Genomic DNA, 56,125 nt, shown 5'->3' with positions numbered 1-56,125 from the left:
GGTCACACGAAAACCGATTCCAGGGACGTTGGTGTTGTAGACACCCGACACGACGGACGGGGTTGCGTTGAAATAGCCGATTGTTACCGTGCCGCCGTTGAGGCAGTCAGCGAAGTTCGCATAGGTGGCGTACGCCGGCGACAAGCCCGTGGCGATCACCGTGCCGACCGGTAATCCCGGATCGATCGATACCGAGCTTTGCTGGAACGGTATGTTGACCGCTAATGGATGTCCCGCCATGTAGCCTTGAGACAGCAGTTCGGCAATCTGCGAAGGCTTCAACTGGGTGCAGGTGGCAAACGCGAAATGGGGTATCGCGAAGCAAACGAGGATAAAAAATTGAATGAGTCTTTTCATTGGAAGTTGTTGGTTGAGCGGCGGACTAAATGGGCTGACAGCGGAAAAAGTGGCACATGCGTGCACGCTGCCTCAACTGTCGATCTCGTCCCATTTAGCGAGTAAATCGGCGGGAATGATATGGGCGAGTTCCGAAAACCGTTTGCCCACCATCCTTTCCGATTGGCGCAGCAAAACAATGACGGGGCTACTCGGTTCGTTTTGCTCGAACCACATGCGGGTTTCCTGAATGGCTGCGAGCGCGCTCCAGCGATCCATTGGAGAAGGCGCGGCAGCTATTGGTACGTCGGCCGGCACGTCGGCCGGCGCGTCGGACCGCGGTAGCGTTGCCGCAGCGACGGCAGGCGGCGCCGATCCGGGCACCGTGTCGTCGTCCGGCTCCCTGACCGCTCGGGCGGCTGCCGGCACGGACGCGCCGCCGCCGTACACCTGATTTTGCGTGAATGGCTGCAGCGCTCGGCACAACGGGCCGAGATCGGGTGCATCGACACCGAGCGTCTCATCGCACCATGAGGCAATGCGCTGCGTCAGACACTGCGCTTCGACCAGTGCGGCAAGCGTCGTATCGCGCCGGCCCCACCATTCCTTTAGCATCCGGACGACGGATTCAGGGGCGAGCGCGTCTTTCTGGTGCGGTGTCGCGAATGATTTTTCGATGTCGCGCACATGCAGTTGCAGCCCCGCCGCCCTCGGCATCGGGATGTCGCGCGCATCGGCCAGCGCGCCATCCGGATCGACGAGTCCGCCCACCGCGTTCGCGAACATCGCCGGGTCGCGTTTGCCTTCGATCACGGGCAGCGGGTGGAGCGCTTCGCCATAGCATTCGAACATCGCCATCAGGAAAGCCAGGCCGTCGCGCAGGCCGGCCGCGCCGTCGAGCCGGGTTCGGCAACGCAGCAGGATCACCGCGAGGCGGATGTCTTTCGTGCGAAGCAGCAGCGCGCGGCAATCGCGTTCGATTTCGGCCCAATTGGCCGGTGGCGGCACGTCGACGAAGTCGCCGTATTGCGCCTCGGCGCGTGGGGCCGCGGCGGCCTCCAGCATCACGAAAGCAGGATCGTATTCGAGATCGGGACCGCAACGCATGTCGGCCGAGACCGGTTCGAGCAGGTCGGCGAAGCGCAGCATGGCGGCGGGCGTGTTGGCGTTCATGCGAAGGAACTCCGGGGTTGGCCGTTGCACTGTTCAGGTTCGAAAACCATGCCGACGACCGGCAGGTCGTCGGGGGAATCACCGAGCCACGTCGAGTAGCCGAGCCTCTGCGACGTGCCGATGCAGGCGGCTGGCGCCGCACGCGGTTTGACGAGCAGCTTGACCTCCCACACGTATTCATGGCCGACGAAGGCCCGCACCCATTCGACGAACGTCGGCAGGTCCTCGCCGTGCGGCGTGAGGCGCAGATACTGATCGAGGTCGAGCGGACCGACGACGAGCCGGAACTTGTGCTGCCGGTCGGGGATTGCCTCGCCGAGCTGCGCGCCTTCACCGATGATCGCCGCGGGCCCCGGCACGCCGAGTTTCGTATGTTCGGATGCGGACAGATGGATCCAGTGCGGCACGAATTCTTCGATGGTCATCGGCGCGCCGAAGTAATGCGAGAGCGTCGCCGCGATGCCGTGCGGAGTGCGCGCCTCGCGCACGAGGTGCGCCGCCGCGCCGTAACGCGAGTGCGTGGGCAGACAGGACTGCTTCGCCTCGGCCGGATCGACGCCGATCAGACTGGCGACGTAGAACGAAAACGTTTCGTCACTGGCACGGTCGAGCGACGCGGTGGCTTGCCCTGACGCCCACGCGCGGTAAAACTGCGACAGCGCGCGGTGATGGAAGAGATCGACGAGCCCGACCAGCGCATGATCCTGGTGGCTTTCCACACGACTGTGAGCCAGCTCTGTCATATGCAATGGCAGCGGCCCATGCGGCCCCCACAGGCCGAGTCCGAATAGCCGCACATCAAGGCGGCCGTCTCGCGTGCCGAGCGACGCGATTTCGCGCGGCGCAAAGGCCAGTGTGGGTTGCTGGCCGATCCGGAACGGCTCCTGTTGCGGCAGACTGGCCGTGCCCGGCAACGGCATCAACGGATCGCGCGCGGCGATCGCGCGCAGTAGGCTCAGGAAGCCGGACTGCCAAGGCGTGTCGGGATCGAACCACGCGTCGAGCGATTGCGGATCGAGCGATGATCGCGTTGGCGCGAAGACGCTCACAAGCGACGCATCCATGCTCATACCGCTCCGCGTCCGCCCATGCGTGGCCGCCATTGGGTGATCAGCCCACGCTGCATCGAACGGAGGTCGGTTTCCGTGAACACGTTGATCGACACGTGACGCGCGAGGTAATGCTCGAGCACGAGTCCGAACAGATACGGGCTGATGCCCGAAAAGCCGGTTTCATCGACCGTCAGTTCGCAGCGCACGCCACGCCCATAGACGAGCAGGCCGTCGCCCGGCAGACGCCGGACCACCGGTTCGGTGCGTGCGCCGACGAGCGCCTCGATCTGCCGTGCCTGGTCGTGTTCGCCCGGGGCGACGAAGAGTCCGAGCATGTTGCGCAGCGCCTGGCCGCCATCGCCGTGATCGAGTTCGGCGAGCGGCATGTAATTGAAGCTCAGCTGCCGGATCAGACGCCACGCCGTTTCACCGCTCGCGTAGGGCGCCCGAGGCGCGCTCGGGGCATGCACGAGGCGCACGCCCTCGATCGGCACGGAGTCCGACATCGTGAGGTCGGTTTTGCCGTTACGCGGGATCAGGCGCGGCAGGTCACGGTTCGTGACCCACGCTTCGACCGACAGGTAGCGGATGTCGTCGGCGTACGGCGCCTCCGCCTGATCGACGAGCGACACGTAGACCTCGGTGCCGATATACGGCGTGCGGGTGCCGTACTTGCGTGCATTGGCCGACAGCGTGCGCTGTTCGCGGCGCACCGAAAAATAGCGGCCGTGGTTGCCCACGTCGCTGTGCAGCGTCTGATAGAGCGGATTGAATTGGACTTCGAGCGATGTTTGCGCTCGCTGACCGAATACGCGCGACACCGAAAAGATCTCGTAGTCGAGCGGCCGCGTGCGGTCGGCGAGCAGATGAAAATCGGTTTGCGCGCGATTGATTTCGACGCGGTCGGTGCGCTTGCGAAACAGGTTGATGACCGGCGTACAGAACAGCAGGAAACGCGATGCGTCGACGTGCGTGGCCAGCTCTTCCGGCAGACGGTCGAGCAGCACAACGATCTCGGCTTCCTTGCTGTCCACGCGCGCAATACCCGCCGCAAGTTGCGTCAGCGCGAAGAAATAGAAGCGCTGGCGACACGCGAAGTATTCTTGCAGCAGGTTGTGGCCGTGAAACGTATTCCACGTGAGCGGCAGCAGGCCCTGGTTCGCTTGCAGACCTTCAAATTCGACCGGTGTTTTCGCGACCACGTGCCCTTCGTCCCTCGATGCGCCGTACGCGCGCACGACGGAAGCGACGCTACCGGCATGGATCAGCTCGAACAGATGCGAAGCGATACGTTCGTCGCCGCCGATGTAAATGGGTAGCCGGTCGAAGTTCGTCATCTGGTTGAACTTTACTTCGCCGGTTGTGCGCAGGCGCAGCCGTAACGCGCCGCGCAATTGCATGTGCGGCAACAGATGGCGATCGGTGTCGGGGATATCAGGCGGCACCGCGGTGAGCCGCGCTTCAGCGATCTCGATCGGCCATAGCGTGACGTCCTGGCTGCTGCGGAATTCGCACGTGGTTTGCTCGCCGGGCGGGATGGCCGAGCGCAGCATGCTATGCCGGGGCACCTGCAGCCCTTTCGTGAAATCGCCTTCACGCAGGCTGGGACGCAGTTGCGCGACCGTCATCGATGGCGTGGGCGCGACGTAGTTCGGATAGACCACTTCGAGCAGACGCTGCGTAAAGCGTGGAAACTCGGCGTCGAGTTTGATCTGTGTGCGCGCCGACATGAAGCAGAACGCCTCGATGAGCCGCTCCACATAGGGATCGGCAACCTCGATGCCCTCCATGCCAAGGCGCCGCGCGATTTTCGGGTGGTGCGCGGCGAACTCGCCGGCCATTTCCCGCATGTACGTCAGTTCGCGGCTGTAGTAGTCGAGAAATTGTGGATCCATGTCAATTTCCCTTGCCGGAGTCCAGCTCGAACGTGACGTGATTCATTTCGATGTCGAATGCGCTCTGGATGCGAAATTCCAGCGGATAGGGCGACCAGCACATGAGGCCGTGAATCTCGAACATCAGCTGGTTGTAGCGGACTGGGTCCTTGCTATTGAGCGGCCGGATGCGCAGCGACTCGGGAATCAGACGCGGCTCGAAGCGGACGATCGCGGTGCGGACCATCTTCTCGACGGTTTCCCAGTTGCGACTGGCCAGGTAGCTTCCGGACAACGCGGGAAGACCGTAATTGACGACCGACGCGGCCAGCATCGGGTAGCGCGCCATGTCGATCTCGTCGTCCAGGTTCGTCGTGTTGAGCAGCAGGCTCAGGTCACGCTGGATGATGCGGCGCATGCCTTCGCTGTTGGGCGCATAGGTGTCCGGCCGCTCACTACGCCGCGCGGGCGCATCGTCGAGCAGGCGGTCGATCAGCGACGGCATGTAGGCTTGACGGTGTCGCGCGTTGGACGTGTTCATACCCGCTCGTCGTGATCGTGACTGAACCGGCATTCGCCGAGGTCGAGCAGGCCGACGTCACCCTTGTCGGTACTCCAGGTTTTCTGGCCGAGCGCGATCACGCCGGTTTCGCCGACGTCTTTCCAGCTCGTTTCGCGCGAGAGCCTGGTGGCCGGGGGGCCGCTTTCCGAGCCGGGATAGCGCACCGGCAGGTAGCCGCGCAAGACGGTCGCGTCGCGTAGGCCCACGACGGCCGAGCGCCAGACGAGGTCGGTCAGCGCGGTGACCGGACCGAGCGTCAGCGATTTCATCGAGTCGAACGGTACCCAGCGATAACCGCCGGCAACGGTCAGCTCACACACGGGACCCAGCCGGCTATCGCTGTCGGTCAGCCATTCGAATTCGCCGATCTGCGTGCTTTCGCCGCGCGTGGCCGGCGCGGCCTCCAACGCGGCGCCGCGCAGTTTGTCGGCCGCGGCGAGGTTGCCCTCGCCGAGCCTGGCGTTGGCTTGCAGCAGCGATTTCACCCACTCTGGCAGCGGATCGATCTCGCCCGGCGTGCGCTGACCCGCGAACACCTCGGTGCGAAACATCTCGCCGCGAATCAGCCCGCGATACATCTGGGCGCGCGACGTGCGTTCCGGTTCGAGCGTGGCCCACGTCTGCAACTGCCGTAGCGCGCGTTGCCATTCGCCGTCGACGCACAACAGTTCGAACAGCAGCCAGCGTTCGCGCACGTTCGACGGATGCTTGCGCACGTTCTCAATGGTTTGCGCCTTGAGTTCGCCATAGGTCTGCGCGTCGAGCAGGCTATGAAGTGTCGCAGTACCGGACTCGGGCAGGTCAGTGGTTCTCGTCATCTGGAAATTCAGGCTCTTCGTATTCGATCGATTCAGGCATGGCCATGTGGCTGTCCACGCTGACCATGTGATGTTCTTCGCGCGTGAGCGGCGCGGTCGTGCTTGCGCGATGCCTGGGAAGGCCGCGCGGCGCGAGCAGCGCGAGGATCTCGTGGTTTTCGTCCGCCTTGAAAATCTGCTCGGCACCGAACGAGTCGAGGCTCTCGAGCAGCGTGTCGATGTTCTTTCCTTTCGTCAGCAGGTCGAATACCGACGATTCGCGATGCAAAGGATCGACAAGGCCGGCAAACGGATCATGCGGCGCCCCGATGATCGACTCGCGATGATCTTCTGGCTTCGCCTTGGGCTCGTGCGCGTTGCCGTTCTTCTGGCTCAGCAGCGCATGACGGTATTCGAGCTTGAGCGCGTCGAGCGGGTCCGCTTCGTCGATGTCTGCTGCCACAAGCATTGGCAGGCCGCCGTGTGCTCCGTCTGCAGGTGCGTGCGATTCGCGACGCCGCTGCAGCGGATCGTCATCGTGCTCGTCGGCGAGCGCGATGAGGTCGCTGAAGTCATCCGGCTTCCTCAGCACGGGCTCGATCCGGTCCGCGGGCGGATTCCCGCCCGACGGCAGTGCCGGGAGAGAGTCTTCGGACGCGCTCACTGCTTCGACAGGCGGATTCAGTAAATAGTCGGACATAGGCTGAAGGTCGGCATGCGCGCTCGGCTGGGCGCCAGACGAACGCGGCACGCCGGCGCGACTGTTTTCACCTGCGAAGCCTGTCTGGCTGGCGTCGCCCGTTTCCGACAGATCGTTTCGCGCAACAGCAAACGCGAGCCCGATAGATTGGATTGTCCGTGCGAACGTTTTGAGCGCGCCTGTTTCGACAGGCGAATGGTCCCAGCGAGCTTGATATCCACTCATGGCCTGACCGGCAGCCAACGGCGAATCAGATCTGCCTGGAAAACGTGCATTCGTTAAAAGCCTCTCTCGCCGCAGAAACAAATAAATCACCAGCGAAAAATGCGGACTGGCGCGTGGAAGATGTGAAGGCTACTTCGTGCACGTCGAGCGGAATATGGGCGACGGCCCAAATACAGGCGGCGATCGAACGGCTATGCTTTGTCGCTCGATCAGTCTGGCCTGCGGGCTTTGTCGGATGCCTGCGCGCAGCGCGCCGGACGTCAAGACAAAGCCGCGCCTTTTTGGTACAAACATCTTTACCTGCAACGTCATCATGTCCATTTCACGCCACGCGCTGTTCGGCAAGCTCGGCGCGACGCTCTTCAGGAGCATCGAATCCGCTACGGCCATTTCCAGGCTGCGCGGCAATCCGTATATCGAGCTCGTGCACTGGCTGCATCAGTTGTTCGCGCTGTCCGATAACGACCTGCACCGCATCGTCAGACATTGCGGCATCAGCCGCGAACTGCTCGAGCGGGACCTGCAGGCCGCGCTCGCCGCGCTGCCGTCGGGCGCGAGCGCGCTCACGGATTTTTCGCATCACGTCGAGACGGCGATCGAGCGCGCGTGGGTGGTCGCCACGCTGGCGTTCGGCGACCGTCGGATTCGCGGCGCATGGCTGATGGCGGCGCTGGTCGAGACGCCCGAGTTGCGGCGCTTGCTGCTGGCCATTTCGCCGGAGTTCGGGAAGATTGCGCTCGACGGTCTACACGACGCGTTGCCGGCGTGGATTGCAGGTTCCCCCGAAGCGGACGACACCGCCTACGACCAGAGCGACTTTTCGTCCGCCGTGCCGGGCGAGGCGTCCAGTGCGCTCGCAACGTCGGCGAAGGGCGCGGCACTCGCACAGTTCTGCGCGGATCTGACCGCGCGCGCGCGGGCCGGTGAAATCGATCCGGTGATTGGCCGCGAGGTCGAGATCCGCACGATGGTCGACGTGCTGTTGCGCCGGCGCCAGAACAATCCGCTGCTCACCGGCGACGCCGGGGTCGGCAAGACCGCGGTCGTCGAAGGGCTCGCGCGCGCGATCGCGGCCGGCGAAGTGCCGCCGAAACTCGCCGACTTGCGGCTATTGAGCCTCGACGTCGGTGCACTGCTTGCCGGCGCGAGCATGAAGGGCGAGTTCGAGGCCAGACTGAAGTCGGTCCTCGAGGAGGCGGCAAAGTCGCCGGCGCCGGTCGTGCTGTTCGTCGACGAGATTCACACGCTGATCGGCGCCGGCGGTCAGGCCGGCACCGGGGATGCGGCGAACCTGCTGAAACCGGCGCTTGCCCGCGGCACACTGCGCACGATCGGCGCGACCACGTGGGCTGAGTACAAGCGTCACATCGAGAAAGACCCGGCGCTTACGCGGCGCTTTCAGGTGCTGCAAATCGCCGAGCCCGAGGAACCATCCGCGATCGACATGGTGCGCGGACTCGCGCGCACACTCGCGAACCATCATGGCGTCGTGGTTCTCGACGAAGCGATTCGAGCGGCCGTCACACTGTCGCATCGCTATATTCCGTCGCGTCAATTACCGGACAAGGCGATCAGCCTGCTCGACACCGCCTGCGCGCGCGTCGCGCTGTCGCAGCATGCGCCGCCGCGCGAATTGCAGCGGATTCGCGAGCGCTTGCAAGCGGCGCGCGTCGAAGCCGAGTTGCTCGGTAACGAGGCCCGCATCGGCCTTGGCGGCGAGGCAGCGTTGGCCGACGTCAACGCCACGATCGCGACGCTCGAGCTCGAAGATTGTGTTGTCGAAGCCGCCTGGCAGGCCCAGTCCGATGCGGCGAAGGCGCTGGCGAGCGCGCGCGATGTCGTGAGCGAGCGCGCCGCCGAGGCCGGACCAGAAGCCGACGCGCCTGATAGCACGGCCACTTCGCTGCAGACATTGCGCGAGCTGGAGCGGACGCTATCGAAGCTGCAGGCGGACACGTCATTCGTGTTCCCGGAAGTCGGCGAAGCGATCGTCGCCGACATCGTCTCTGACTGGACCGGCATTCCAGTCGGACGCATGGTCACCGACGAGGTCAGCGCCGTTCAGGTGCTGCCCGCCACGCTTGCGGCGCGCGTGATCGGCCAGCACGACGCGTTGCAGCAGATCGGCGAGCGCGTGCAGACGGCGCGTGCCGGGCTCGCGGACCCGCGCAAGCCACTTGGCGTGTTCCTGCTCGCGGGGCCGTCGGGCGTCGGCAAGACCGAAACCTCTCTCGCATTGGCGGAGGCGCTCTATGGCGGCGAGCAGAACCTGATCACGATCAACATGAGTGAGTACCAGGAGGCGCACACAGTCTCGGGGCTCAAGGGCGCACCGCCTGGCTATGTCGGTTACGGCGAGGGCGGCGTGCTGACCGAAGCGGTGCGCCGACGTCCGTACTCGGTCGTGCTGCTCGACGAGATTGAAAAGGCGCACGGCGACGTGCACGAAATGTTCTACCAGGTGCTCGACAAGGGCTACATGGAAGACGGCGATGGGCGCTATATCGATTTCCGCAATACGACTATCCTGATGACCAGCAATGTCGGCTCCGAACTGACCGCGAGCCTATGCGCGGACGAAATGCTTGCGCCGGACATCGACGGTCTGCGCCTGGCGCTGTCGCCGGAATTGCTGAAGGTGTTTCCGGCTGCGTTCCTAGGGCGCGTCACGGTGGTGCCATATCGGCCGCTGGGATCGGATTCGCTAACGCGGATCGTGCGCTTGCATCTCGATCGGGTGGTTCGGCGCATGGTGGACAACAACCGTATCGTGCTCAGTTATGCGCCGGAGGTGGTCGACTACATCGTCGGGCGCTGCCTCGTGCAGGAGACTGGTGCGCGTCTTTTAATCGGCTTTATCGAGCAGCACGTGCTGCCGCGTCTCGCACGGCAGTGGCTCGATGCGATGGCGTCGAAAAGCGCCATCACGCATGTGACGATCGAGGTGACCGATCCAGCCGCGGCGCCTGCTGACGCGCTCGTGTTCCGGTCGTCCTGCCACGTGTAGTCGGCTTTGCCAACGAACTCTTCATGCTGGCGCGGAAATTTGCGAGCTTAAGACCCGAACCTTCCCTGATCTCGACTCGGCAACCGAGACGTCTTTGTTCAGATTTGCTTACGAATGTGAACAGAGCGAATGGCGAGCGCGCATCCATTGGATGCATCGCAAAACGCTCTTTCGGCAATACCTGTGCGCCGCGAAACCGCCAACTTTTGACATTGCGTTCACTTACGCATATTCAATGCCATGCGACGTGATCGCCCCATCGGCAGAAATCGTCAATCGAACGCAATCCTTAAAAATTTCTCGCGTTACTCTATCGATATAAGCTATAACCTCAAAAAGGTCCGCATCATGCATTAGCCGCTCGCTAATAGAGGACGACAAATGAAATATGTGCCGCCGAACCCGATGCATGTCTTTCATACAACTCGCATGAATGAGCGTGCGCAGTTCATCTGCGGTCATGGTAAATTTTTAGCGCTGCTGTGCTGATCGCATGCGCCCTCCATAGCGGGCAGCCATAGGTCGAAATCCGTTAAGCCTTTCAATTTCAACCGGAATGGAGAACAACGATGCTTTTCTTTAATGACGGTTTCACATTCCCGAATTTTCTGGCCGACGTTTTCTCCATCTTCATCTTTATCCTGTGGTTCTGGCTGTTGATCACGGTATCGAGCGACCTGTTCCGCCGCCATGACGTATCCGGATGGGGCAAGGTTTTGTGGGTGATCTTCCTGATCGTCCTGCCGTATATCGGTATCTTCGCGTATCTGCTCACGCAGCACCGCGGCATGGCGGAGCGCGATCAGGCGCGGGCCAAGCAGGTGCGCGAAGATCTGCGCAATGTGGTGGGCTTCAGTGTCGCCGATGAAATCGAGAAGCTCGACAAGCTGAAAGCGTCCGGTTCCATTTCCCAGGAAGAGCACACGCGTCTGCGCGCCAAGCTTGTGCAGTAAGCCGCAGGTACCTGACTGCAACCATCAGCGAGCGGGCGCGTAACGGAAGGAACCTATGCTGACCCGTCTCGCCCACGTTCCGGACTCTGCCGCGCGAACCGCACGCGCGTCGTGGGCTTTGCGGCGCGCCGCGCTCACGTGCGTGACGGCGTTGATGCTCGCGGCATGCGCGCAACCGTGGCAGCAATTCCAGGCCGGCCAGGATCAAGCGGCAATCCTCGCCCGCATGGGTCCGCCGCGCGAGGTCTATGACCTGCCCGGAGGCGGCCGTCGGCTGATGTGGCCGACCCAGCCGATGGGCTCGACCACCGTCGCCGCCGACATCGACGCGTCAGGCAAGATCGTGACCGTGCGTCAGGTCTTGCAGCTGAGCGAATTCAATCGCGCGGAAATCGGCAAATGGACGCGCGACGACGTGCTGATCAATTTCGGCCGTCCCGTGCAAACGCAGTTTTTCCGGCTCTCACAACGCGAAGTCTGGTCGTACCGTTACATCGAAAGCAACATTCATCACATGCTGTTCAATTTCGCGTTCGACACCAATGGCGTGTTGCGCGAAACGCAGCGCACGCCTGATCCGTTGCGAGATCGCGATTTGCGGCGATTCTGAACCGCGGGCTACAGCAATGACTCGATCGGCATAATCGACAGCATCCACACTCCGAGTCGTCCGTACCACGTCGTATTCGGTTCGGTGTCGTGGCGGATTTCGACGTCGCCGTTCGTTTCGATCCAGTACAGCTTGCCATTTTCGTCGAGATGCACCGCGTACGCGACCTTAGGCAGCAGCGCGAGAAACTTGCGATCGACCCGCGTCGCGAGATCGGGGCTGTCGATGACGAGCCCAAGCTCGGTATTCAGATGCGCGGAACGCGGATCGAAATTGAACGAACCGACGAAGACCCGTTGCGAGTCCACGATGAAGGTCTTCGCATGCAAGCTCGACCCGGAGCTGCCGAACGGCCCCGGCGACTGTTCTTTCTTGTATGCAACGCCTGCCACGCGCCGCAATTCGTACAGATGCACGCCGTTTTGCAGCAACTCGACGCGCCGCTTCATATAGCCCGAGTGCACGGCGACGACGTCGGTCGCTTCGAGCGCGTTCGTCAACACGCGCACGTCGACGCCGTGGGCGGCAAGTCCGCTTAGATACCGGGTGCCCGTGTTCGCCGGCACGAAGTACGGCGATACGAGGTCAATCGACCGGGTCGGCTGGCCCATCACTTCGCGCAGCTGATGGGAAATCAGTGCTTCCGGCGGCGCGTTGTTCAGGCCCTTCGCGGGGTCGTCGCTGATCATCTTCGTTTTGGCCCAGTCGAGCGGCAGCTTGTCGTCGAGCAGGTTTTGCACGACGCGCGGACCGCGCAGCGCTTCCTTATAGGCCGCTGCCGCGGGGTCCTGCCCGATCGCCCGCGCGTTACGCTCCAGCGCGGCCAGCTCATCGACGCTCTCGTGCGGCAGAATCTTCTCGACCGGATACGCGGACGCGCTCGCCCAGTAGCGGTCGAAATCGCTCGAGACATCGGCCGCGGCTGGTCCGACCGCGAGTACGTCCAGGTCGGCGAAGACGACGCCGTCGGTGGCATCGAAGTACTCGTCACCAATATTGCGGCCGCCGAGGATCGTCGCGGTGGCGTCGGCGGTGAGCGACTTGTTATGCATGCGCCGATTGGCGCGCGAAAAGTCGGTCACGAAGCCGAGAAATTTCGGGCTGCGCACGACGAACGGATTGAACAGGCGTACCTCGATGTTCGGATGCGCGTCGAGCGCCGCGAGCGTCGGGTCGAGCGCGGAGTTGATGCCGAGATCGTCGAGCAGCAGACGCACCCGCACGCCACGGTCCGCTGCTTCGTGGATCTGTTCGAGCAGCAGCGTGCCGGTCAGGTCACCGCGCCAGATGTAGTACTGGATGTCGAGAGTGCGTTGCGCGGAACGGATCAGGTCCATGCGCGCGGCGAACGCGACATGCGCATCCGACAGCGGATAAATACCCGACAGCCCCGTGTGCGCGGCGAGTTCCGGCCCGACCGCGCGACCGAGATCCGTGGTGGCGGCCACCGCCGGCGGCAATGCATGCGACTCCTTGCGATCCTGGAGCGAGGGTAATGGCGCGCAGCCGACGAGCAGGCTTGCGCACAGCAGCGCGCACAGCGCACCCCTCCATCGACGAGGCGGAAACAACGGGTGGTGCGTCTGCGCTTGCATGGAGTCCAGGTCTTCCTTTGGGTCGCGCGACCCGGCCGGTTCCCGAATCGGAACATCGCGTGGCGTTGCTCGACAAAGCCTGGCTCGACCGCGTCGTACTGGCAGTGTCGCGCGCATTCTTGCACGCAGCTTGCATTGGTTCAGAAGAATACTATGAGGGCATGCCCATCGGCGCGCAGCCCGACGCTCTTGTTGCGCAAAGCGCTTTGTTCGATGATACGGGCAGCCTGCGCGAATCCGAACGGGGGGCAAACCCAGCCGTGGATAGACCGCATGGGTACTGTGCGATCCGGGGTGATCCGCTCCGCGTCGGCGTGAGGGGTCCGATTCATGGGGGTCCGATTCATGGCGCCTTCGAGCGTTCGCCCAATCTGGAGTCGAGCAACGTGAAGATCTCCCGCTTGCTGCTTGCTAGCGTGCTGCTTTTCGTGGTGGGCACCGCGCTGCAGATGATCTGGCCGCTCGCGCAGCCGGCTTCGTATCACCACTTCGCCGATCAACGCTCGCTGGGGCCGCTGCACAACGCGTCGGACGTGCTGTCGAACTTCGTCATTCTGATCGCCGGCGTGCTCAGTCTGCGCTGGGTCAGGCGGCATGCGCCGAACCAGCCGGCGCAATTTCCCGGCATGGTCGTCGCCGCGTTCGGGCTGCTCTTCACCGCATTCGGCTCGGCTTACTACCACATGGCGCCGACCGATGCGACGCTAGTCTGGGATCGTCTGCCGATGACGATCGTGTTCGCCGGCATCCTCGCCATGCTATGGACGTCGTGGAGCGGACAGCGCGTCGGCTGGGCGCAGATGCTGATCATGGTGGTCGTGTCGCCCGCCACCGTCGGCTACTGGCTGCTGTTCAACAGCCTGTGGCCTTACGCGATTCTTCAGTTCGGCGGGCTCATGCTGATCGTCGGCATGACGCTCACGCGCAAGGTGGACGGCGTGTTCGCGTGGACGCTCGTGATCGTCTTCTACGGGGTCGCGAAGATTTTCGAAAGCCTCGATTGGCAGGTATGGGATCTGACGCGGCACATGATCGCCGGCCATGCGTTGAAGCATGTGTCGAGCGGTCTCGCCGGCGCGGCGATGATTCTGGTCGCGAACGCGGCGCCGCGCCCGGCCGTGGGCATCGTGCCGCGCCGGCCGGACGGCATCGGGCATTCGGGTACGCCGCGTTGAAGCAGCTATGGCGAACTGACGTGGCTTGCTGCCGACGTCACTGCGGCTCGTACCACGAATACGTCGCCAACGTGCTGACCGGCGGCGTGCCGATCTGCAGCGTGATGTCGCGCAACGACGTCAGCTCGATACTGCGCAAGTCGCCCATATAGCGGCGGGAATCGCCGTTGTCGTTGATATACGCAACCACATTGCCCATGATGCCCGCGACGTTCGTGTTCGTCAGCGGCTCGCCCCAGATATCGAAGAACTCGCCGAGCGTATAGGTTTTGAGGTTCGGCGCTTCGATATGGATGATGCCGGTGTTGTCGTGCGTGTGCATCTCATACGTGCATTGCGACAGAATGCCGACGTTCATCGGCAACGCGAGCCACTGGCCGTCCTTGATGATCGCGAGGTGCGCGTGCACGTGATACAGCACGCTCATGTCCGGCGCGCAGGTCAGGCCGTCGACCGGCGTGCCGGTGCCGCCCGTCGACGTCGTGCCGTTCGGCCAGAACGAGGTACCGACCACGCCACCAAAGACGAGCGTGACCGGGTTCGGGTCGAACGGCGGCGGATCGGTCCACGTGTAGGTGGGCACTTGTGTGACAGGCGTGCCGACCATGATCGTGATTTCGGCGTGCGGCGTCAGCACGAGGCTCGCGGGGTCGCCCGTGTATTGCGTGAGCGTGCCGCCGTTGTTCACGTAGATCGCGATCGGCGCGCCGCTCAGACCCGCCACGTTCGACGCACTCAGCGGCTCGCCCCAGATCGAGAAGAACTGGCCGAGCGTATAGGTCGCGCCGGTCGTCGCGTCCATATGGATCTTGCCGCTCGAATCGACCGTGTGCACCGGATACGCGCAGCCGGTCGGCGTGGTCATGGTCGGCTCGACCATGCCGATGCTGGGCGGCAGCGTCAGTAGTTGCCCGTTCTGGTAGATCGACAGATGCGCGTACGTGTACGCGGTGCTGCGCAACGCGCAGTTCAGTCCGCCGACGGGCTGACCGGTTCCGCCCGATGACGTGGCGCCCGCGGGCCAGATGGCCCCGCCGAGCGTCGTGCCGTCGATGATCGGCGTCGCGGCGGCGAGCTTGGGTGTCGTGGCGCTGGCGTCGGATGCGCCCGACGGGCTCGATGCCGGTGTCGGACTCGATGCCGGTGTCGGACTCGACGCGGGCGCCGGATTCGATGCGGGCGTGGTCGCGCCGGCCGCGCCGTTCGAGCCGGTGCCAGCCGAGTCCGCGCCGCTGCCGCCACCACCGCCGCAAGCGGCGCATGTCAACACCAGACCCATTGCGACGAATCGCGACCCCAGACGTTGCAGCATCTCGTACTCCATGCCGTGAGATCAGAAGGATGCGTGTAGTCGAACATCACGCACAGACAGAGCGCGGCCATCGCAGGACACGCGCGGCGCGGGCTTCACTGCGTGGATTCGGCCGTGCGCTGCCACCGCGTGGCGCAGGCGCTCGCGTCGGACCACGTCAGGTGATTGAAACCGTTTAGCCCAGCGTAGCAGATGGGTTTCACCAGGGAGTCCGGCGCATCACAACGTTTCGCGACATTCTGCTGGCGCATTTCGAGGTGTCGGCCCCGAGTCGGTCGACGGAACGATCTGTCGCGCTTTTTCTGTGAGCTGTCATCGTTCTGTGCGAAGATCAGTGCTGTCCATCGCGCGACCCGCCGTGTAAGGGGGCAGTAATGACCGACAGATTGCAAGCGTCCGTATGCGTAGTGGTGCTGCTGCTGATTGTGGGCTGGGTGCTGTTTATCGGGCGCGCGGTTTTCGTGCCGATCGTATTCGGCGCGATCGCGGTGTATGTGGTGGTCGACTTCACGCGGCTGCTGCAACGCATTCCGGTAATCGGCCCGCGGCTGCCGGTGCAGTTGCGCTACGGACTCTCGATGTTCCTGATCGGCGCCGCGATCTTCTTCGCGGTCGACATGCTCGTCGCGAACTACGACGCGCTCGTCGCGCTCGCGCCGCGCTACCAGGACTCGGTGCTGCTGATGATCCACAAGATTTCGACGCTGCTGCACCTCGAAAGCGAGCCGACCTGGGAGTCGCTGCGGCGCAACGTGCTCGCGCAGCTGAACATTCAGGCGATGGTGACCGGCATGCTGGCGTCGCTGTCGTCGGTGATCATCGACCTGTTCGTGATCGTGCTGTATGCGAGTTTTCTGCTGGTCGAGCGCAGAACGTTCGGCGAAAAGCTGACCAACATGACCGCCAATTCGACCAACGCGGCGCGCATCCGGGGCGTGGTCACGGACATCAACCGGCGCATTGGCGCCTATCTCGCGTTGAAGACGTTTCTCGGCGTGCTGCTCGGTGGGATCTGCTGGCTCGCGATGCGCAGCGTCGGCCTCGAGTTCGCCGGGCTGTGGGCGATACTGACCGCGCTGCTCAACTACGTGCCATATATCGGCTCGGTGCTCGCGGTCGTATTCCCGGTGCTGATGTCGGTGCTGCAGTTCGGCGAGCTGAATTCGATCCTGATCGTGCTGGTGTCGCTGAGCGCGATTCACTTCGTGATCGGCAACATCCTCGATCCGTATCTGACGGGCAACTCGCTGAACCTGAGCCCGTTCGCGATTCTCGCGAGCATGGCGGTGTGGTCGGCGTTGTGGGGCGTGCCGGGCGCCTTTCTCGCGGTGCCGATCACCGCCAGCATGACGATCATTTTTTCCGAGTTCGAAATGACGCGGCCGGTTGCGGTGCTGCTGTCGAAAAACGGCCGGCTCGCTTACGGCAAGACCGAGCAGACCGCGTGAAGCGGCCGCGGCGGCGAGCGCGTCATCTACCCAGCGCATCAAATGAAAACGGCCCATGCGGAATAATCCGTACGGGCCGTTGAATGAAACACGTCTACCTCGACGCGTGCGGCTCACCGCCGCCGCACGCTGTTGCCATCAGCGCCGAGCGCTTACTGCCAGATGCTTACTGCGAAGAACCCGCCCACGTCTGGCCGGTCGTCGAAGTGTCGCCGATCGCAGGGAAGTCGACGTACGCTGCGCCGCAATCGACCGCCTTCGCGGTGTTCAGTTGCTGCGACGCGGAGCCGTTCAGTACGACGCGGTTCGCGGTCGACGGGAAGATCGGCAGATTCACGTTGTTCAGCGTCAGATTCGCGTCGGATGCGGTGACCGCGACGTTGTCCGGCGAATCGGCGAGCACGTTGTTCAGCGTGATGCCGAGCGGAATCTGCGCGTGCGCGATGCCGCCCGAGTTCGCCTCGAAGCCCTCGAAGATCGCCGACGTGCCACCGATGATATGGATATTCGACAGCGTGATGTCGTGGAAGTCCGGATACAGCGGCGAAGTCGGATTCGACAGTGCCTTCGTGCTGTAGTACGGCGTGAACAACAGCGCCTGGCCGCTATTGCGGATGCAGATGTTGTTGTAGTTGACGTTCGTCACGAGACCGCCGCGCGCCCAGTCGGACTTGATGCGCAGCGCCTGTTCGGAGCCATCGAACGAGTTGTCGTACACCTGGATGTTCGTCACGCCCGCATTGGTCTCGCTGCCGACCGACACGCCATGACCCGCGTAAATATGGTTGTGCGCGATGACGAAACCATACTTGCGATCGGTCGCGACGTCGCGATTGCCGTCGACACCATACAACCCCGAACCTGCCGGGCTCGGGTTGCTCGAACCCTTGATCGCGATGTCGTCGTCGCCGGTGCTGATGTAGTTGTACGCGAACACGACGTTCTTCAGGTAGCCGTCAAACGCGATCTTGCCAGCCGACGAAGTCGTGGTGCTACCGGTCGTCAATGCCTGCGTGACTGGCTTCGAAGCCGAACCCGGGTCGAACGCGTCGGTGTTCTTCGCGGTATCGACGGTCGGCACCATGCCCAGGTAGTTCGGGTTGCCGTTACCAGCCGGGTTGGCCGAGGCCGATGCCGACGGCGTCTGCACCTTGACGTTCCACACAGTGAGGCCGTCCACACCACTCGGCACGACGTGGAAGTTCGCACTGTTGTGCAGTGTGATGCCGAACAGCGTCAGGTTCTTCGCGTAGTTGAACACCATCATGCGGAAGTTCGACTGCGAGCCGACACCGGTCGTGCCATTCTCGACCATGTTGCCGAGCCACGCGAGGTCCCACCACGTCATGTGACGCGCCGAAGCCTTCGAGTTCACGAAGGTGCCGCCGTCGTCGCAGGCAGTGCCGTCCGGGGCCTGGGTGCCCGCCTTGTAGGCGACGTACGTGTTGGTGCAGCTCAGGTCGACGCGCATCAGCGGATAAAGGTTGTTTGAGCTGACGATTTCCGATGCTGCGCGGCCGTCGATCGTACCGCCGCCGACCACCGCCGAGTTGACGAGGTAGCTGCCGCCGATCAACGGCAGGCAGTTGCCCGAGCTGCCGGCCTTGGTCGAGCTGACCGCGGTGTTGGCGCAATATGGTCCGGCCGCAGTCGGTGAATAGGCCATCACGTCACGCGTCGCGTAGACGGTCACGCCGTTGTCGATCCACAGCGTGACGCCCGAGGGCAGTGTCAGCGGGCCCGTGATGAACGCGTTGCCCGCGCCGGTGCTCGACACGACGAGGCGCACCGCGAACTTGGTCGCGCGATACTGCGAGCCCGCGAGGGTTTGCGCCGACGCGCCCTTGATGTTGACGTTCGGCACGGCGGCCGCGGTTTGCGACGCGGCTGCCGCTGCGTCCGCGGCCTGGATCGCTGCGCCGACCTGAGCATCCACGGCGGCGCCGCAGGCGTCGAGCGCGGCCTGGATGCGCGCCTGGTCCGGATTCAGGATCGCCGACGTGGCGCCGTTGTCGGCTTCGGGTCCGAGTGCGCCGCTCGGCTGGCTCACGAGGTTGTTGCTGGCTTCGAGCGTGCTGCAGACCTGGTCGGCGCTCGGCAGTTGCGGTGCCGCGGGCAGGTTGGGGTCGTTGGTGGTGGTGCCGACCTTGAAGGCGGCGGGCGCGGCCGATGCCGCCGGCGTGGTGCTGCTCGTGCTCGACGCGGGCAGCGCATTATCGCCGCTGCCGCAAGCCGCGAGCAGCGCGGTCAGGCATGCTATGACGGTGACTCTGTAAAGCATGGGGTCATCCTTGTTATTAAGGAATGCGAGTGTTTAGATGCGTTCCGGCCCGGTGAAAGGTGCCGTGATAGGCCGACCCGCGCAGGAAAGTTGTAAGACGACATACGAATGTTAGGTGAAGGCTTCGTTTACGTACATGCAGTACTTACCCGAACTTACCTAACGTATGCGGTTTTTGAAGGATGGCGGCTGTCGACGCGCTCATCCACTGATCGCGCAGTTGTACGACAACCCATAAGGAAGCATTGATCGCAGCCTGTGACCCGGAGTTCACACGGAGGCATGCAACAATGGCCTCGCGCTGCGGCCACGGCGAGTGGCCATAGTGCGTATTCCGATCAACACGAGGCCTGCCACTCGATGACCAAGCCAACCTGGACGCGCGGCGCCGACGCACTCGAAGACCCGGCGCTGCTGCGTCGCCTGCTGCGTGCGAAAGACCGCATCGATGCGGCTTCGCACGAAGCCTGGCCGGTGCGGCGCCTGGCCGAAGTCAGCGGCGTGTCCGAAGCGCACTTCGCGCGTTCGTTCAAGCGGGCCTTTGGCGTGCCGCCACACCGCTATCTTTTGACGCGGCGTATCGAGCAGGCCACCACGCTGCTGCGCGACACCGACCTCGCCATCACGGACATTGCGTTTGCGACCGGCTGGGAAAGCCTCGGCACGTTCGGCCGCATTTTTCGCGACATCACCGGCCTGAGCCCGAGCGAGATGCGTGTGCAGGCACGCGCCGATCAGGCTGAACTCGATCGCGTGCCCGCTTGCGTGCTGAAGGCCGCGCAGCGCCCGGACCTGACGATCGCGGTTTTGAAGAAGCGCCGCCGCATGGCCGGCGAATAGCCGCAGTACCGATGTGTGCCGCGCTACGCCGCCCGGTGATGCTGGAATCCGCATGTTGGATGCGGTTTGCAACCAAGACCCGTCCATCTCGACTTTCTATACTCGTTCGACCATGCCAGCCGCCACGGCGCCCCCTTTCTGGAAGCATGCTATGTCGACGATTCCCGCACGCATAGAGCGCCTGCCGTACTCGAGCTTTCATCGGAAGCTGCTATGGCTGGGCGGACTCGGCTACGTGTTCGATGCGATGGATGCCGCCGTACTGGCCTTCATGCTGCCGGTGCTGCGCAACCAGTGGCGTGCGTGAAGCGGGCTTGAAGTCGCTGGAGATTTTCAAGCGCGCGGGCGTCAGGATGGGCTTCGGCTCCGATCTGCTCGGCCCGGGCCACCGTATGCAGAGCGACGAGTTTGCAATCCGCGCGCAAGTGCTGAGCCCCGCCGAGATCATCGGCAGCGCCACCACCATCGGTGCCGAAATTCTCGGCATGACCGGTAAGCTGGGACGCCTCGTACCGGGCGCCTATGCCGATGTGCTGGTGGTCGACGGCGATCCGTTGCGCGATTTGAACTCCCTGAGCGGCCAGGGCGAGCACATCCCGCTGGTGATGAAGGGCGGGCGCGTCGAATTCAACGAATTGCATTGAACCGGCGCGCCAGCCGTTTGTCGCGCTTCCGACAGCGCATACGATCCCGCCGACCGCAGTTTTGGAGAAGCGCCGCCGCGTGGCCAGCGATACAGTCGAGCCCTCAACCAGGGAGGAGTCATGAATCAGGGAATCAATGTGGTCGGTTTGTACGTCGACGATCAGGACGCGGCGCTTTCGTTCTACGTCGACAAGCTCGGCTTTCGCGTCCACACGGACGTGCGCAACGGTGCTTACCGCTGGCTCACGGTCCAGCATCCGGAGCAGCCGTCTTTCCAGTTGGGACTGTTCATGCCGGGGCCGCCGGTCCACGATGAAGCGACCGCGCAAACGCTGCGCGCGATGGTCGCGAAGGGCGCGATGCCGCCATTGGTGCTGTCCGTTGCCGACTGTCGCGCGAGCTACGAGCAGTTGAAGGCGCGCGGCGTGGAATTCACGCAGGAGCCGGTCGATCGTTTCGGCAGCGTCGATGCGGGCTTTCGCGATCCGGCTGGCAATGGATGGAAGATGATCCAGGCGGCAGCGGAGAAGTGAAGCTCAGGCTACGGCCGACGGCACGTTGCACGATGGCAACGCACCGCCGGCCGTCATCCCGGACTAACGGACTAGCGGGCCATCACTGCTGATGCTGCTGCAGATACTGCCTGACGTCATTTAACGTCACACGGCCCGAATGCGCGGCATCGATCTCGTCAAAATGACGGGCGATATAGCCGAGCCCATTGTTTTGCGCCTGGGCCTTGGTGATCGACGAGCCGTTGCTGAGTACCGAATTCGCGCCCAGTCTGTTCTCGATGCGCTGCTGAGCCTGCTGCTGCAGCGTTGAACCGGTGGTCGGCGCGACCGCGTTCGCACGGTTACGAGGAAAGAACGGACCGTCCACGCCGTGTGCGCCGTTGGGTAGCGTCACGGGCGCCACCGGCTGAGGCGGCAACGCGTGCGCACTGCCGACGGCCACACCGAGGACGATCAACGCCAGCGTACGTCGCAAGATATCGATTGAAGACATGATCATTCGCCATAAAAAGTAGTCAGAGGGTCTCGCGCGGAGCGAAACCACCATCAATCAGGGCGCGGCCGCGGCGACCGCCTCGCTCGTCGGCGTAGCGGCTGACGCTTCGTCGGCCCACGGCTGAGGCAGCGTCGCGAGCGTCAGTGCGCCTGCTATCGGCTTGCCGCCATAGAAGGCCGCGAGATCCGCCTTCATCTGCGGGCGCGCCACGTCATCCAGATAAATCATATGTCCGCCCTGGAAGAAGTTGACCTGCAGATTCGGGTTGAGACCCTGGACCGTCTTGAGCCGCGCAAGCTGCTTCTCGGTATTGAAGAACGGCGTGGCGAGATCGTGGAAGCCGTTTTCCGCCAACACCTTCAGCTGTGGATTCATCTTCAGCGCGCCGAGCAGATCGGGGATCGTGTCGGGCAACGGCTGGCCACCGTGCGAGAAGTTCCACACCTGGATGATCGCGTCGTTCAGCGGCATGTACGCCGCGTTCGGTGCCGTGTAGCCGAGGTAATCCGGCATCTGCGTGGCCAACGCATTGGTGAACGGCTGCGAGATCAGGATGTCCGACGGGTCGCCATCGGTCTGCAGACGCGGGTCCGAGTTGGGTAACGACACGCGCCCATCGTAGCGGCCGATCGTCGAGCCCGGCACCAGCGTGATGTTGAACGGATTGATGTTGAAGTAGCCCTGCATCGCCTGCAACGTGAGGCCGGATTCGGCGTCCCACACCTTTTCTAGCCACGTCGGCGGGAAGTTCGGCGGTCCCGCGTAAGTGGGTGCGCCGAGCTGGCTCAATGTCCAGTACAACGAGTAATTCTTGAACAGGTTGTAGTTGGCGGTCACGAACGCCTGGCTGCGAAGCGCGTAGAGCGCCTGATTCACTGGCGTTGGCGATACCTGGTTGTAGTACGCCGCGACCGCGGCATAGCCCGGCATGTAGCCGCTCAGCGTATCGGTTTCGAGCGCGAGCTGATCGGGCGAACCCGTGATCGCCACCGCCTCGATCGCATCCGCGAAGTAGTTCAGGATCGACGACTGCAGCGTGATCCCCGTCAGATGCACGCCGGCCGATTCGAGCGCGAGCGTGAGGATGTCAGTGCGAGGCGTGCCGTACGATTCGCCGTACAGATAGATCGGCGAGCTGCTGCGCGAATTGACCGTCAGGTAGCGGATGATGAAGTCGCGCATGACGTTCGCGTCCGCATCGGTGCTCCAGTAGGTCTGATTCGTGTTCGGCAGGATCGCTTCGGAAAGGCCCGTGCCCGGCGGATCGATGAACACGAGATCGGTCGTGTCGATCAGGCTCTCGGTGTTGTTCACGAGCGGGTAGTTCGGCCAGCTCGTGCCGTTCAGCAGCGGATCGGTGGTCGCGACGCGCGTCGGCGCGAACGATCCGAGACGCAGCCAGATCGACGACGAGCCCGGCCCGCCGTTATAGACGAACGTGACGGGGCGCGGTTTGCCATCTGTGCTCGGCGCCGTGTAGGCGACGTAGGACATCGTCGCTTCGGGTGCGCCGCTGGTCAGATCCATTGCGCTCAGGTGACCTGTGGTCGTCGTGTAGTTCACGGTGGTACTGCCGGACGTCCATTGGTAATGCATGATCGCCGCTTTTTCCGCGACCAGTGACGCGGCGATACCAGACGTTGCACTCGTCGAATAGGTGACGGGATCGATGTAGGGCTGATTGGCGGACGGCGTTTGCGGCGCGGACGCGGCTTGCGCCTGATTGGCGACCTGCGCCATGCTGCCTGGTACCGCCGACGCCGACGAACCTCCGTCGCTGCCGCCGCATCCGGCGAGGATGACGATTCCGAGTGTCAGCGCGCCTAGCGCGGCTAGCCGGCCATGACGACGGACGCGGCCATCGTCGGTACTCCTTCTGTCTGGTTTCATCTCGTTCCCTGGTGAGTGATACCGCTACACAAAGGCCGCTTTTCGCCGGTCGCGCGCGCTGGAGATCGAAAAACCCGCACCGCACTCATAGGCACGCAGCGGTTGCATGGACAGCTTTTCCGAATGCATTAATTCAAAATACTTGCATTTATATTTCTATTTACTTTCCACAATTACCGATTGAATGGACAAAGGAATTCCCTGTCGATTTATCTCGACATTTCAAGAAAAATTTAAAAATTGAATCTTTCGGATACTTACAGCAAGACTGAAAATAGGCCGTGAATCTAGGTCTTGTCAAGGGACCCGGCAGTGATTATGCGATTCGGAAAACCGCGGACGTGGTTTATCCTTATTGCATTGAATAGCGACGATGACTGGGAATTTCCGTGGCTACGCCGTCGGAATTATTTGCGCTTGAAAAATCAATTAAATGGTAAATTTAACCGCTGAAAAATGCACATTAAATAGAATTAAGTCAACCCTATGCGCATAGTGTCACGATCGTGGTGGAATTCGGTACCAGGTAAGAATCACTGCCAGCAAAAACGCGACATACGCGAGCACGAACACCCAGCCCGGAAAGTCGTAATACAGCCACGCGCTAACCCAGCGCTGTATGAAGCCTTGCGAACCGGCCGTTCCCGTGCGCAGTTGGTCCTCCAGTACGGTCAACGGGCACGGCACATCGAGCACCGCAAGGCTCGCCACGATACCGATGGCGAGAAGATGTCCGGTCCGGAATAGGCGATTGCGCGCCCACGCGAGTTGCAAACCGTAGGCTATCCAGATCGCGAATAGTCCGCCGACGATAAATAGGACGATCAGCGCGTGCAGCACGAGAACAGTATTGGCGAGCCAGATCATTCTGCTTCCACTGGAATGATTTGCCTACGAGGTCTTCACAACCTCGCAGGCATGCACTCGCCTGAAAATGCCGCGGCGATTCACTGCCCATGGCCATACAGATCGAGCAACATCAACGTTACGCCATTAGTCCATCCGAAGCCATCCTGCAGCGGATACTCGCCGCCCCCGCCACCGCCTTCTCCCGCGCCTTCGACGACGTACTTCTCGACGAGTTTCTGCTGCGTGTTGTAGACGTTCTGGACGTCCGCGAGAAAGCGCGTGCCGATCGGCTGCGCGAGGTCGGCGCGCCCATAGCGCTTGAGGCCCTGAATCGCGATCCAGTGCAACGGCGCCCAGCCGTTCGGCGCGTCCCATTGCTGCGTGGTGTTATAGATCGACGTCGCGAGGCCGCCTTGCTTGAGCAGCACGTTCTGCACGGTCTGCGCGGTCTTCCACGCGCGATCGGGCCACGCCACGCCGGCCATCAACGGATACAGCATCGCTGGTGTCTGGTTGTCGCGTGCCTTGCTGAGTTGCCAGTCGTAGTCGCCGTAATAGCCGTTGCTATTCCACAGATAGCGGTTGATGCCTTCCGCGCGCCGTGCCGCGTGGCCGATGAACTGCGCGACGCAACGGAAGTCGCGTGTCTCCGAGCAGCCGCGCGCGATCGTCGTCTCCAGATGGAACAACAGGCTGTTCAGATCGACCGGGATGATCGATGTCGTGCGCACCGTGGCGAGCGTCTGGTTGTCGCCGAACCAGCGCGAGCTGAAATCCCAGCCGCTTTCGGCGGTCGCGCGCAGATCGCGATAGACCTGGTTGGCCGGCCGGCCGCTCGCCTGCTGCGAGGTCTGCACGTCCTCGAGGTACGACTCGTCACGCGGCGTGTCGAGTTCGTCCCAGTAGCGGTTCAGCACGGTGCCATCCTTGAGCACGACGACATTGCGCGTCGCGCCGCCGCGCGGCGTGCTGGTCGAGCCCTGCATCCAGTACGCGTACTCCTTGCGCAACTCGGGCAGGTACTTCTGATAAACCTTGTTGCCTTCCTTTTGCGCGGCGAGCTCGACCATATACGAGTAGAACGGCGGCTGCGAGCGGCTGAGGTAGTACGTGCGATTGCCGTTCGGTATATGGCCGAACGTGTCGATCATGTACGCGAAGTTGTCGAGCATGTCGTCGACCAGATCTTCACGCCCGGACTCCTGCAGCCCCAGCATCGTGAAATAGGTGTCCCAGTAATAGCCTTCGCGAAAGCGGCCGCCTGGCACGACGTACGGTTTGGGCATCGGGATCAGCGAGCTGTAGTCGGGCGCGCTCGTCGTCGTGCGCGTGAGGCCGGTCCAGAGCCAGTCGATGTGCTCGCGCAGACTCTGGTTCGGCGGCGGCGTGATGCTCTGATCGGGCGGCGGCGTGAAGTACTGGTTGACGAACTTCAGCAGCGAAAAGCCGGACTGATTCTTCTGCGTTTCGTATGACTGCACGATCGCGGCGGGACTACCATTCGGCGTCGCGTCGACGAACGTCTTCTGGTCGGGGAAGATCTGCGCGGTCTGCACGGCAACGAACAGATCGCCGTACAGAATGTCGGGCGCGGGCGGCAGCGCGGCGCCCACCTGAGTGTCGGCCAGACAGCTCGCGGACGCGAACACGAACGTGGCGATGCATGCGACGCCGATCGTGATCGGCGAACGTCGCGGCACGAAGTACTTGTTTGGGCTGACAGAAAGATGCGCGTTTGATCCGATGCCGGTGCGAGACAGTGACTGAATGTTCATGATGCCTCCAAGGTTGTGGGCATTTCACTGGTCTCATCGCACGCCATTCGATGCCGTCTGCCGGCGATATGCGAGTCCGACACGAGGTGGCCGGATCAATGGCCCCGAAAGCATCGCACGCTTTCGAAGCATCAGGCAACTGCGGCGCAGCACATCCTGCATCCATTCAGCATGAAGGACGAAACGTGAAGAACGAAGGGGAAGGTGGGCGCAATCGCGTATTTGCGCGTGCTTCGTGATTCGAAGCAATGGAAGCGTTGATCGCGAGCGATTCCGCGAGAGAAACCGCTCGGCGAGCAAACGGTGTACCCGCGTCGACCATTCGGCAAGTCGGCGCAGGTGCGCGAGAACGACGAGAGAATTACTGTGCGATGGGCTGCGTCACGTCCGTGCCGAACCAATGCATCGAGATCTTTTTCAGCGTGCCGTCCTGTTTCAGTTGGGTTAGCGCGTCGTCGAGTGCTTTCGCAAACTTCGGATTGTCCTTGCGGAACGGGATACCCATCTCCTGATCGGCGCCTTTCAGCACCGCGCCCGTGCGCAACGGCAACTGCGAGTTCTTGATGATATATGGCAGCATCAGCCGGTCGTCGATCGTCGCGTCGATACGCTTTGCGGCGAGATCGCGCAGCTTCTCGGGCGCGCCCGGATAAGTCAGCACGTTGATGCCCGGTACTGCGCGCGCCATCTGGTCGTAGTTGGTGCCGAGCGTCACGCCGATCTTCTTGTCGCCCTTGAATTCGTCGAGCGATTTGAACTCGCGCTTGTCGTCCGCTCGTTGGATCAGCTGTGCGGCCGAGTACGTGTATGGCTGACTGAAATCAAGAATCTGCTTGCGTTGCGGCGTAATGGTGACCTGATTGATGATCACGTCGAATTTGCCGCTTTGCAGGGCCGCGATAATGCCGCTCCACTCGGTCGGAATAAATACCGGCTTCACGCCGAGCTTCGCTGCCACGGCCTTCGCGACATCAACGTCGAAGCCCTCCAGTTCGCCGTCCTTGTTGCGCGAGTCGAACGGCGGATAGGTGCCTTCGAGACCGATCTTCAGGACTCCGGCCTGTTTGACGGAGTCGAGCAGATCTTCGGCGTGAGCCGCGACTGCGGTAAAGCTGAGAGCAGAGAGCGCCAACGCGTTTATAAGCAGCTTCGAAAGTTTCATTGAGTGTCTCCTCTGTACTTGAATATCAGGCTGCGCAACGCAACGATTTCACGATCGTGTCCGCAACCCGGCCGTGTCGTCTCTCAGAACAAGTCGGGTTGCGGGCGTCATCCTAGCACTCCAAAAGTCGTCTGTTTTATCTTTGTTCGGAAGCGGGCGCGCGCAGGCCGCCGGTCCGCAGACGCACGAGGCGATTGCCTGCATGTTGCCGAAAGGCGATGCGGCGATGAAGACGATCGTCGATCGCGCGATTGCGAAGATCGAACGGGACGGCGAGGGCGGGAAGCTCTATAAAACGTGGTTCATGTCGCCGATTCCGCCGAAGGGTATCAACCTCGACATGCCGATGAGCGACACGATGAAGGCGGTGTTCGAGCATCCTAACGATCGGCCGATGGACGATTGAGCGCGCCGGGTGTCGACCTCGATACCCCTACGCCCGCACCACGGTCACTCCCGCCGCTTCTATCGGTTTCGTCGATGCCGCGCTGGTCTTCTTGTCGACCACGATGGTCTGCGCGAGCGTGATATCGCCGATCACGAACGGCGACGCGGCGTTCAGTTTCGACGCGGAAGCCAGCACGACCGTTTCCGCCGCGCGCGCGGCAAGCGCGCGCTTGATCGCCGCTTCCTCGAAGTCGCCGGTGCTCAGGCCCGCGCTCGGATGCACACCCGTCACGCCCATGAAGTACAGATCGGCATGGATGCGCGCAATGCCTTCCATCGCCGCGGCGCCGACGGCGACGATCGAATGTTTGTAGAGCCGCCCGCCAATCAGGATCACGTCGACACACGGATGCGCGGCAAGCGCCGTGGCGACGCTCGGGCTATGCGTGACGATGGTCGCGTGCAGGTCGGACGGCAGTTCCTGGACCAGTAGCGCCGACGTGGTGCCGCCGTCGACGATCACGGTTTGCCCCGGCGCGATCATCTCGACCGCTCGCCGCGCGATGCGCCGCTTGGCGGCGGTCTCGATGTCCTGACGCTGCTCGAATGACGCGAGCGCGGCCGACGCGGGCAACGCGCCGCCGTGAACCCGCTGCAACCGCCCCTGTGCGGCCAACTCGCGTAGATCGCGGCGGATCGTATCTTCCGACACCCCAAACGCCGCGCTCAGTTCGCCGGCCAGCACCTGGCCGTTGCGCGCGAGTTCGTCGAGGATCGCCTTCTTGCGTTGGGTCGTCAACACTGTTTGCACGAAACATCTTGAAATTGCACGAAATTGCACGGTACCATGAATCCTTGTGGCTCGTCGACGGGAGGCACCATGACTGCAACGAAAGACCGGATTCGCATGGTCGGAACGACCTTGCTATCGGACGACTGGTACACGCTGAAGAAGGTGACGTTCGACTTCCTGCGCCGTGACGGCACATGGCAGCGCCAGAACCGCGAGACCTACGATCGCGGCAACGGCGCCACGATCCTGTTGCACAGTCCACGCACCGGCCACGTGATACTCACGCGACAATTCCGCATGCCTGCGTTCGTGAACGGTCACGACGGGATGATGATCGAAGCGCCGGGCGGATTGCTCGACAACGCTTTGCCGGAACAACGCATCCGGCTCGAAGTGGAGGAGGAAACGGGGTATCGCGTGGATCGGGTCCACAAGATTTTCGAGGCCTACATGAGCCCGGGATCCGTGACCGAAAAGCTCTATTTCTATGTCGGCGAGTATGACGCTTCGATGCGGGTGAACGATGGCGGTGGCGTGGAGGACGAAGGCGAAGATGTCGAAGTGATCGAAATGCCGTTGCAAACCGCGTTGCGAGCAATCGACGATGGCGAGATTGTCGACGGCAAGACGATCATGCTGCTGCAGTATGTTGCTTTACGTGGGCTGGCGTCAGCGCGCGCAGCCTAGTTGCGTCGCGAGTTCGTGCAGGTCGTCGACGACGAAATCCCACGCCTCGTCTGCCTTCAGATCGCTCGTCTGATGGGGACCATGCTCCGTTGGCCGCCCTACGAAAGCGGTGCTGAGGCCGACGCGTCGGGCCGCGGCGAGATCGTTGTTATGTGCGGCAACGAGGCATAGTTCGCGCGGCGCGAGGGCGAGAATCTCCGCCGTTTCGCTATAGACCCGTGGCGAGGGCTTGTAAGCGCGGACGACCTCGGCACCGAGAATGGCATCCCACGGCAAACCGGCACGCTTTGCGATGTCCATCATCAGGCGAATGTTCCCATTCGAGAGTGGCGCAATGATGAAGCGCCGCTTCAGTCGATGCAAAGCGTCGACGGCATCAGGCCAGGGGTCCAGACGATGCCAGGCGAGGTTCAGCTCATCGATCTCCGGCTCCGAAGCGTTGGCGATGCCGAAATGCGCGAGCACTTTGACGAGGTTTTCGCGGTGCAGTACGTCGAGCCGCACATACGGTCTGCGTCCGCTACGCACTTCTTCCATCGCGGGCGAATACTCGCGACGCCACGCATCCGTGAATTCGGACACGTCGAGATCCGGCGCGTGCCGCTTCAGAAACGGTTGTGCTTCGCGCGCGACACCGCTGCGCCAGTCGACCACGGTTCCGAACACATCGAATACGAAAGCTTTGATGCCGGTTTGATTCGTCGAGTCGATGCCCATGACCTTCCTTTATCGCTGTTGCAAGAACAATCCATCTCAGGCGAAAAGCAAGCAAGCGAAAGCAGCAGATGCGACGGCTCGTGTCGGTGCCGCCTACGGGTTTTGCCTGGTCTCGTGCGTGTCGATTCCCGCAACGCGGGAGCGTCGTGAGAGTATGTTCAACCCCTCCAGTGAAAGGCGAACTTACCATGGCTACCGGAACCGTCAAATTCCACCGCGTTTTGCGCACGACGCCCGAGCGTGTGTATCGCGCGTTCCTCGATCCCGCCGCGATGGCGAAATGGCTGCCGCCGTATGGCTTTACCTGCGACGTGCATCAGATGGATGCGCGCGTCGGCGGCAGCTACAGGATGTCGTTTCATAACTTCGGCTCGGGCAAGGGTCACTCGTTCGGCGGCGAGTACGTCGAACTCGTGCCATTCGAAAAGATTCGTTACACCGATCAATTCGACGATCCGAATCTGCCCGGTCAGATGCATACCACCATTTCATTGCGGCAGGTGTCGTGTGGAACCGAATTGAGCATCGTGCAGGAAGGCATTCCCGAGATGATTCCGGTCGAAATGTGTTACCTCGGCTGGCAGGAGTCGCTTGCGCAACTGGCCAAGCTGGTCGAGCCGGAAATCCCGGACTGACACGATAAAAATAGGCTGGCTGCTGTGCCACTAGAGCAAGGGGTGAGCACCCTCCGCTCACCTTTCGGGCAACGCTTGATGAACGTGCGGATTTTCCCAGTGAACAGGAGGCGATTCGCACTAGCTACCTGGCGAAGCGGTACTTCATCAAACTGCTCGTCAACCAAGCGTGCGTGCGAGCTTAATCGGAAGTGACGGAAGTCTCGGCGAGACCGGATTCGATAAGAATCATCATCGTGGTCTGCAGTTCGTCCAACGGCGTAGCAGTCACCGCAATCGCTACCCCATCGGATTGCGGAAGCAGTCCAGCGAATGCCGCAATACCCGTCCCGCAAAGTGCTATGAGTACGGCGGCAGCCAGTACGGCTGCACTGCCGCGAACCGCATGCTTGGGAGCGAAGTCCGCAAAACATCGCATCATGGCTATCTCCGGTTGACGCAGTCTTGGCAAGCAATGGTCGTGCCGACGTAGGGGGCGGTCAGGGAAGACTGCTGTCGGCAGGGCGGTTTTGCGTTGACTGCTTTTGCGACAGTCACGAAGTGAGCTGAGATGGTGGGAGCCGCCATACACTTTGACCCGCTGCGACGCTTCGGAGCCAACATTTCGTGATTGTCGTGTACCGAATACTGACGCATGCCGACGAACCAAGGCGCCAGCGCTAGACTTGCTCGAGCAACCAGAAGGAGACCTGTGATGATGCGCAAGACGCTCAATGCATCGCAGCTTCAGCAGGAAGTCGACCGGCGAATCCATCGACTGCCGGAAATCGTCGAGGATGGCGTCAAGATTCGTGTGCCGCGACCGCAGTTGCAAGAGGCTGACAAGACAGGCTGCAACTGGAACATGACCCACTTCGGCAACGCGGTCGGTTTCGAGCGCGACATCGAGGCGGTACTCAAGGCCGTGCGTGCGGAATACAACCTCAATACCGAAGTGAAAGACACCGGCAACCCGTTCGGGGACTAACCGCGAAAGACATCGATGCGTTGTTCGCTTTTGATGGCGTGGGCGCTCACGGTGCGCTGATCCGTGATGTTTCGAATGGCGTCACAACCAGCGCGGGTCGCGCGTGAACGCGACCGTCAGCCAGCGGTCCGGGCCCGATTCGCCGATCGCGCGCGAGATCCTGTCGCGGATCTGATCGAGCTGACGCACGCCGGCGTGCTCCATCGCCTCGGGCAACACGATGTGCACTTCGACGAACAGACCCCGGCCGACGCGCGTCGCATAGTGCGAGTGCTTGACAAAGCCATAGTCGGCGGTCAGTTGCCGCATCAGGTCGCGCAACTCGTGCTCCAGTTCCGGCGGCGTGATCAGCAACACTTCCTTGACCGCGCCGATCACGGTTCCGATCGGCACCGGAATCAGGACGAGCGTCAGGAATGCCAGCACGCCTGGGTCGATGTACGGCGTCAGGTGGCCGTGCCCGATTCGTTCCAGCAGCCATGCAATCGAAAATGCCAGCAACAGCGCCGCGCTGATGCACGCCGACATCAGCCAGCTCTTGATGTCGAGCCCGATCAGTTCGGAGTCGATCGCGCGATTCACGCGCCGCTCGCGCAAGAACATGACGAAGGCGAACGCGGCAACCACCCCTGCGTAGAAGATGCCCCAGCCGAACTCGAGCTCGTGGCCGCCATCGAGCAGGCCTTTGACCGCGTTGATGAATGCGTAAAAGCACAGCACCGACAGCAGACTGCCGTTGAACACGAGCACGAGCGGCTCGATGTGCCAGAAGCCGTGCTGAAAGCGTCGACTGCTCTCCTGCCGCAGCAGGCGGGTGACGAGCAGCGACAGGCTGCACATCGCGGCGTCAAGCGCGGAGAACATCCCGTCGAAGATGATCGCCAGCGAGCCGCTCAGAATCCCGACCGCGATACCGAGTCCGGCGATCATCACGGTGCAAAGCAGCGATTGTTTGAGGATGCGCTGTTCCAGGTCCGTTGCTTTCATGGTCTGAGTGGCCGCCCGGGGCTGAAAGACGTTCAGGAGTGAAGGGAGTATATCGGCGCGAGTGGCCAGAAATATCGCCGCTCGGTTGACGACTCGAAAACGCGACTAACGGTCAAGCCGATTGACGCCTGCGCGGTTGCCGGAGGGAGAGAGCGAACACTCGGTGTATCTGTGAACAGCGCGGAGACCAGTGCAATCTGGTGAGTGGCGCAGTCGTTCTGGAGATGATTCGGGATAAGGCGCGAGGCTGAACGATGCGCCATACCCCGCCGCCGCTACTTCAACCGCCCCGCCAGGAACTGCTGCAACCGCTCGCTACGCGGATTCGTCAGCACCTGTTGCGGATGCCCTTGCTCCTCGATCTTGCCCTGATGCAGGAACACGACATGATTCGACACGTTGCGCGCAAAGCCCATCTCGTGCGTGACGACGATCATCGTGCGGCCTTCTTCGGCGAGTGCCTGCATCACACGCAGCACTTCGCCGACGAGCTCGGGGTCGAGCGCTGAGGTCGGCTCGTCGAACAGCATCACCTCCGGTTCCATCGCCAGCGCGCGGGCAATCGCGACGCGCTGCTGCTGACCGCCCGACAGATGCGACGGATATTTCTTCTCCGTGCTGGCCGGCAAGCCTACCTTGGTCAGATACTTGCGAGCACGCTCTTCGGCTTGCGCGCGGCTCAATCCCAGCGCGCTGATCGGCGCCTCGATGATGTTCTCGAGCACCGTCATGTGCGCCCACAGATTGAAATGCTGGAACACCATCGACAGACGCGTGCGCATCGTCTGCAACTGTTTCGGATGGGTCACGCGTAGCGAGCCGTTACGGTCGGCGCTCGTGTTGATTTCCTCGCCGTTCAGCGTGATGCGGCCGGAGCACGGTGATTCGAGAAAGTTGATGCACCGCAGAAAGGTGCTTTTCCCGGAGCCGCTCGACCCGATGAGGCTAATCACGTCGCCCGCCTTCGCCTTCAGCGAGACGCCCTTCAATACCTCGTTGTCGCCGAACTTTTTGTGCAGGTCGTCGACCGTCAGCTTGTACATGCTCGTGTGCTCCATCATGGCGCGAATGCGCCCGGGTTTAATGCCCTTGCGGTTTCAGATAAGCCAGCAAACGGACTTCCATCTTGCGAAAGCCCCAGATCAGCGCGAACACGATCGACGCATACAGGATCGCCGCGATGCCGTACGCCTGGAACGTCGCGTAGGTCGCGGAGTTGACGTCGCGCGCCACTTTCAGAATGTCGGGGACCGTCGCGGTGAACGCGAGGGTCGTCGCGTGCAGCATCAGAATCACCTCGTTGCTGTACGAGGGCAGGGCGCGCCGCAGCGCCGAAGGCAGGATGATGCGCGTATGCAGCTTGAACTTCGACATGCCGTAAGCCTGGGCCGCCTCGATCTCGCCGTGCGAGGTCTCCCGGATCGAGCCGGCGAAGATCTCCGTCGCGTACGCGCATTCGTTCAGCGCGAATGCGAGCAGCGTGCAGTTCATCGCATTGCGAAAGAAGCTGTCGAGCATCTGGTGCGAATGGACGAAATGCAGACTGTAAAGGCCCGTGTAGATCAGCAGCAACTGAACGTATAACGGTGTTCCGCGGAACACGTAGGTGTAAAGCCACACGGGTCCGGAAAGGTAGCGGTTGCGCGACGCGCGCGCGATCGCGAGCGGCACGGCAAGCACGAAACCCAGCACGATCGACGCAACCAGCAGCCACAGCGTGATGACGAGGCCGGTGTAGTTGAAGCCGTCGGTGAACAGGTAGTTCTGCCAGTATTGACGAATCAGTTCGATCACAACGCGGCCCTCCGTACGCCGGTCGAGTAGCGCTTCTCGAGGCGGTTCAATACCAGGTTCGAAATGGTGGTGATGGCGAGGTAGATGGCCCCGGTCGTCAGCGTGAAAAAGAAGAACGACTGCGTGCTCTTGCCGGCGTCCTGCGATGCCTTGACCACGTCCGCGAGACCGATGATCGACACGAGCGCGGTGGCCTTGACGAGCACCTGCCAGTTGTTGCCGATGCCGGGCAGCGCGAAGCGCATCATCTGCGGGAACAGGATGCGGGCGAACACGCGCCGCGCGCTCATGCCATAGGCGAAGCCGGCTTCGATCTGTCCGCGCGGCACGGCGAGAAACGCGCCGCGGAAGGTTTCGGTGAAATACGCGCCGTAAATGAAGCCCAGTGTGATGACGCCGGCGAGGAACGGATCGATATCGATCTGCTCCATGCTGAACACGTCGGTCAGATCATTGAGCCAGATCTGGATGCTGTAGAACAGCAGCAGCATCAGCACGAGATCGGGCACGGCGCGGATCAGCGTCGTGTACAACGTGCCGATGCGCGAGAGCACGCGGTTGGTCGACAGCTTCGCGGCGGCGCCGAGAAGTCCGAGCGCAAACGACGCCGCGAGCGACAGCACCGCGAGCTTGATGGTTACCCACGTGCCCGCGAGAAGCAGCGGACCGAAGCCTTGAAAGAGCATGGGAGTGTCCTATCGGTTGGAGCGGGCTCATGAAGCGGGCTCTTGAAGCGGGCTCGTGGGGTCGGGCGCGGGCTTAACCGCCGTACACGTCGAAGTCGAAGTACTTCTTCTCGATCTTCTTGTAGGTGCCGTCCTTGATCATGTCGGCGATCGCCTTATCGAGCTTCGTCTTCAGATCGGCGTCTTCCTTGCGCATGCCGATGCCGGCGCCGCTGCCGAGGATCTTCGGATCGTCGATGTCCTTGCCGACGAAGTCGAAGCCCGCGCCGCGCGGCGTCTTCAGGAAGCCCTGCTCGGCCTGCACCGCGTCCTGCAGCGCTGCGTCCAGACGGCCCGACTGCAGGTCGGTATAGACCTGGTCCTGATTCTGGTACGGCACGACCTTCACGCCTTTCGGTTCCCAGTAGGTCTTCGCGTAGGTTTCCTGGATGGTGCCCTGTTCGACGCCCACCGTCTTGCCCTTCAGCGATTCAGCGGTCGGCAGGATGCCCGAGCCCTTCTTCGCGACGAGGCGCGTCGGCGTGTTGAACAGCTTCGACGAGAAAGCGATCTGTTCGGCGCGTTGCGGCGTCATCGACATCGACGACAGCACGCCGTCGAACTTCTTCGCCTTCAGTGCCGGAATCATGCTGTCGAAGTCCTGCTCGACCCACACGCACTTCGCGTTCAGACGGCGGCAGATTTCGGTGCCGAGGTCGACGTCGAAGCCGACCAGCTTGCCATCGGTCGCTTTTGATTCGAACGGCGCGTAGCTCGCATCCACGCCGAAGCGGACCGTGGACCAATCTTTGGCGAAGGCGCCGCTGGCAGCGAGCGCGAGGGCGAGGGACAAGGCGAGTTTCTTCATAAAGTCTCCGGGAGGGCTACTGCGAGGTGCGATGTTGTATAGACAAATTATCCCGGACAGGCAACGAGCGGCAATCGGGGTTAGTGCCTACGGGCGCGCGCGGAGGAGCGGAGAATAGGCTTGTAAGCCTTTGTAGATAGGCGAGACAGGCTGATTGAAGGGCTGCGGACGCAGCCGCGAATTTTGGCGTATACCCGCGGTCTATACCGTGGTTGATATTTTGTCCATACAACTTCGTTACGGCAACGCCCGCCTGGCCGTCGAGCCGGCGAAACAGCAACCCGCACTACTGATGCGAAGGCGGCAGATAGGTCATGTGCTCTTCGTCGTACAGCGCGTAGATCAGTTCGAGCATGCGCCGGATGTCGGCCGATTCGTCGAGCATGCGCATGCTCATGATGATGGGCGACACGAGGTTCTGATCGTCGAGGTCCTTGTAGGCGACGTCGCCGCGCTGCAAGCCGTAGACGCTCGCCGGCACGATCGCGATGCCTTCGCCCGCGCCGACGAGGCCGAGTGCGATCTGCAACTCGCGCGTCTCGTAGAGCCGCTGTGGCTTCAGGCCGCGATCGTGAAACGCGGCGAGCACCTGATCCGCGAAACTCGGCCGCGGCGCCTTCGGGAAGATGATCAGGGTTTCGCTGGTCAGGTCGTGCAGCGACAGCACCGGCTTCGCGTCGATCAGCGGATGATCGAGCGGCAGCGCGACGATCATCCGCTCCTCGCGCAGCACGACGCGCCGGATGCTCGGGTCTTCGTGACGAATGCGGCCGAAGCCGACGTCGATGCGGCCTTCCTTGAGCGCCTTGATCTGATCCATCGTCGACATCTCGTGCAGGCTCAGCTCGACGGTGCTGTTCTCGGTGCGAAAGCGGCGGATGATTTTCGGCAGCATGCCGTACAGCGTCGAGCCGACGAAGCCCACCGACAAACTGCGCTCGATCTTGCCGACGCGCCGCGTCATCGCCTCGATTTCCGACGTCTGCGCGAGCAGTTGGACCGCGTGCGAATACAGGAAGCGGCCGGCCTCGGTCAGCTTCAGCGGCCGCGAGTTGCGCTCGAACAGCTGCACGCCGAGCGTCTCCTCGAGCTGCTGGATCTGCCGGCTCAGCGGCGGTTGCGCAATGTGCAGCCGTTTGGCGGCTCTCGTGACATTGCATTCCTCGGCGACGGCCACGAAGTAGCGCAAATGGCGCAGTTCCATAGAAATACCTTCTAAGTATCGTCGCGATACTAAATCAGTGTTGGACGATGCAAATGGCGTAGAACTATCCTTCAGTTACCGTAGACGCCCCAAAAATTATACCTCCCGGGCATTGACGCCCGGGCCCGGTCCGAAGCTTCGCCCGGCCCCGGGGAGACGGCGCAGGCCAACCCTCGCACATGGATCCAAGACCAGCAACGAGTTCAGGAGCAGCAATGAGACATGCTGAAATCGCAACCCTGATGAAGGGGTTGTCCACCAAGGCCGAACGCATGCGCGCGACGCCCTGACGCCATCCCGGAGGCGCACCGCCTCCGCTCCCCCGACGTGAAAAGACCAACGGCCACCGGCCTCCCGGCAGGCAGGCCGCTTCCTATACGCGTGCATCGCACGCATACCGACAGTCCGAATCAGGAGACAGGCATGATTCCGATCTACCCGGATCACACTCCGCAACTGAAGAACATCGACGACTTTCTCGTGGAAGACCGCGAGCGCGGCGATTACCGCCTGCATCGCAGCGCGTTTACCGACGAGCGTCTGTTCGAACTCGAAATGCAGCACATTTTCGAGGGCAACTGGATTTACCTGGCTCATGAGAGCCAGATTCCGAACAACAACGATTACTTCACGACCTACATGGGCCGTCAGCCGGTCGTGATCGCACGCAATCGTCAGGGCGAGCTGAACGCGTTCATCAACTCGTGCACGCATCGCGGCGCGATGCTGTGCCGCCACAAGCGCGGTAACAAGGCAACTTATACGTGTCCGTTCCACGGCTGGACCTTCAACAACAGCGGCAAGCTGCTGAAGGTCAAAGACCCCGAGGGCGCGGGCTATCCCGACTGCTTCAACAAGGAAGGCTCGCACGACCTGAAGAAGCTCGCGCGCTTCGGCAACTATCGCGGCTTCCTGTTCGGCAGCCTCAGCGACGACGTGCCGCCGCTCGAGACGTTCCTCGGCGAGGCCGCGCGCATCATCGACATGATCGTCGACCAGTCGGAACAGGGCCTCGAAGTGCTGCGCGGCTCGTCGACGTACACGTACGAAGGCAACTGGAAGCTGACCGCGGAAAACGGCGCGGACGGCTATCACGTGTCGGCCGTGCATTGGAATTACGCGGCGACGACCAATCATCGCAAGGAAGAGAACGCGCGCGAAGACAAGATCCGCGCGATGGATGCCGGCAGCTGGGGCCGTCAGGGCGGCGGCTTCTATGCGTTCGAGTACGGTCACATGCTGCTGTGGACGCGTTGGACGAATCCCGAAGACAGGCCGAACTTCAGCCGCCGCGACGAATTCGCCGCGCGCTGCGGCACCGAGCGCGCGGACTGGATGATCCAGAACTCGCGCAACTTGTGCCTCTATCCGAACGTGTATCTGATGGACCAGTTCGGTTCGCAGATTCGCGTGCTGCGACCGCTGTCGGTCAACAAGACCGAGGTGACGATCTACTGCATCGCGCCGAAGGGCGAGTCCGACGAAGCGCGCTCGCGCCGCATCCGTCAATACGAGGACTTCTTCAACGTGAGCGGCATGGCAACGCCCGACGACCTCGAGGAATTCCGCGCCTGCCAGTTGGGCTACGCAGGCCGCGCTGTCGAATGGAACGACATGTGCCGCGGTTCGAAGCACTGGATCGACGGCGCGGACGAAGCCGCGCAAAAGATCGGCCTCAAGCCGGTGATGAGCGGTGTAAAGACCGAGGACGAGGGCCTCTACACGGTGCAGCACCGCTACTGGATCGACACGATGAAAAAGGCGCTGCATGCGCCGCGGAGCCGCGCATGAGCAACATCGCCATCACCGATATTCAGGCTTTCCTGTTCCGCGAAAGCCGCCTGCTCGACGACGAGCAATGGGACGAGTGGCTCGCCTGCTATCACCCGGACGCGTCGTTCTGGATGCCGTCGTGGGACGACGAGGACAAGCTCGTCACCGATCCGCAGCGCGAGATTTCGCTGATCTACTATCCGAACCGCCAGGGTCTGGAAGACCGCGTGTTCCGCATCAAGACCGAACGTTCCAGCGCGACGATGCCCGACACGCGCACGAGCCACAACGTCGCCAACGTCGAAGTGGAGAGCGAGGACAACGGCGTGTACAAGGTGCGCTTCAACTGGCACACGCTGAGCCATCGTTACAGGACGAACTACAGCTACTTCGGCATGTCGCGCTACGTGATCGACTTCAACGGCGCGCAGCCGCAAATCCTGAGCAAGTACGTCGTGCTGAAGAACGACTACATCAATCAGGTCATCGACATCTACCACATCTAGCCGGCGCGGTTGCAGGAGACAGGCCATGGAACACACTATTGCACTTCAGTTCGAAGACGGCGTCACGCGCTTCATCAACTGCCGCGACAATGAAACGCTGTCGGACGCCGCGTACCGGCAGAAGATCAACATTCCGCTCGATTGCCGTGAAGGCGCGTGCGGCACGTGTCGCGGGCTGTGCGAATCGGGCGCGTACGACATGCCCGAGTCGAGCTACGTGGAGGACGCGTTGACCGCTGAGGAAGCGGGCAAGGGCTATATCCTCGCGTGCCAGACCCGGCCGCGCTCGGACCTCGTGATTCGCGTGCAGGCGTCATCGGCGGCGTGCAAGACCGGCGTGTCGCGTTTCGAAGGCACGCTCGCGGCGGTCGAGCCGCTGTCGGATTCGACGATTCAATTCTCGATCGATATCGACGGCGCGAGCGCACCGAGCTTTCTCGCGGGTCAGTACGTGAACGTCGAGATTCCGGGCGCGAGCGGCGAGAGCCGGTCGTATTCGTTCAGTTCGGCGCCGGGCGTGACGCGCGCGGCGTTCGTCGTGCGCAACGTGCCGGACGGCAAGATGAGCGGCTATCTGAGCCGCGACGCGCAGCCGGGGCAGCGCATCGGCCTCACGGGCCCGTATGGCAGCTTCTATCTGCGCGACCCGCAACGTCCGGTGCTGTTCCTCGCGGGCGGCACCGGCATCGCGCCGTTCCTGTCGATGCTCGATGTGCTGAAAGCGAGCGGCAACACGCAGCCGGTGCGCCTCGTGTACGGCGTGACCAACGACATCGATCTGGTTGCGCTCGAACAGATCGAAGCAGCGCAGCGCACGCTGCCAGACTTCAGCTATCGCACCTGTGTCGTCGATTCCGCGAGCAGTCACGCGCGCAAGGGCTACGTGACCGCGCACGTCGACCGCGAATGGCTGAACGACGGCGACGTCGATGTCTACCTGTGCGGCCCGGTTGCGATGGTCGAAGCGGTGCAGGGCTGGCTGCGCGACAGCAGCGTCGAGCCCGCGAGCTTCTACTACGAAAAATTCTCGGCGAGCAACGTAGCATGACTTCGACCTTTATCGATCGTTTCAAGGACAAAGTGCTCGTCGTGACCGGCGCGGGCCAGGGCATCGGCCGTGGCGTCGCGTTGCGCGCGGCGGGTGAGGGCGCGGCTGTGGTGCTGGTCGATCGTTCGCCGATCGTGCACGAGGTGGCCGACGAGATTGCGCGCGCCGGCGGCGACGCGCGCGCGTTCATCGCCGACCTCGAAACCTATGCGGGCGCGGCGGCGATGACGGCCTTCGCCATCGATGCGTTCGGCCGCATCGACGCACTCGTCAACAACGTCGGCGGCACGATCTGGGCGAAGCCGTACGAGGAATATGAAGCGGAGCAGATCGAGGCCGAGGTGCGGCGCTCGCTGTTCCCGACGCTGTGGTGCTGCCACGCGGTGTTGCCCGCGATGCTCAAGCGCGCGAGCGGGGCAATCGTCAACGTGTCGTCGATTGCGACGCGCAGTATTTATCGCGTGCCGTATGCGGCGTCGAAGGGCGGCGTCAACGCGCTGACCGCGAGCCTCGCATTCGAACATGCCGGGCACGGCATCCGTGTCAACGCGGTCGCGACCGGCGGCACCGAAGCGCCGCCGCGCCGCGTGCCGCGCAATACGGCGCCGCAAAGCGATCACGAAGCGACGTGGTATCAGGGCATCGTCGATCAGACGATCGCGTCGAGCCTGATGCATCGCTACGGCACGATCGACGAACAGGTCGGCGCGATCCTGTTCCTCGCTTCCGATGAAGCGTCGTATATCACCGGCACCGTGCTGCCGGTCGGCGGCGGCGATCAGGGCTAGCGCGCGGCGGGCGCCGAACCGTGCCGATAGGCCGCGCGGCGATTGTCCTTCATACTATCGGCCCGGAACGACTCCGGTGACTTGCGGTGACTTGCGTTGACACGCGCCGCCGGGCGCACGTCGACGACAGCGGGCCGCCTTGACCCACATCGACGATGAATCCCACCCCTAGCCAGGCGCCGACCACGCGCGCCGTTGCGGCCGACTGGTCCGTGTCCGCCATCGTGGCCGGCTTTCTGGCCGTGCTGATTTCATACGCGGGCCCGCTCGTGATCTTCTTCCAGGCGGCGCAAGCGGCCCACCTGCCCATCGAGATGGTCGCGTCGTGGGTATGGGGCATCTCGATCGGCGCGGCGGTCTCCGGCATCTTCGCGAGCTGGAAGCTGAAAGTGCCGGTCGTGACCGCGTGGTCCGCGCCCGGCACTGCGCTGCTGGTCGGATTGTTCCCCGCATTGACGCTGCATCAGGCGGTGGGCGCGTACCTCACCGCGGCCGTGATCATCCTGCTGATCGGCGTATCGGGCTATTTCGACCGGATGGTGCGCAGCATTCCGAAGGGCATCGCCTGCGCGATGATGGCGGGCATCCTGCTGCAGTTCGGCACGCATGCGTTCAAGGCGGTGGCGTCGATGCCCGCGTTGGCGTTCGGCATGATCGGCGCGTACATCGTGTTCAGGCGCCTGCTGCCGCGCTATTGCATCGTGCTCGTGCTGCTGACGGGAACGGTGCTCGCCATCGCGCTCGGCGCCGCGCACCTAAGCGCGTTGCCGCTGCAAGTCACGCGGCCGATCTTCATCAAACCCGAATGGACGCTGAGTTCGACGCTGAGTCTTGCGTTGCCGCTCGTGGTCGTCAGTCTGACCGGGCAGTTTCTGCCGGGGATGGCGATTCTGCGCGTGTCCGGCTATCACACGCCGGCCCGGCCGATCATCACCGCGACGAGCATCGCCTCGATCGGCGTGGCGTTTTTCGGCGGCATCACGATCGTGATCGCCGCGATCACCGCGGCGCTGTGCACCGGCAAGGATGCGCACGACGACCCGGACAAGCGCTATATCGCGGGGATTGCGAACGGCGTGTTCTATCTGCTCGGTGGCACGTTCGCCGGCGCGATCGTCGCGCTGTTCGCGATGCTGCCGAAGGAGTTCGTCGCGATTCTGGCGGGCCTCGCGTTGATCGGGGCCATCACGACGAACGTGATGGGCGCGATCCAGGACGAAGACCATCGCGAGGCCTCGGTCATCACGTTTCTCGCGACCGCATCCGGCATGACATTCCTCGGACTCGGCTCCGCGTTCTGGGGCATCGTGATCGGCTCGTTCGCGTACCTCGTGCTGAACAGGCTGCGGCGCGACGCGGCGGCAAACCGATGACTCAGGGCCGCGCCCCGAGCGCCTGATACAGCGCGGCGGTATCGGCATAACGCTGCGCGGCGGCTTTGGTGCGATCGAGTCCGGTCTGCAATGCCTGGCGCTGCGTATCGAGCAGCGTCAATTGACTGATGCCGCCTGCCGCATACCGCTGACTCGCGATACCGGCGCTGCGTTGCGCGCTGCGTTGAGCCGCATCGAGCGCCTGCAACGCAAGCGCGTCCTGATCGAGCGCGCGCAGCGCGTCGGCGACCTGTTGCAGTCCCTGCAGCACGGTTTGCTTGTAGACCGCGAGCGCCGCTTGCCAGGCCGCCTCGGACGAACGCTTGCGCGCCAGCAGCTCACCGCCGTGAAACAGCGGCTGCGTGAGACCCGCGCCGAAATTCCACACGTTGAAGCCCGTCAGCAGGTCGGACACGTTGACGCGTTCGGTCGCCGCGTTGCCCGACAGCGTGATGCGCGGATAGAGGTTCGCGGTCGCGACGCCGATATTCGCGCTCGCCTGATGCAACAGCGCCTCGGATGCGCGAATGTCGGGCCGCTGCTGCGCGAGCGTCGACGGCAACGTCAGCGGCAGATCGGCCGGCAGCACGAGCGTATCGAGGTCGAGCGCGGCGAGCTCGTGCGTGGCGCTCAGTTCCGCCGGCGCGCGTCCCAGATAGATCGCGAGTAGGTGATCGGTCTGCGCGATCTGCGTGCGCAACGGCGGTAACGTCGCGCGGGTTTGCTGCACGAGCGTGCGCTGGCTCAGCAGATCGACCTCGGAGATACCGCCCGCGCGATAGCGGTGTTCAGCAATATCGAGTTGCTGCGTCTGGTTCGCGAGCAGCGCTTCGGTGACGGCGATCTGCCGCGCGAGCGACGCATGCCGGATCGCCGCCGTCACGACATTGCCCGCGACCGTCAAACGCGCGGCTTCGAGTTCGTATTGCTGATAGTCGACCTGCGCGGCCACCGCTTCGAGCGCGCGTCGATTCGCGCCGAACAGATCGAGCGTGTACGACACCGTGACCTGGGCGCTGTACAGCGTGAACGGCGCAAACGAGCGGCCCTGCGTCAGCTGGCCGAAGCCGAGCGCCTCGGGATCGATTTTCTCGCGCGTGGTCGACAGGTTCGCGTCCACTTGCGGCCATAGCGTGCCGCCCGCCTGCGCGCGATAGTCCTGTTGCGCTTCGTCGAGTTTCGCGCGGGCTTGCGCGAGCGTCGGGCTGTCGTCGAGCGCCTGTTGCACGAGCGCGTTCAGCACCGGCGAGCCGAAGGCGCGCCACCAGCCGTCGCCGGGCACATCCGTCGGCACGAAGTGTTGCGCGGCGCCGCCGGGACCGTCGGATGCGACGGTGCTTGCCGCAAGCGGCGCGGCCGTATAGCTCGACACGCTGGTCATGTCGGGTCGATGGAAATCCGGGCCGACGGTGCACGCGCACAATGCCGCGCTTGCGCAGAAGCCGGCGAGCCGGCGCATGGCGGGACGCTGGGACCAACAAGCCGCGCGGCGAAATACCACGACACGAAAGCCAGGAGCGGAACACATTGCAGGCCTTCCTCAATCGAGCGTGCGCCGATAGAACTTCACGGCGATACCCATTACGACGAACAGAAAGATCAGCAGTGGCCACACGTGCGGCCACATGTCGGCCCAACCGACGCCCTTGAGCAGAATGCCGCGCACGAGCCGGTTGAAGTAGGTGAGCGGCAACAGGTTGCCGATGTACTGCGCCCAGTTCGGCATGCCCGCGAACGGGAACATGAAGCCCGACAGCAGGATGTTGGGCAGAAAATAGAACATCGTCAGCTGCATGGCCTGCAACTGGTTCTGCGCGAGCGACGACAGCGTAATGCCGATCGTCAGATTGGCCGCGACGAACAGCAGGGCGGACAGATACAGCGCGATCAGACTGCCTTCGAACGGCACGTTGAACACGAAGCGCGCCGCCGCGACAATGATGCTGACCTGAACCAGACCGATCGCCACGTAGGGCACGATCTTGCCGGTCATGACTTCGAGCGGCAGTACCGGCGTGGCGAGCAGATTTTCCATCGTGCCGCGCTCGCGTTCGCGCGTGATCGCAAGGCCCGTCATCATCACCATCGTCATCGTCAGGATCACACCCATCAGGCCGGGCACCACGTTGTACTGGGTGATGCTCTCGGGGTTGTACAGCCGGTGCAATAGAACATCGAAAGCGGCGGGGCCGACCGCCAGCGACGACAACGGACCCGTCAGGTCTTTCTGCAACACGGATTGCGCGATCGACGGCAGCGCGCCAAGCGCGGTGCCCACCGCGGTCGGGTCCGTCGCGTCGGCTTCGACGAGCAGCGATGGCCGCGCGCCCTTGGCCAGATCGCGCGTGAAACCGACGGGGACGTTCAGCACGAACAGCACCTTGCCCTGCGCGAGCGCGCGGCGGCCGGACGCTTCGTCGGGCAGCGTCGACACGATGTCGAAGTAATCGGAATTGCGCATCGCCATCACGAAGCTGCGCGTGAATTCGCTGTGATCGGCGGCGATCACGGCGGTCGGCAGATGCTTGGGGTCGGTATTGATCGCGAAGCCGAACAGCGCCATCTGCATGATCGGCAGGACGATCATCATCGCAAACGTGATGCGGTCGCGCTTCAGTTGCAAAAACTCCTTGCGCACGATGCTCCACCAACGCATCAGCGAAAAACGCGGAAGGCGGCGTGCGGAATTCACGATGTCGGCTTCCCGGAAGGGGTGGCGTAATTGTCGGTCGAGCGGTTCATCATGAAGATGAACACGTCCTCGAGGCCGGTTTCCTGTCTTTCGATCCGCAGCGCCGGGTCCGAGTGACCCAGCTGGTCGATCGTCGCGTGGAGTTCCGGCGTGTCGGGACCGCTCACGTGCAGCGACGAACCGAACGCCACGGTCTGCTCGACGCCGGGCGAGCGGCGCAGCCGGTCGCCGAGCTCGACGAGGTTCGCGCCGTACACGGCCCACGTCACGAGCCCTTGCGAATCGATGACCTGTTTCGACGTGCCCTGCGCGAGCAGCTTGCCGTACGCGATATAGGCGAGCTTGTGGCAGCGTTCCGCTTCGTCCATATAGTGCGTGCTGACGAGCACCGAGATGCCGCGTGCCGCAAGGCGGTGCAACTCTTCCCAGAAGTCGCGACGGGCGCTCGGGTCGACACCCGCGGTCGGTTCGTCGAGCAGCAGCAGTTCCGGCTCATGCAGCATGCAGGCGGCCAGCGCCAGACGCTGCTTCCAGCCGCCCGACAGCGCGCCGGCCAGTTGCTTCGCGCGGCTCTGAAGGCCAAGCTGTTCGAGCGCACGGTCCACCGCTTCGCGGCGGTTTTTCATCTCGTAGATGCGCGCGACGAAGTCGAGGTTTTCGCGGATCGACAGATCTTCCCAATAGGAGAAGCGCTGCGTCATATAGCCGGTGCGCCGCTTGATCTGCGCGCTGTCCTGCACGATGTCGTAGCCGAGACAGGTGCCGCTGCCGGAATCCGGCGTCAGCAGCCCGCACATCATGCGGATGCAGGTGGTCTTGCCGCTGCCATTCGGGCCGAGAAAGCCGAAAATCTCGCCGCGCTGCACGCGCAGCGTGACGTCGTCGACCACGTGCTTCGAGCCGAAATGCTTGTTCAACCCGTGCACGTCGATCGCGTATACGGGGTCGCTCGGCTTACCGGAGGTCGCGGGGGAATTCATTGCAGCGTGACCGTGACGGGCTGGCCGGGCCGCAGCTTCGGCGCGTCGGCGATCTGGGGTCGGGCTTCGAGCATGAACACGAGCTTCGCGCGGCTTTCGTTGCTGAAGATCACCGGCGGCGTGTACTCCGCCTGGTCGGAAATGAAGCTGAGCACGGCTGGTACGTCAGCGGCGCAACCGTCGCAATGAATCGATACGCGACGGCCCGGCGCGAGCGAGCCGACCACCCCCTGGGGCACGAAGAAGCGCACCTTGACGTTTTCCGGCGGCAGCATGCGCACGACGGGGCTGCCGGCCGGCACCCATTCGCCGCTGCGATACATGGTGTCGAACACGAGGCCCGCGTGCGGCGTGTGCACGGTTTTCTGATCGAGCTTCCATTGGGCCTGGCCGAGCTGGGCCTGCGCCGCATCGACCTGCGCCTGTTGCGCGCGGATCTGCTCGACCCGTCCGGGCAGACGCGCGACGGTGAGCTGGCTTTGCAGCTCGCGCACGCGTGCGGCGCTCGACAGCGCGTTCGCGTGCGAGTCGTCGAGCTGGCTTTGCGCGATGCCGCCCGCGCCGAGTTGCTGTTCGTCGCGGCGGAACTGCGTCGCGGCGCGCGCCGCGTCGGCTTCGGCTTGCACGAGTTGCGCGCGCGTTACGTCGACTTCCGGCGGACGCTTACCGGTTCCAAGGTCGGCCAGTTGGGCGCGGGCCGAGGCCAGTTGCTCGTTGGCCTGTGCCACGGCCTCGGTTTCGTTGCGCGCTTCGAGCGCGAAGAGCGGCGCATTCTGCGCGACGGTCTGCCCGCGCGACACCGCGAGCTCGGTCAACTGTCCCGCTTGCGAAGACGCGAGGTACAGGAACTCGCCTTCCACATAACCTTGCCACGTGTTCGCCGGTGGTCGCGAACAGCTCGCGCACACGATGCAGAGCGCAAGCAACGCGGCGCGTCCGGACGAGTTGGCGAGCACCGTCATGACGGCTGCCTTTTCGCCCGGCGCACCGTCGACGCGGCCGTGCCTGTGGCCTTGGCCGCCGCGGTTGCGCTGATGCCTTGCGTGAGCAACGCGAAGACGTGTCGTTCGAGCGTCGCGCGATCGAACGAGGTGCGCGGATTCAGGCGCTGCCAGATTCTGGCGGTTGCCTGCGGCAGCATCACCAGAGCAAGTACCGAGTTGAACAGCAGCAATGGTTCGAGCCGCGGGTTCAACTGACCCGATGCGCAGCCGCGCGCGATGCTCTGGCCGAACGCGGCGAGCTTTTGCACGGGGATGTGCGCAAACGCGCGCTCGCGCAGCAGGCCGCCTTCGTTGACGATTTCGCGCAGCCATAGCGAGGGCAGCCACGGCATGGTTTCGGTGACATCGAACATGCGTTTGACGATGCCTTGCGTCAGCGCGAGCGGATCGTCGTGTTCGGGATCGACCGGGTCCCAGATCGCGCCGAACGCGGCGACGAGCCTTTCCTCGACCAATGCGTCGAGCAGCTTTTCGCGCGTCTGGAACCAGTAGTGCACCATCGCGGACGTGACGCCGCTCGCCGCGGCGATCTGCGCAACCGTCGTGTTGGCGATACCGCGCTCGGCGAACAGCGCCACCGCGACATCGAGCAGATGTTCGCGTGCGTCGAAGTCCTGCGGATGAGGACGGCGACCCATTCGTGAACGCGCGGTCTGGGGCATAGGCACCTGACTAATTGATGAATTAGTTAGTTTTAACTCATTGATATTAGGATGTTTTCTGGTGAGGAGAAGCAGGGGAAACCCTGGCGGCGAAATGACTTGAGCCATTCGCGGGCGCGACGACGGCGGCAGCATGGCAACGACCGGCGACGCGGTGGGCAACAAGATCAAATTCCGGTCTCAGCCGGAGAGCTTCACGCTGGCGCTGGATCGACTGGCGATGCATCTGGCGGACAAGCGCAGAAGGTACTCGCTCGCGGAGTATCTGCCGGAGCACTACCAGCGGCGGCTCGTGGAAATCATGGAACTCGGCGAACATGCCGGCACGTCGCCTTCGAGGCGGACAGACGAGGCGGTTTGCTGACAAGCTGCGCCGGGTACGGTGAGCAGCCGTTGACATTTGCCGGGATTCGCGAACGGAGGTCGGTACAACGTGTGAGTAAGAACATCTCAGCGAACGACCAACAGGCAATCGACGCCGCGCCGCATAGCGCCAGTCATAGATGTTTGAACACGCCGCACGCCAGAGCACGCAGTTCTTCGAACTGGGTGATGAGTTCGACACACAAGATAAAGGCCAGCATCGCAGGAGGTCCCGGATGGTGTTCGATCCATCGCAGTGCCGGAGTCGCGTAGCGCACGCGGATGGCATCTCGCGTCATGACAACGGTAATCACGATTCCCATGGCGGCGCCTGCCAGCAAATCGGTTGGATAGTGAAAGCCGGGATAGGCGCGCGGAAGGCAGATGAACAGCGCGGTATAGAGCATCGCCAGCACACCGATGCGCCGCCACACGAGGAAGATGCCGGTGGCGACCGCCATCCATAGCATTGCGTGATCGCTTGGGAACGAACTCCAGTCTGTCAACGCCGCGCCCTTGGTCGCGCCGCTTGCGAACTGCAGATGAAGTTTGGTGCTATAGACGGGGCGCACTCTGAACGGCAACCAGTGAGCCAGCAGTCTTCCGACGAACAGACCCACGACGCCGCTAAGAAGCGTCGCGACAACCATTTCGCGCCGCCATTCGCGGCGCTCGTCTTGCTGGAACCACATCCACCACAGCACGGGAATCAGTACCAGGCCTTTAAAGATGTGCAGGTCCGCGATGGCTTGTATGGATTGGGTCGCGAAATGGCCGAAGTGCAGGTTGGACAGATAGGTTTCGATGGTCGAATCGAAGCTGTTCATTTTCTTGGAATGAATATCTGCTGTTTGCAGCGGAAGGTCAGCGTAATCCAGGTAAACGGCGAAAAATGCGGCGTAGACAACGTTTGCTATCAAATTTTTTGGTTGATGAGCCGCCCGCCAGCGGGCTCATGGAATATGCCTTCCACCATGCACGTTTACCAGAGATATCGCGTGCCGCGCAAAGCGCTATGCCATCGCACTGGCAGGGGCACTTGCGCACTCAAGGAATTGCGCCGGCAATCGCTCGACGCGAGCCACGCGCGATATGTCGGTGCAAAGGAGGCGGCCATGTATGCCACTTACAGATTCACTATGCTCGCCAGTGTGATCGCACTCGGGATGACATCGCATGCAAGCTGGGCGGAGCAAACCGTCAACGCGACCTTGCTATCGGACTCGATCCAGCTCGGGACGCACAATGTGAAGGCGGGTCGCATCACGCTTGAAGTCAAGAATTCCGCGGACAACGACATGGAACACGAACTCGTTGTGCTCAAGACCGATCTCTCGGACGATGCACTCCCCGTCAGCAAAGGACAGGTTCTGGAGCGCAGGCTGAAAAAGATCGGCGAAGTCGAAGATATCGCGCCGGGCAAGAGCAAGCGCGTGTCATTCAAGCTTGCGCCCGGCCACCACGCGCTGATCTGCAACAAGCCGGGACACTATGCAGCGGGAATGCACACCGCGCTTGTCGTGATGCCGTAAACCTCCAGCCGAACCCGAAAACAGTTTCGCGAAAGCACGGCGCCATGCGTGACATGGGCCGCGCGAAGCGCATTTCCGCCGGAAATTTCTATACTTCCTCTAGCGCACAGTTCGAAAGAATCGAAGCGAGCACGCGGCGCGGCCGTCATGGCCCACGCGCGATTCGTATGAGGAGGGAGACATGGGACACCCCGCAACCGCCGCGCCGGCGAAGAACGGCCACGGCGAAACCTCACCGGCTCTCCCGGCGCTCGCGCTGGCGGCGCTCGGCGTGGTCTATGGCGATATCGGCACGAGCCCGCTTTATACGCTCGCCACCGTGTTCGATCCCAGCAATGGTCTCACGCTCAATGCCTTCAATATCGTCGGCATCGTTTCGCTGATCTTCTGGTCGCTGATGATCGTCGTGTCGCTCAAGTACGTCGTGTTGATCCTGCGGGCGAATAATCACGGCGAAGGCGGCATCATGGCGCTGCTCGCGCTCGCGGCGTCGTCGATCGTGTCGCGGCCGCGTTTGCGTCGTGGACTACTCGTGGTGGGCGTGATGGGCGCGGCGCTCTTCTTCGGCGACAGCGTGATCACGCCGGCCATTTCCGTGCTGAGCGCCGTGGAAGGGCTCGAAGTCGTCGAGCCCGCGCTGAAGACCTATGTGATTCCGGTGACGCTCGCCGCGCTCGTCATCCTGTTCGTCACGCAAAAACACGGCACGGGCGGAATCGGCGCCGTGTTCGGGCCGGTGATGGTGCTCTGGTTCGTCGTGATCGGCGTGGCGGGCGTCGCGAATATCATGGCCGCGCCGGTCGTGCTTTACGCGCTCAATCCGCTGGAAGGGCTCAGGTTTTGCATGCATCACCGCTGGCTCGCGTTCGTCGCGCTCGGCGCGGTCGTGCTCTCGCTCACGGGCGCCGAGGCGCTCTACGCGGACATGGGCCATTTCGGCAAGCGGCCCATTCGTCTTACGTGGTTCGGCGTCGTTTTTCCCGCGCTCGCGCTCAACTATCTGGGCCAGGGCGCACTGCTGCTAGCGAACCCCGGCGCGGTGCAAAACCCGTTCTACCGGCTCTTCCCGCAATGGGCCATCGTGCCGATGATCGTGCTGGCGACGATCGCCACTGTGATCGCGTCGCAGGCCGTTATTTCGGGCACCTATTCGATGACGATGCAGGCCATGCAGCTTTCCTTCCTGCCGCGCATGAACATCGTGCATACGTCGGAGCGCGAGATCGGGCAAATCTACGTGCCCGGCATCAACTGGATCCTGCTGATCGCCGTGGTTGCGGCGGTGCTGGGCTTTCGCTCGTCCACGGCGCTCGGGTCCGCGTACGGCATCGCCGTGACCGGCACGATGCTGATAACAACGTTCCTCACGTTCTTCGTCGTGCGTTACGCATGGCGCTACAACTGGCTGGTCTGCCTGCTGTCCACCGCGTTCTTCTTCGTGATCGACGCGTTGTTCTTCTCGGCGAATCTGCTCAAGATCGTGGATGGCGGCTGGTTCCCGCTCGTGATCGGCGCGATCGTGTTCTCGGTCATGGCGACGTGGGGACGCGGCTGGGAAATGATGCTGGCCGAAGCGCGCGTGCGGGCGGGAAAGACACCGCTCAAGCCGTATCTGACTTCGCTGCTCGAAAAGTCGCCGACGCGCGTGGGCGGCACGGCGATCTTCCTCACGCCGAACGTCGAAGCGGTGCCGCACGCGCTAGTCAACAACCTGCGGCACAACCGTGTACTGCATGAGCGCACGGTTTTCCTCAGCGTGATCACGAAGAGCGTGCCGTGGGTGGCCGAAAGCGAGCGCGTGCAGATCGAGCCGCTGTGCGCGGGCTGTTGGCACGCAACGGTGAACTACGGATTCAAGGACGAAGTGGACTTGCCGCGGACGTTGGCCGCCTACAGAGCGCCGGAACTCGCCTTCGATCTGGAGGACACCTCGTGGTTCTTGAGCCGCGCGGACGTCGTGCCCAAACGCGGGCACGGCATGGCGTTATGGCGCGAGCGGCTTTTCGCGGTGATGCTGCACAACGTGGGCAATATCGCGGCGTTCTTCAAACTGCCGGCCAATCGCGTGATCGAAGTGGGGGCGCGCGTGGAGATCTAGGGCGCTGGCGTTCAATGCCCGCCAATGCATGCCCCATCGCAGCGACCCTCCGATACCTCGGGTTTGAAACTTGCTACCAACGACCGCCCGCCGTTCGAATCGGCGCGCGCGTTCGCGGCGGGCAGGCATGGACGGATTCCCGCGCCGGATCGAACCAGGAGGCGTGTCATGGGAGACGAGACTCACCAGAATCACAAATACGACCGCCGCCGCTTTCTTGCTGGCGTAGCCGCAGTGGCCGGCAGCGTTGCGCTTCCGGGTTGCGGCGGCGGTGGATCGGTGGGAGACGGCGGATCGGGGGCGGACGGCGGCGGCGACCCCGCGCGCTCGATTACCGACATTCCCTCGCCCGACGCCGACGACCGCTATAGCTTGCCGCGTCCGGCGTTGCCCGCGCCGGCCAGCTCTGGCATCGACTTCATCGTGCTCGTCACAATGGAAAATCGTTCGTTCGACCATTTCCTCGGCTGGGTGCCAGGCGCGGAGGGCATGCCCGCGAACCGGCAGTTCAAGGACGCGTTCGGCGCGACGCAAACGCCGTTTTCGCTGTCGGCGAATCCGGCGTACGGGTATCAGGCGTGCGCCTACCTGGACCCCAATCACGGCTTCGCAGGGGCTCGCACGCAACTGGCTTCGGGTGCGATGAATGGCTGGCTGCTCACGCCGGGCACGAGTCTGCACCAGGGCGACCTGCTGCCTATCGGTTACTACACGTCGGCCGATCTGCAATTCTTCAAAGCCGTGGCGAGCAGTTACACGATCGGCGACTTCTACTTCAGCGGCATCCTGACCAGCACGTTTCCCAATCGCCTGTACCTGCATAGCGGCGCGACGGACCGGCTCGATGACCGCACCGACACGTCGTCGCTCGCGACGATCTGGGACAAGCTGAGCGACGCGAATGTCGATTGTAACTACTACTATCACGACGTACCGTTCACGGCGCTTTATGGCACGCGGTATGTCGGCATTTCGCGCCCGTTCGCGGAATTCCTCCTGAATGCGGCGACGGGGACGCTGCCGCCATTCTGCATGGTCGAGCCGTCTTTCACCGGCGAGCCGGAAGGCGTTTCCACCGACGATCATCCGCATGCGGACATCCGCGACGGCGAGGCGTTTCTCGGTCAGGTCTACGAGGCGCTGCGCACGAGCCCGACGTGGAGCCGCACGCTGATGATCGTCGTCTACGACGAATGGGGCGGCTTTCTCGAGCACGTGGTGCCGCCCACGAGGCCGATCAGCAACGACGAGCTCACGCTCGGCAACGACGGCAAGCTCGGTTTTCGCGTGCCGCTCGCGCTGCTTGGGCCGCGCGTGCGCGCAGGCGCGATCACGCGCTATCCGTTCGATCCCAGCTCGATTCACGCGCTCCTGCAGTGGCGCTTCGGCCTGCAGTCGCTCGGCGTGCGCGGCAGCGATCCGGCGACGGTCAATCTGGCCTACGCGCTCGATTTCACCGACGCCCCACGCACCGACGCCCCCGCGTTCACGATCGCCCAGGGGCCGTTCGGCGGAACCTGCCTGGGGGCAATCGCGCCGTCGCCATCCAGCTCGCTATCGGCGATCGATCAATCGCAAAAGCTGGCGCTCAGCCCGACGGCGGACCGCTTCGCGGATCTGCGCGCGAAAGCGGCTTCATTAGGATTCCGGACCGGAGGCTAACGGCGGGTTTCCGCTTAAAATGACCGGACCGCAAGCTGGCACCGGACCGGCGACCGGGCTGCGCTGGATTCCGAATGCCGGCGAGCCCGGGCGGGATGCGCGGTCTGGTGAAGGCTCATTCCTTAAGCGCAGTTTGTCAAGAACCGCTTGCGCGCGACATCGTTTTGCGAAGCGGGCCCCGCATTTGCTAGCGAGACCCCCTTGAAGCCCCGCCGTAGCATGCAGCGTGTGATCGGCACGCGCGGCGGGCCGCCTACGTCGACGTCACAGTCGTCCTTAACGGGTCCGCCGATGCCATCTCGTTACGATTTCCCCTGTTCGTCGTTTGTCGCGTGGCCGTACCGCCGCGCTGTCGCCTGCGTGGCCGCCGCGCTGGCGCTCGCTGCAAGCATCAGCGTCAGCGCGCAATCCGCGCCGATGTACACGCAGACGCAGCCGGTCGTGCCGCCCGTTACGCTGCCCGCATCGGCCGCCGCCGCGAATGCCGCCAGCAGCGCCGCCGTCCGGCACGGCGAAAACACGGATCATGCACAGCCGTCGCCGGTCGTGCCAACGCCACCGTCCGAGCTGTATGGCGAGCTGTACCGCGACGTCGAACTCGCGTATCTATACCCGGACAGCAAGACGTTTGCCGATATGTCGCCGAACCAGCCGCCGACGCAGATCATCGCCGACTACACCAGCCGGCGCGCGCAGCCGCTGTTCGACCTGAAGCAATTTGTCGAACAGCGCTTCACGCTGCCCCCGCGCGCGCCGAAGCGCTACGTGTCCGATCCCAACGAGAGCGTCACCTCGCACATCGATACGCTGTGGAGCGTGCTGCGCCGCGAGCCGGACGCAAGCGCCAACCCGTACTCGTCGCTGTTGCCGCTACCATCGTCGTACATCGTGCCGGGCGACCGCTTCGACGAGATTTACTACTGGGATTCGTACTTCATCCTGCTGGGGCTAGACGTGAGCGGCCAGCATGCGCTCGTCGACGACGAGCTGAACAATTTCTCGACGTTGATCGACCGCTATGGCCACATCCCCAACGGCAATCGCACGTATTACCTTAGCCGTTCGCAGCCGCCGTTCTTCGCGCAGATGGTGCAGCTGGTCGCGCGCAAAGAGGGCGATCAGGTCTACGCCCGCTATCTGCCCGAGCTGCGGCGTGAGTACGCGTACTGGATGGCCGGCAGCGAGCATCTCGCGGCTGGCAACGCGTCGCACCATCTTGTACGCCTCGCCGACGGCACGCTGCTCAATCGCTACTGGGACGAGCGCGCGGCGCCACGTGACGAGTCGTACCGCGAGGATGTGATGACGGCGCAGCAGATGCCGCAACGCGATGCGCAGGATTTGTGGCGCAATCTGCGCGCGGGCGGCGAAACCGGCTGGGACTTCAGCTCACGCTGGTTCGCCGACGGCAAGACGCTCGCGACCATTGATGTGACGTCGCTAGTGCCGGTGGACCTGAACTGCCTGATGGTGGACCTCGAACGCACGCTTGCGAAAGCCTACCGTGTGACCGGCGATGCAGGCCACGCCGAGAACCTCGAACTGCGCGCCCGCGTGCGCGCGGATGCAATCCGCCGCGTCCTGTGGGATCCGCAACTGCACGCATTCGGCGACTACGACTTCGTGCACGGCACGCTGACGCACCGGCTCACCGCCGCGACCGTGTATCCGCTTTACGCCGGCGTCGCGACACGCAACGACGCGCGTGAAGTGGCGCAGACGATCCGGCGCGATCTGCTGCGCCCGGGCGGTCTCGCGACGACGCGGACCAACACCGCCCAGCAGTGGGACGAACCGAACGGCTGGGCGCCGCTGCAGTACCTCGCGGTGATGGGGCTGCGCCGCTATAGCGAGCCGGAACTCGCGCGCGATATCGCGACGCGCTGGATCCGCACGGACGTCGCGTACTACCAGCGCACCGGCAAGCTGGTCGAGAAGTACGACGTCGACGCGAGCGACAAGTCCGCGGGCGGCGGCGAGTATCCGCTACAGGACGGCTTCGGCTGGACCAATGGTGTGCTGCGCGTGCTGATGCAGCTCTATCCGGATGCGGTAAGTTCGACGAAGCCGGCCGACCTGCCGGGTGGTGCGGTGGGGGTATCGGATGCGGCGGCATCGGCGGCGGCCGCGCCGCAGACGTCGCACAGCACGTCGCCCGCGGGCCACTAGTTGACAACGAGGCGCAGCCGGGCCCGCAAGTTCCGAAGAGGTAGTAGCGATACCAGGATGATGGGTTGACTGCCTGATGGCACTGCGGCCCGTTACGATGCTTTCGATAGCTCGAACGGCCCCTGATCACCCTGGAAAGTCTCGAAGATGAATCGCAAGCTCGACGTCCCATCGGCCGAACCGGTGCCGCCGCAGGCGCAGGCCGCCGCGTCCGCCACGGCCGCCCCGCCGGCCGACGAAGCGGCCGCGCATTGGCAGCGCAATCTCGGCGTGTGCGTGTTCGGCTCGTTCACGACCATCGTCGCGATGACGCTGCTGCTGCCGTTCCTGCCGCTCTACGTCGAGCAGCTCGGCGTAAAGGATCACGCGGCGATCGTGCAGTGGTCCGGCGCCGCGTTCGGCGCGACCTTCTTCAGTGCCGCGCTCGTCGCGCCGCTGTGGGGCAAGCTCGCCGACCTCTACGGCCGCAAGCTGATGCTGATCCGCTCGAGCCTCGGCA

Annotated in this window: 52 protein-coding genes and 2 pseudogenes (1 of these 54 cut by a window edge); 24 read left to right on the top strand and 30 right to left on the bottom strand. The window is 63.1% G+C overall.

Translation table 11 applies throughout. The features are described from left to right. From F6X42_RS29985 to F6X42_RS29955, 7 genes are all read right to left on the bottom strand, one after another. A protein-coding gene (locus F6X42_RS29985) for a fimbrial protein (RefSeq protein ID WP_187637661.1) crosses the window boundary here: on the bottom strand, positions 1–357 show its start. 654 nt of this gene lie to the left of the window's left edge; the window shows 357 of its 1,011 coding nt (coding positions 1–357); its start codon is at positions 355–357; the stop codon falls past the left edge of the window. Between the two features lie 72 nt (positions 358–429). Next, on the bottom strand, positions 430–1,509 hold the full coding sequence (locus tag F6X42_RS29980; protein WP_187637660.1) for a type VI secretion system protein TssA: 1,080 nt from the start codon (positions 1,507–1,509) through the stop codon (positions 430–432). Beyond that, positions 1,506–2,573, bottom strand: coding sequence for a type VI secretion system baseplate subunit TssG (tssG, locus tag F6X42_RS29975; RefSeq protein ID WP_187637659.1), 1,068 nt, complete (start codon positions 2,571–2,573; stop codon positions 1,506–1,508). The genes F6X42_RS29980 and tssG overlap by 4 nt, the downstream gene beginning before the upstream one ends. A 2-nt stretch (positions 2,574–2,575) precedes the next feature. Further along, on the bottom strand, positions 2,576–4,456 hold the full coding sequence (gene tssF / locus F6X42_RS29970) for a type VI secretion system baseplate subunit TssF (protein ID WP_187637658.1): 1,881 nt from the start codon (positions 4,454–4,456) through the stop codon (positions 2,576–2,578). A 1-nt stretch (position 4,457) separates the two neighbouring features. Further along, complete coding sequence (tssE, locus tag F6X42_RS29965) at positions 4,458–4,976, bottom strand: type VI secretion system baseplate subunit TssE (RefSeq protein ID WP_187637657.1); 519 nt, start codon at positions 4,974–4,976, stop codon at positions 4,458–4,460. Next, entirely contained in the window at positions 4,973–5,815 is an 843-nt protein-coding gene (locus tag F6X42_RS29960; protein ID WP_187637656.1) for a type VI secretion system accessory protein TagJ, read from the bottom strand. Before F6X42_RS29960 ends, tssE begins: the two co-directional genes overlap by 4 nt. Beyond that, a complete protein-coding gene (locus F6X42_RS29955) occupies positions 5,799–6,494 on the bottom strand; it encodes a TagK domain-containing protein (protein ID WP_187637655.1) in 696 nt (231 codons plus the stop codon). Before F6X42_RS29955 ends, F6X42_RS29960 begins: the two co-directional genes overlap by 17 nt. 538 nt (positions 6,495–7,032) lie before the next feature. Here F6X42_RS29955 and tssH point away from each other — a divergent pair. From tssH to F6X42_RS29940, 3 genes are all read left to right on the top strand, one after another. Further along, entirely contained in the window at positions 7,033–9,726 is a 2,694-nt protein-coding gene (tssH, locus tag F6X42_RS29950; RefSeq protein WP_187637654.1) for a type VI secretion system ATPase TssH, read from the top strand. A 569-nt stretch (positions 9,727–10,295) separates the two neighbouring features. Beyond that, positions 10,296–10,679 (top strand): SHOCT domain-containing protein, encoded by a 384-nt coding sequence (locus F6X42_RS29945; protein ID WP_187637653.1) that lies wholly within the window; start codon positions 10,296–10,298, stop codon positions 10,677–10,679. Positions 10,680–10,734: 55 nt separating this feature from the next. Then, positions 10,735–11,289, top strand: coding sequence for a hypothetical protein (locus tag F6X42_RS29940; protein WP_187637652.1), 555 nt, complete (start codon positions 10,735–10,737; stop codon positions 11,287–11,289). Between the two features lie 8 nt (positions 11,290–11,297). Here F6X42_RS29940 and F6X42_RS29935 read toward each other — a convergent pair whose 3' ends face one another. Continuing rightward, on the bottom strand, positions 11,298–12,884 hold the full coding sequence (locus F6X42_RS29935; RefSeq protein WP_187637651.1) for a phospholipase D family protein: 1,587 nt from the start codon (positions 12,882–12,884) through the stop codon (positions 11,298–11,300). Positions 12,885–13,270: 386 nt separating this feature from the next. On the opposite strand from F6X42_RS29935, the gene F6X42_RS29930 reads away from it, so the two are divergent. After that, the gene (locus F6X42_RS29930; RefSeq protein ID WP_187637650.1) at positions 13,271–14,059 is read left to right on the top strand and encodes a hypothetical protein; all 789 of its coding nucleotides are present in this window, start codon (positions 13,271–13,273) and stop codon (positions 14,057–14,059) included. 37 nt (positions 14,060–14,096) lie between these two features. On the opposite strand, the gene F6X42_RS29925 is transcribed toward F6X42_RS29930, so the two are convergent. Beyond that, a complete protein-coding gene (locus tag F6X42_RS29925) occupies positions 14,097–15,371 on the bottom strand; it encodes a hypothetical protein (RefSeq protein WP_187637649.1) in 1,275 nt (424 codons plus the stop codon). Between the two features lie 374 nt (positions 15,372–15,745). On the opposite strand from F6X42_RS29925, the gene F6X42_RS29920 reads away from it, so the two are divergent. Next, positions 15,746–16,819, top strand: a complete 1,074-nt coding sequence (locus F6X42_RS29920) for an AI-2E family transporter (RefSeq protein ID WP_187637648.1) — start codon at positions 15,746–15,748, stop codon at positions 16,817–16,819. A gap of 166 nt (positions 16,820–16,985) precedes the next feature. On the opposite strand, the gene F6X42_RS29915 is transcribed toward F6X42_RS29920, so the two are convergent. Continuing rightward, entirely contained in the window at positions 16,986–19,100 is a 2,115-nt protein-coding gene (locus F6X42_RS29915; RefSeq protein ID WP_187637647.1) for a glycoside hydrolase family 28 protein, read from the bottom strand. 360 nt (positions 19,101–19,460) lie between these two features. Here F6X42_RS29915 and F6X42_RS29910 point away from each other — a divergent pair, with 360 nt between their 5' ends. The 4 genes and pseudogenes from F6X42_RS29910 to F6X42_RS29895 all read left to right on the top strand — a co-directional run bounded on the left by F6X42_RS29910 (position 19,461) and on the right by F6X42_RS29895 (position 21,118). Further along, positions 19,461–19,940 (top strand): helix-turn-helix domain-containing protein, encoded by a 480-nt coding sequence (locus tag F6X42_RS29910; RefSeq protein WP_187637646.1) that lies wholly within the window; start codon positions 19,461–19,463, stop codon positions 19,938–19,940. A 151-nt stretch (positions 19,941–20,091) separates the two neighbouring features. Then, positions 20,092–20,238, top strand: a pseudogene (locus F6X42_RS29905) (MFS transporter); the annotation flags it as partial. A gap of 1 nt (position 20,239) precedes the next feature. Continuing rightward, a pseudogene (locus F6X42_RS29900) lies at positions 20,240–20,584 on the top strand (amidohydrolase family protein); the annotation flags it as partial. Positions 20,585–20,704: 120 nt separating this feature from the next. Continuing rightward, positions 20,705–21,118, top strand: coding sequence for a VOC family protein (locus F6X42_RS29895; RefSeq protein WP_187637645.1), 414 nt, complete (start codon positions 20,705–20,707; stop codon positions 21,116–21,118). Positions 21,119–21,200: 82 nt separating this feature from the next. Here the strand turns inward: F6X42_RS29895 and F6X42_RS29890 are convergent, their stop codons facing one another. The 5 genes from F6X42_RS29890 to F6X42_RS29870 all read right to left on the bottom strand — a co-directional run bounded on the left by F6X42_RS29890 (position 21,201) and on the right by F6X42_RS29870 (position 27,272). Then, complete coding sequence (locus F6X42_RS29890) at positions 21,201–21,599, bottom strand: 2-oxoglutarate dehydrogenase (RefSeq protein WP_187637644.1); 399 nt, start codon at positions 21,597–21,599, stop codon at positions 21,201–21,203. Positions 21,600–21,650: 51 nt separating this feature from the next. Then, a complete protein-coding gene (locus tag F6X42_RS29885) occupies positions 21,651–23,486 on the bottom strand; it encodes a S10 family serine carboxypeptidase-like protein (RefSeq protein WP_187637643.1) in 1,836 nt (611 codons plus the stop codon). Positions 23,487–23,984: 498 nt separating this feature from the next. Beyond that, positions 23,985–24,353: a DUF2784 domain-containing protein gene (locus tag F6X42_RS29880; protein WP_187637642.1), complete on the bottom strand. Its 369-nt coding sequence runs from the start codon at positions 24,351–24,353 to the stop codon at positions 23,985–23,987. Positions 24,354–24,433: 80 nt separating this feature from the next. Then, positions 24,434–26,110, bottom strand: coding sequence for an alpha,alpha-trehalase TreA (treA, locus tag F6X42_RS29875; RefSeq protein WP_187637641.1), 1,677 nt, complete (start codon positions 26,108–26,110; stop codon positions 24,434–24,436). Between the two features lie 361 nt (positions 26,111–26,471). Next, positions 26,472–27,272 carry a transporter substrate-binding domain-containing protein gene (locus F6X42_RS29870; protein ID WP_187637640.1) on the bottom strand — a complete coding sequence of 267 codons (801 nt, stop codon included), beginning with the start codon at positions 27,270–27,272 and terminating at the stop codon, positions 26,472–26,474. Positions 27,273–27,474: 202 nt separating this feature from the next. Between F6X42_RS29870 and F6X42_RS46015 the strand changes: the two genes are divergently transcribed. Beyond that, positions 27,475–27,678: a glutamate/aspartate ABC transporter substrate-binding protein gene (locus tag F6X42_RS46015; RefSeq protein WP_246530278.1), complete on the top strand. Its 204-nt coding sequence runs from the start codon at positions 27,475–27,477 to the stop codon at positions 27,676–27,678. 27 nt (positions 27,679–27,705) lie between these two features. Here the strand turns inward: F6X42_RS46015 and F6X42_RS29860 are convergent, their stop codons facing one another. Continuing rightward, positions 27,706–28,461: a DeoR/GlpR family DNA-binding transcription regulator gene (locus tag F6X42_RS29860; protein ID WP_187637673.1), complete on the bottom strand. Its 756-nt coding sequence runs from the start codon at positions 28,459–28,461 to the stop codon at positions 27,706–27,708. A gap of 78 nt (positions 28,462–28,539) precedes the next feature. On the opposite strand from F6X42_RS29860, the gene F6X42_RS29855 reads away from it, so the two are divergent. Then, positions 28,540–29,139 carry an NUDIX domain-containing protein gene (locus F6X42_RS29855; RefSeq protein ID WP_187637638.1) on the top strand — a complete coding sequence of 200 codons (600 nt, stop codon included), beginning with the start codon at positions 28,540–28,542 and terminating at the stop codon, positions 29,137–29,139. Here the strand turns inward: F6X42_RS29855 and F6X42_RS29850 are convergent. Beyond that, entirely contained in the window at positions 29,122–29,856 is a 735-nt protein-coding gene (locus F6X42_RS29850) for a haloacid dehalogenase type II (protein ID WP_187637637.1), read from the bottom strand. The two genes, F6X42_RS29855 and F6X42_RS29850, sit on opposite strands and share 18 nt — an antisense overlap. Positions 29,857–30,044: 188 nt before the next feature. Here F6X42_RS29850 and F6X42_RS29845 point away from each other — a divergent pair, with 188 nt between their 5' ends. Beyond that, a complete protein-coding gene (locus F6X42_RS29845; protein ID WP_187637636.1) occupies positions 30,045–30,491 on the top strand; it encodes an SRPBCC family protein in 447 nt (148 codons plus the stop codon). Positions 30,492–30,672: 181 nt separating this feature from the next. On the opposite strand, the gene F6X42_RS29840 is transcribed toward F6X42_RS29845, so the two are convergent. Next, positions 30,673–30,912 carry a hypothetical protein gene (locus F6X42_RS29840; RefSeq protein WP_187637635.1) on the bottom strand — a complete coding sequence of 80 codons (240 nt, stop codon included), beginning with the start codon at positions 30,910–30,912 and terminating at the stop codon, positions 30,673–30,675. A 273-nt stretch (positions 30,913–31,185) separates the two neighbouring features. On the opposite strand from F6X42_RS29840, the gene F6X42_RS29835 reads away from it, so the two are divergent. Beyond that, the gene (locus F6X42_RS29835; protein ID WP_187637634.1) at positions 31,186–31,458 is read left to right on the top strand and encodes a hypothetical protein; all 273 of its coding nucleotides are present in this window, start codon (positions 31,186–31,188) and stop codon (positions 31,456–31,458) included. A gap of 81 nt (positions 31,459–31,539) precedes the next feature. On the opposite strand, the gene F6X42_RS29830 is transcribed toward F6X42_RS29835, so the two are convergent. The 6 genes from F6X42_RS29830 to F6X42_RS29805 all read right to left on the bottom strand — a co-directional run bounded on the left by F6X42_RS29830 (position 31,540) and on the right by F6X42_RS29805 (position 36,976). Then, entirely contained in the window at positions 31,540–32,445 is a 906-nt protein-coding gene (locus tag F6X42_RS29830) for a cation diffusion facilitator family transporter (RefSeq protein ID WP_187637633.1), read from the bottom strand. Between the two features lie 275 nt (positions 32,446–32,720). Next, a complete protein-coding gene (locus F6X42_RS29825; protein ID WP_187637632.1) occupies positions 32,721–33,488 on the bottom strand; it encodes an ABC transporter ATP-binding protein in 768 nt (255 codons plus the stop codon). Between the two features lie 37 nt (positions 33,489–33,525). Continuing rightward, on the bottom strand, positions 33,526–34,239 hold the full coding sequence (locus tag F6X42_RS29820) for an ABC transporter permease (protein WP_187637631.1): 714 nt from the start codon (positions 34,237–34,239) through the stop codon (positions 33,526–33,528). Continuing rightward, on the bottom strand, positions 34,236–34,925 hold the full coding sequence (locus F6X42_RS29815; RefSeq protein WP_187637630.1) for an ABC transporter permease: 690 nt from the start codon (positions 34,923–34,925) through the stop codon (positions 34,236–34,238). Before F6X42_RS29815 ends, F6X42_RS29820 begins: the two co-directional genes overlap by 4 nt. Positions 34,926–34,998: 73 nt before the next feature. Next, on the bottom strand, positions 34,999–35,772 hold the full coding sequence (locus tag F6X42_RS29810; RefSeq protein ID WP_187637629.1) for an ABC transporter substrate-binding protein: 774 nt from the start codon (positions 35,770–35,772) through the stop codon (positions 34,999–35,001). A gap of 286 nt (positions 35,773–36,058) precedes the next feature. Then, positions 36,059–36,976 carry a LysR family transcriptional regulator gene (locus F6X42_RS29805; protein ID WP_187637628.1) on the bottom strand — a complete coding sequence of 306 codons (918 nt, stop codon included), beginning with the start codon at positions 36,974–36,976 and terminating at the stop codon, positions 36,059–36,061. A 423-nt stretch (positions 36,977–37,399) separates the two neighbouring features. Here F6X42_RS29805 and benA point away from each other — a divergent pair, with 423 nt between their 5' ends. From benA to F6X42_RS29780, 5 genes are all read left to right on the top strand, one after another. Further along, positions 37,400–38,767, top strand: coding sequence for a benzoate 1,2-dioxygenase large subunit (gene benA / locus F6X42_RS29800; RefSeq protein ID WP_187637627.1), 1,368 nt, complete (start codon positions 37,400–37,402; stop codon positions 38,765–38,767). Continuing rightward, positions 38,764–39,255, top strand: coding sequence for a benzoate 1,2-dioxygenase small subunit (gene benB / locus F6X42_RS29795; protein WP_187637626.1), 492 nt, complete (start codon positions 38,764–38,766; stop codon positions 39,253–39,255). The genes benA and benB overlap by 4 nt, the downstream gene beginning before the upstream one ends. Positions 39,256–39,280: 25 nt before the next feature. Beyond that, on the top strand, positions 39,281–40,303 hold the full coding sequence (benC, locus tag F6X42_RS29790; RefSeq protein ID WP_187637625.1) for a benzoate 1,2-dioxygenase electron transfer component BenC: 1,023 nt from the start codon (positions 39,281–39,283) through the stop codon (positions 40,301–40,303). Next, positions 40,300–41,091, top strand: coding sequence for a 1,6-dihydroxycyclohexa-2,4-diene-1-carboxylate dehydrogenase (locus tag F6X42_RS29785; protein ID WP_187637624.1), 792 nt, complete (start codon positions 40,300–40,302; stop codon positions 41,089–41,091). The genes benC and F6X42_RS29785 overlap by 4 nt, the downstream gene beginning before the upstream one ends. 155 nt (positions 41,092–41,246) lie before the next feature. Beyond that, on the top strand, positions 41,247–42,464 hold the full coding sequence (locus F6X42_RS29780; protein WP_187637623.1) for a benzoate/H(+) symporter BenE family transporter: 1,218 nt from the start codon (positions 41,247–41,249) through the stop codon (positions 42,462–42,464). Between the two features lies 1 nt (position 42,465). On the opposite strand, the gene F6X42_RS29775 is transcribed toward F6X42_RS29780, so the two are convergent. From F6X42_RS29775 to F6X42_RS29755, 5 genes are all read right to left on the bottom strand, one after another. After that, positions 42,466–43,923, bottom strand: coding sequence for an efflux transporter outer membrane subunit (locus F6X42_RS29775; RefSeq protein ID WP_246530277.1), 1,458 nt, complete (start codon positions 43,921–43,923; stop codon positions 42,466–42,468). Between the two features lie 81 nt (positions 43,924–44,004). After that, positions 44,005–45,120, bottom strand: coding sequence for an ABC transporter permease (locus tag F6X42_RS29770; protein WP_187637672.1), 1,116 nt, complete (start codon positions 45,118–45,120; stop codon positions 44,005–44,007). Between the two features lie 32 nt (positions 45,121–45,152). Further along, on the bottom strand, positions 45,153–46,136 hold the full coding sequence (locus F6X42_RS29765; protein WP_187637621.1) for an ABC transporter ATP-binding protein: 984 nt from the start codon (positions 46,134–46,136) through the stop codon (positions 45,153–45,155). Continuing rightward, positions 46,133–47,098 carry an HlyD family secretion protein gene (locus tag F6X42_RS29760; protein WP_187637620.1) on the bottom strand — a complete coding sequence of 322 codons (966 nt, stop codon included), beginning with the start codon at positions 47,096–47,098 and terminating at the stop codon, positions 46,133–46,135. Before F6X42_RS29760 ends, F6X42_RS29765 begins: the two co-directional genes overlap by 4 nt. Next, on the bottom strand, positions 47,095–47,778 hold the full coding sequence (locus F6X42_RS29755; RefSeq protein WP_187637619.1) for a TetR/AcrR family transcriptional regulator: 684 nt from the start codon (positions 47,776–47,778) through the stop codon (positions 47,095–47,097). The genes F6X42_RS29760 and F6X42_RS29755 overlap by 4 nt, the downstream gene beginning before the upstream one ends. A gap of 157 nt (positions 47,779–47,935) precedes the next feature. Here F6X42_RS29755 and F6X42_RS29750 point away from each other — a divergent pair, with 157 nt between their 5' ends. Continuing rightward, positions 47,936–48,166, top strand: coding sequence for a hypothetical protein (locus tag F6X42_RS29750; protein WP_187637618.1), 231 nt, complete (start codon positions 47,936–47,938; stop codon positions 48,164–48,166). 133 nt (positions 48,167–48,299) lie between these two features. Here F6X42_RS29750 and F6X42_RS29745 read toward each other — a convergent pair whose 3' ends face one another. Beyond that, positions 48,300–48,992: a phosphatase PAP2 family protein gene (locus F6X42_RS29745; RefSeq protein ID WP_187637617.1), complete on the bottom strand. Its 693-nt coding sequence runs from the start codon at positions 48,990–48,992 to the stop codon at positions 48,300–48,302. Positions 48,993–49,280: 288 nt separating this feature from the next. Here F6X42_RS29745 and F6X42_RS29740 point away from each other — a divergent pair, with 288 nt between their 5' ends. The 5 genes from F6X42_RS29740 to F6X42_RS29720 form a co-directional block, all read left to right on the top strand. Beyond that, positions 49,281–49,697, top strand: coding sequence for a plastocyanin/azurin family copper-binding protein (locus F6X42_RS29740; protein ID WP_187637671.1), 417 nt, complete (start codon positions 49,281–49,283; stop codon positions 49,695–49,697). A gap of 181 nt (positions 49,698–49,878) precedes the next feature. Continuing rightward, positions 49,879–51,795: a potassium transporter Kup gene (locus tag F6X42_RS29735; protein WP_187637616.1), complete on the top strand. Its 1,917-nt coding sequence runs from the start codon at positions 49,879–49,881 to the stop codon at positions 51,793–51,795. A gap of 168 nt (positions 51,796–51,963) precedes the next feature. Further along, positions 51,964–53,457, top strand: a complete 1,494-nt coding sequence (locus tag F6X42_RS29730; RefSeq protein WP_187637615.1) for an alkaline phosphatase family protein — start codon at positions 51,964–51,966, stop codon at positions 53,455–53,457. 291 nt (positions 53,458–53,748) lie between these two features. Beyond that, positions 53,749–55,626 carry an alpha,alpha-trehalase TreA gene (treA, locus tag F6X42_RS29725; protein WP_222945772.1) on the top strand — a complete coding sequence of 626 codons (1,878 nt, stop codon included), beginning with the start codon at positions 53,749–53,751 and terminating at the stop codon, positions 55,624–55,626. Between the two features lie 147 nt (positions 55,627–55,773). After that, positions 55,774–56,125, top strand: a 352-nt coding sequence (locus tag F6X42_RS29720) for an MFS transporter (RefSeq protein ID WP_376776455.1), incomplete at its 3' end; no start/stop codon positions are given.

Origin of the sequence: Paraburkholderia podalyriae, assembly GCF_014397785.1 — a bacterium.
Taxonomy (GTDB): domain Bacteria; phylum Pseudomonadota; class Gammaproteobacteria; order Burkholderiales; family Burkholderiaceae; genus Paraburkholderia; species Paraburkholderia podalyriae.
This window is presented reverse-complemented; position numbering and strand designations above follow the sequence as displayed.

Bases quoted from the DNA above. Each gene is read 5' to 3' on its own strand.
- F6X42_RS29980 (WP_187637660.1), bottom strand. From the start codon at position 1,509: ATGAACGCCAACACGCCCGCCGCCATGCTGCGCTTCGCCGACCTGCTC.
- tssG (WP_187637659.1), bottom strand. From the start codon at position 2,573: ATGGATGCGTCGCTTGTGAGCGTCTTCGCGCCAACGCGATCATCGCTC.
- tssF (WP_187637658.1), bottom strand. From the start codon at position 4,456: ATGGATCCACAATTTCTCGACTACTACAGCCGCGAACTGACGTACATG.
- tssE (WP_187637657.1), bottom strand. From the start codon at position 4,976: ATGAACACGTCCAACGCGCGACACCGTCAAGCCTACATGCCGTCGCTG.
- F6X42_RS29960 (WP_187637656.1), bottom strand. From the start codon at position 5,815: ATGACGAGAACCACTGACCTGCCCGAGTCCGGTACTGCGACACTTCAT.
- F6X42_RS29955 (WP_187637655.1), bottom strand. From the start codon at position 6,494: ATGTCCGACTATTTACTGAATCCGCCTGTCGAAGCAGTGAGCGCGTCC.
- tssH (WP_187637654.1), top strand. From the start codon at position 7,033: ATGTCCATTTCACGCCACGCGCTGTTCGGCAAGCTCGGCGCGACGCTC.
- F6X42_RS29945 (WP_187637653.1), top strand. From the start codon at position 10,296: ATGCTTTTCTTTAATGACGGTTTCACATTCCCGAATTTTCTGGCCGAC.
- F6X42_RS29940 (WP_187637652.1), top strand. From the start codon at position 10,735: ATGCTGACCCGTCTCGCCCACGTTCCGGACTCTGCCGCGCGAACCGCA.
- F6X42_RS29935 (WP_187637651.1), bottom strand. From the start codon at position 12,884: ATGCAAGCGCAGACGCACCACCCGTTGTTTCCGCCTCGTCGATGGAGG.
- F6X42_RS29925 (WP_187637649.1), bottom strand. From the start codon at position 15,371: ATGCTGCAACGTCTGGGGTCGCGATTCGTCGCAATGGGTCTGGTGTTG.
- F6X42_RS29920 (WP_187637648.1), top strand. From the start codon at position 15,746: ATGACCGACAGATTGCAAGCGTCCGTATGCGTAGTGGTGCTGCTGCTG.
- F6X42_RS29915 (WP_187637647.1), bottom strand. From the start codon at position 19,100: ATGCTTTACAGAGTCACCGTCATAGCATGCCTGACCGCGCTGCTCGCG.
- F6X42_RS29910 (WP_187637646.1), top strand. From the start codon at position 19,461: ATGACCAAGCCAACCTGGACGCGCGGCGCCGACGCACTCGAAGACCCG.
- F6X42_RS29895 (WP_187637645.1), top strand. From the start codon at position 20,705: ATGAATCAGGGAATCAATGTGGTCGGTTTGTACGTCGACGATCAGGAC.
- F6X42_RS29890 (WP_187637644.1), bottom strand. From the start codon at position 21,599: ATGATCATGTCTTCAATCGATATCTTGCGACGTACGCTGGCGTTGATC.
- F6X42_RS29885 (WP_187637643.1), bottom strand. From the start codon at position 23,486: ATGAAACCAGACAGAAGGAGTACCGACGATGGCCGCGTCCGTCGTCAT.
- F6X42_RS29880 (WP_187637642.1), bottom strand. From the start codon at position 24,353: ATGATCTGGCTCGCCAATACTGTTCTCGTGCTGCACGCGCTGATCGTC.
- treA (WP_187637641.1), bottom strand. From the start codon at position 26,110: ATGAACATTCAGTCACTGTCTCGCACCGGCATCGGATCAAACGCGCAT.
- F6X42_RS29870 (WP_187637640.1), bottom strand. From the start codon at position 27,272: ATGAAACTTTCGAAGCTGCTTATAAACGCGTTGGCGCTCTCTGCTCTC.
- F6X42_RS46015 (WP_246530278.1), top strand. From the start codon at position 27,475: ATGTTGCCGAAAGGCGATGCGGCGATGAAGACGATCGTCGATCGCGCG.
- F6X42_RS29855 (WP_187637638.1), top strand. From the start codon at position 28,540: ATGACTGCAACGAAAGACCGGATTCGCATGGTCGGAACGACCTTGCTA.
- F6X42_RS29850 (WP_187637637.1), bottom strand. From the start codon at position 29,856: ATGGGCATCGACTCGACGAATCAAACCGGCATCAAAGCTTTCGTATTC.
- F6X42_RS29845 (WP_187637636.1), top strand. From the start codon at position 30,045: ATGGCTACCGGAACCGTCAAATTCCACCGCGTTTTGCGCACGACGCCC.
- F6X42_RS29840 (WP_187637635.1), bottom strand. From the start codon at position 30,912: ATGATGCGATGTTTTGCGGACTTCGCTCCCAAGCATGCGGTTCGCGGC.
- F6X42_RS29835 (WP_187637634.1), top strand. From the start codon at position 31,186: ATGATGCGCAAGACGCTCAATGCATCGCAGCTTCAGCAGGAAGTCGAC.
- F6X42_RS29830 (WP_187637633.1), bottom strand. From the start codon at position 32,445: ATGAAAGCAACGGACCTGGAACAGCGCATCCTCAAACAATCGCTGCTT.
- F6X42_RS29825 (WP_187637632.1), bottom strand. From the start codon at position 33,488: ATGTACAAGCTGACGGTCGACGACCTGCACAAAAAGTTCGGCGACAAC.
- F6X42_RS29815 (WP_187637630.1), bottom strand. From the start codon at position 34,925: ATGCTCTTTCAAGGCTTCGGTCCGCTGCTTCTCGCGGGCACGTGGGTA.
- F6X42_RS29810 (WP_187637629.1), bottom strand. From the start codon at position 35,772: ATGAAGAAACTCGCCTTGTCCCTCGCCCTCGCGCTCGCTGCCAGCGGC.
- F6X42_RS29805 (WP_187637628.1), bottom strand. From the start codon at position 36,976: ATGGAACTGCGCCATTTGCGCTACTTCGTGGCCGTCGCCGAGGAATGC.
- benA (WP_187637627.1), top strand. From the start codon at position 37,400: ATGATTCCGATCTACCCGGATCACACTCCGCAACTGAAGAACATCGAC.
- benB (WP_187637626.1), top strand. From the start codon at position 38,764: ATGAGCAACATCGCCATCACCGATATTCAGGCTTTCCTGTTCCGCGAA.
- benC (WP_187637625.1), top strand. From the start codon at position 39,281: ATGGAACACACTATTGCACTTCAGTTCGAAGACGGCGTCACGCGCTTC.
- F6X42_RS29785 (WP_187637624.1), top strand. From the start codon at position 40,300: ATGACTTCGACCTTTATCGATCGTTTCAAGGACAAAGTGCTCGTCGTG.
- F6X42_RS29780 (WP_187637623.1), top strand. From the start codon at position 41,247: ATGAATCCCACCCCTAGCCAGGCGCCGACCACGCGCGCCGTTGCGGCC.
- F6X42_RS29775 (WP_246530277.1), bottom strand. From the start codon at position 43,923: ATGCGCCGGCTCGCCGGCTTCTGCGCAAGCGCGGCATTGTGCGCGTGC.
- F6X42_RS29770 (WP_187637672.1), bottom strand. From the start codon at position 45,120: ATGCGTTGGTGGAGCATCGTGCGCAAGGAGTTTTTGCAACTGAAGCGC.
- F6X42_RS29765 (WP_187637621.1), bottom strand. From the start codon at position 46,136: ATGAATTCCCCCGCGACCTCCGGTAAGCCGAGCGACCCCGTATACGCG.
- F6X42_RS29760 (WP_187637620.1), bottom strand. From the start codon at position 47,098: ATGACGGTGCTCGCCAACTCGTCCGGACGCGCCGCGTTGCTTGCGCTC.
- F6X42_RS29755 (WP_187637619.1), bottom strand. From the start codon at position 47,778: ATGGGTCGCCGTCCTCATCCGCAGGACTTCGACGCACGCGAACATCTG.
- F6X42_RS29750 (WP_187637618.1), top strand. From the start codon at position 47,936: ATGGCAACGACCGGCGACGCGGTGGGCAACAAGATCAAATTCCGGTCT.
- F6X42_RS29745 (WP_187637617.1), bottom strand. From the start codon at position 48,992: ATGAACAGCTTCGATTCGACCATCGAAACCTATCTGTCCAACCTGCAC.
- F6X42_RS29740 (WP_187637671.1), top strand. From the start codon at position 49,281: ATGTATGCCACTTACAGATTCACTATGCTCGCCAGTGTGATCGCACTC.
- F6X42_RS29735 (WP_187637616.1), top strand. From the start codon at position 49,879: ATGGGACACCCCGCAACCGCCGCGCCGGCGAAGAACGGCCACGGCGAA.
- F6X42_RS29730 (WP_187637615.1), top strand. From the start codon at position 51,964: ATGGGAGACGAGACTCACCAGAATCACAAATACGACCGCCGCCGCTTT.
- treA (WP_222945772.1), top strand. From the start codon at position 53,749: ATGCCATCTCGTTACGATTTCCCCTGTTCGTCGTTTGTCGCGTGGCCG.